Origin of the sequence: Bradyrhizobium sp. CIR48 (genome assembly GCF_014198315.1) — a bacterium.
Taxonomy (GTDB): domain Bacteria; phylum Pseudomonadota; class Alphaproteobacteria; order Rhizobiales; family Xanthobacteraceae; genus Bradyrhizobium.
On record NZ_JACIHG010000001.1, the window covers coordinates 1,008,567 to 1,065,674 of the forward strand.

Annotated in this window: 53 protein-coding genes and 1 riboswitch (2 of these 54 running past the window's edge); of the genes, 8 read left to right on the top strand and 45 right to left on the bottom strand. The window is 64.9% G+C overall.

The window, feature by feature from the left end; translation table 11 throughout:
- The 12 genes from surE to GGD66_RS05015 form a co-directional block, all read right to left on the bottom strand.
- On the bottom strand, positions 1 to 502 hold the 5' portion of the coding sequence (surE, locus tag GGD66_RS04960) for a 5'/3'-nucleotidase SurE (RefSeq protein WP_018317879.1). It extends 266 nt beyond the left edge of the window; the window shows 502 of its 768 coding nt (coding positions 1-502); the start codon lies at positions 500 to 502; its stop codon lies off the left edge, out of view.
- A gap of 95 nt (positions 503 to 597) precedes the next feature.
- Positions 598 to 960, bottom strand: a complete 363-nt coding sequence (locus tag GGD66_RS04965; RefSeq protein ID WP_092257836.1) for a hypothetical protein — start codon at positions 958 to 960, stop codon at positions 598 to 600.
- 150 nt (positions 961 to 1,110) lie between these two features.
- Positions 1,111 to 2,442 carry a serine--tRNA ligase gene (serS, locus tag GGD66_RS04970; RefSeq protein WP_179736574.1) on the bottom strand — a complete coding sequence of 444 codons (1,332 nt, stop codon included), beginning with the start codon at positions 2,440 to 2,442 and terminating at the stop codon, positions 1,111 to 1,113.
- Positions 2,443 to 2,655: 213 nt separating this feature from the next.
- Complete coding sequence (gene tatC, locus GGD66_RS04975; protein ID WP_018317876.1) at positions 2,656 to 3,474, bottom strand: twin-arginine translocase subunit TatC; 819 nt, start codon at positions 3,472 to 3,474, stop codon at positions 2,656 to 2,658.
- Positions 3,471 to 3,965: a Sec-independent protein translocase protein TatB gene (tatB, locus tag GGD66_RS04980; protein ID WP_018317875.1), complete on the bottom strand. Its 495-nt coding sequence runs from the start codon at positions 3,963 to 3,965 to the stop codon at positions 3,471 to 3,473. The genes tatC and tatB overlap by 4 nt, the downstream gene beginning before the upstream one ends.
- 90 nt (positions 3,966 to 4,055) lie before the next feature.
- Positions 4,056 to 4,289, bottom strand: a complete 234-nt coding sequence (locus GGD66_RS04985; protein ID WP_018317874.1) for a twin-arginine translocase TatA/TatE family subunit — start codon at positions 4,287 to 4,289, stop codon at positions 4,056 to 4,058.
- Between the two features lie 167 nt (positions 4,290 to 4,456).
- The gene (gene scpB / locus GGD66_RS04990; protein ID WP_177237162.1) at positions 4,457 to 5,221 is read right to left on the bottom strand and encodes an SMC-Scp complex subunit ScpB; all 765 of its coding nucleotides are present in this window, start codon (positions 5,219 to 5,221) and stop codon (positions 4,457 to 4,459) included.
- A gap of 21 nt (positions 5,222 to 5,242) precedes the next feature.
- Entirely contained in the window at positions 5,243 to 6,082 is an 840-nt protein-coding gene (locus GGD66_RS04995) for a ScpA family protein (RefSeq protein WP_018317872.1), read from the bottom strand.
- Entirely contained in the window at positions 6,079 to 7,107 is a 1,029-nt protein-coding gene (gene nagZ / locus GGD66_RS05000; protein ID WP_183257005.1) for a beta-N-acetylhexosaminidase, read from the bottom strand. Before nagZ ends, GGD66_RS04995 begins: the two co-directional genes overlap by 4 nt.
- A gap of 46 nt (positions 7,108 to 7,153) precedes the next feature.
- Complete coding sequence (locus tag GGD66_RS05005; RefSeq protein WP_183257006.1) at positions 7,154 to 8,737, bottom strand: SPOR domain-containing protein; 1,584 nt, start codon at positions 8,735 to 8,737, stop codon at positions 7,154 to 7,156.
- 141 nt (positions 8,738 to 8,878) lie between these two features.
- Positions 8,879 to 10,669 (bottom strand): arginine--tRNA ligase, encoded by a 1,791-nt coding sequence (gene argS / locus GGD66_RS05010; RefSeq protein WP_183257007.1) that lies wholly within the window; start codon positions 10,667 to 10,669, stop codon positions 8,879 to 8,881.
- Positions 10,670 to 10,678: 9 nt separating this feature from the next.
- Positions 10,679 to 11,875, bottom strand: coding sequence for a deoxyguanosinetriphosphate triphosphohydrolase (locus tag GGD66_RS05015; RefSeq protein WP_210321464.1), 1,197 nt, complete (start codon positions 11,873 to 11,875; stop codon positions 10,679 to 10,681).
- A 135-nt stretch (positions 11,876 to 12,010) separates the two neighbouring features.
- Between GGD66_RS05015 and erpA the strand changes: the two genes are divergently transcribed.
- The gene (gene erpA, locus GGD66_RS05020; RefSeq protein ID WP_183230741.1) at positions 12,011 to 12,340 is read left to right on the top strand and encodes an iron-sulfur cluster insertion protein ErpA; all 330 of its coding nucleotides are present in this window, start codon (positions 12,011 to 12,013) and stop codon (positions 12,338 to 12,340) included.
- 4 nt (positions 12,341 to 12,344) lie between these two features.
- Here erpA and GGD66_RS05025 read toward each other — a convergent pair whose 3' ends face one another.
- Complete coding sequence (locus GGD66_RS05025; protein ID WP_183257009.1) at positions 12,345 to 14,675, bottom strand: ATP-binding protein; 2,331 nt, start codon at positions 14,673 to 14,675, stop codon at positions 12,345 to 12,347.
- A 134-nt stretch (positions 14,676 to 14,809) separates the two neighbouring features.
- On the opposite strand from GGD66_RS05025, the gene xth reads away from it, so the two are divergent.
- Positions 14,810 to 15,607 carry an exodeoxyribonuclease III gene (gene xth / locus GGD66_RS05030; RefSeq protein WP_092257813.1) on the top strand — a complete coding sequence of 266 codons (798 nt, stop codon included), beginning with the start codon at positions 14,810 to 14,812 and terminating at the stop codon, positions 15,605 to 15,607.
- Positions 15,608 to 15,668: 61 nt separating this feature from the next.
- On the opposite strand, the gene GGD66_RS05035 is transcribed toward xth, so the two are convergent.
- The 8 genes from GGD66_RS05035 to GGD66_RS05070 all read right to left on the bottom strand — a co-directional run bounded on the left by GGD66_RS05035 (position 15,669) and on the right by GGD66_RS05070 (position 25,725).
- Positions 15,669 to 16,499 carry a tetratricopeptide repeat protein gene (locus GGD66_RS05035; RefSeq protein ID WP_026201921.1) on the bottom strand — a complete coding sequence of 277 codons (831 nt, stop codon included), beginning with the start codon at positions 16,497 to 16,499 and terminating at the stop codon, positions 15,669 to 15,671.
- Positions 16,486 to 18,207, bottom strand: a complete 1,722-nt coding sequence (gene ilvD / locus GGD66_RS05040) for a dihydroxy-acid dehydratase (protein ID WP_092257810.1) — start codon at positions 18,205 to 18,207, stop codon at positions 16,486 to 16,488. Before ilvD ends, GGD66_RS05035 begins: the two co-directional genes overlap by 14 nt.
- A 1,525-nt stretch (positions 18,208 to 19,732) precedes the next feature.
- The gene (locus GGD66_RS05045) at positions 19,733 to 20,314 is read right to left on the bottom strand and encodes a hypothetical protein (protein ID WP_183257010.1); all 582 of its coding nucleotides are present in this window, start codon (positions 20,312 to 20,314) and stop codon (positions 19,733 to 19,735) included.
- 53 nt (positions 20,315 to 20,367) lie between these two features.
- Positions 20,368 to 22,605, bottom strand: coding sequence for a TonB-dependent receptor domain-containing protein (locus GGD66_RS05050; protein WP_183257011.1), 2,238 nt, complete (start codon positions 22,603 to 22,605; stop codon positions 20,368 to 20,370).
- A gap of 113 nt (positions 22,606 to 22,718) precedes the next feature.
- Positions 22,719 to 22,933, bottom strand: a riboswitch (cobalamin riboswitch).
- Between the two features lie 43 nt (positions 22,934 to 22,976).
- Positions 22,977 to 23,240 (bottom strand): hypothetical protein, encoded by a 264-nt coding sequence (locus GGD66_RS05055; protein ID WP_244550660.1) that lies wholly within the window; start codon positions 23,238 to 23,240, stop codon positions 22,977 to 22,979.
- A gap of 99 nt (positions 23,241 to 23,339) precedes the next feature.
- Positions 23,340 to 23,549 (bottom strand): hypothetical protein, encoded by a 210-nt coding sequence (locus GGD66_RS05060; protein ID WP_018320306.1) that lies wholly within the window; start codon positions 23,547 to 23,549, stop codon positions 23,340 to 23,342.
- A gap of 138 nt (positions 23,550 to 23,687) precedes the next feature.
- A complete protein-coding gene (locus GGD66_RS05065; protein ID WP_018320305.1) occupies positions 23,688 to 23,864 on the bottom strand; it encodes a hypothetical protein in 177 nt (58 codons plus the stop codon).
- 124 nt (positions 23,865 to 23,988) lie between these two features.
- Positions 23,989 to 25,725, bottom strand: coding sequence for an adenylate/guanylate cyclase domain-containing protein (locus GGD66_RS05070; RefSeq protein WP_177237121.1), 1,737 nt, complete (start codon positions 25,723 to 25,725; stop codon positions 23,989 to 23,991).
- Between the two features lie 323 nt (positions 25,726 to 26,048).
- Between GGD66_RS05070 and GGD66_RS05075 the strand changes: the two genes are divergently transcribed.
- Positions 26,049 to 28,220 carry a lytic transglycosylase domain-containing protein gene (locus GGD66_RS05075; RefSeq protein ID WP_183257012.1) on the top strand — a complete coding sequence of 724 codons (2,172 nt, stop codon included), beginning with the start codon at positions 26,049 to 26,051 and terminating at the stop codon, positions 28,218 to 28,220.
- A gap of 79 nt (positions 28,221 to 28,299) precedes the next feature.
- Here GGD66_RS05075 and GGD66_RS05080 read toward each other — a convergent pair whose 3' ends face one another.
- Genes GGD66_RS05080 through GGD66_RS05090 form a run of 3 tightly spaced genes read right to left on the bottom strand, consistent with a single transcriptional unit; the run spans position 28,300 to position 29,209 of the window.
- A complete protein-coding gene (locus tag GGD66_RS05080) occupies positions 28,300 to 28,608 on the bottom strand; it encodes a hypothetical protein (RefSeq protein WP_246788766.1) in 309 nt (102 codons plus the stop codon).
- A 44-nt stretch (positions 28,609 to 28,652) separates the two neighbouring features.
- Complete coding sequence (locus tag GGD66_RS05085; RefSeq protein ID WP_165637762.1) at positions 28,653 to 28,841, bottom strand: hypothetical protein; 189 nt, start codon at positions 28,839 to 28,841, stop codon at positions 28,653 to 28,655.
- Complete coding sequence (locus tag GGD66_RS05090) at positions 28,838 to 29,209, bottom strand: hypothetical protein (protein WP_246785923.1); 372 nt, start codon at positions 29,207 to 29,209, stop codon at positions 28,838 to 28,840. The genes GGD66_RS05085 and GGD66_RS05090 overlap by 4 nt, the downstream gene beginning before the upstream one ends.
- 736 nt (positions 29,210 to 29,945) lie before the next feature.
- On the opposite strand from GGD66_RS05090, the gene GGD66_RS05095 reads away from it, so the two are divergent.
- From GGD66_RS05095 to GGD66_RS05105, 3 genes are all read left to right on the top strand, one after another.
- Positions 29,946 to 32,369, top strand: coding sequence for a PAS domain S-box protein (locus GGD66_RS05095; protein WP_183257013.1), 2,424 nt, complete (start codon positions 29,946 to 29,948; stop codon positions 32,367 to 32,369).
- The gene (locus GGD66_RS05100; protein WP_092256941.1) at positions 32,366 to 33,031 is read left to right on the top strand and encodes a response regulator transcription factor; all 666 of its coding nucleotides are present in this window, start codon (positions 32,366 to 32,368) and stop codon (positions 33,029 to 33,031) included. The genes GGD66_RS05095 and GGD66_RS05100 overlap by 4 nt, the downstream gene beginning before the upstream one ends.
- Positions 33,032 to 33,118: 87 nt before the next feature.
- A complete protein-coding gene (locus tag GGD66_RS05105) occupies positions 33,119 to 33,505 on the top strand; it encodes a response regulator transcription factor (protein WP_183257014.1) in 387 nt (128 codons plus the stop codon).
- A gap of 53 nt (positions 33,506 to 33,558) precedes the next feature.
- Here GGD66_RS05105 and GGD66_RS05110 read toward each other — a convergent pair whose 3' ends face one another.
- The 16 genes from GGD66_RS05110 to eno all read right to left on the bottom strand — a co-directional run bounded on the left by GGD66_RS05110 (position 33,559) and on the right by eno (position 50,705).
- Complete coding sequence (locus GGD66_RS05110) at positions 33,559 to 34,530, bottom strand: tripartite tricarboxylate transporter substrate binding protein BugD (protein ID WP_183234365.1); 972 nt, start codon at positions 34,528 to 34,530, stop codon at positions 33,559 to 33,561.
- 181 nt (positions 34,531 to 34,711) lie between these two features.
- The gene (locus GGD66_RS05115; protein WP_092256948.1) at positions 34,712 to 35,953 is read right to left on the bottom strand and encodes a threonine synthase; all 1,242 of its coding nucleotides are present in this window, start codon (positions 35,951 to 35,953) and stop codon (positions 34,712 to 34,714) included.
- Between the two features lie 201 nt (positions 35,954 to 36,154).
- Complete coding sequence (gene lpdA / locus GGD66_RS05120; RefSeq protein WP_183257015.1) at positions 36,155 to 37,576, bottom strand: dihydrolipoyl dehydrogenase; 1,422 nt, start codon at positions 37,574 to 37,576, stop codon at positions 36,155 to 36,157.
- 17 nt (positions 37,577 to 37,593) lie between these two features.
- Positions 37,594 to 37,827 carry a hypothetical protein gene (locus GGD66_RS05125; RefSeq protein ID WP_018320294.1) on the bottom strand — a complete coding sequence of 78 codons (234 nt, stop codon included), beginning with the start codon at positions 37,825 to 37,827 and terminating at the stop codon, positions 37,594 to 37,596.
- Positions 37,828 to 37,849: 22 nt separating this feature from the next.
- Positions 37,850 to 39,202 carry a pyruvate dehydrogenase complex dihydrolipoamide acetyltransferase gene (locus tag GGD66_RS05130; RefSeq protein ID WP_183257016.1) on the bottom strand — a complete coding sequence of 451 codons (1,353 nt, stop codon included), beginning with the start codon at positions 39,200 to 39,202 and terminating at the stop codon, positions 37,850 to 37,852.
- Between the two features lie 62 nt (positions 39,203 to 39,264).
- On the bottom strand, positions 39,265 to 39,717 hold the full coding sequence (locus tag GGD66_RS05135; RefSeq protein ID WP_092256957.1) for a nucleoside deaminase: 453 nt from the start codon (positions 39,715 to 39,717) through the stop codon (positions 39,265 to 39,267).
- 2 nt (positions 39,718 to 39,719) lie between these two features.
- On the bottom strand, positions 39,720 to 40,022 hold the full coding sequence (locus GGD66_RS05140; RefSeq protein ID WP_018320291.1) for a DUF5076 domain-containing protein: 303 nt from the start codon (positions 40,020 to 40,022) through the stop codon (positions 39,720 to 39,722).
- Positions 40,023 to 40,025: 3 nt separating this feature from the next.
- Complete coding sequence (locus GGD66_RS05145) at positions 40,026 to 41,411, bottom strand: pyruvate dehydrogenase complex E1 component subunit beta (RefSeq protein WP_018320290.1); 1,386 nt, start codon at positions 41,409 to 41,411, stop codon at positions 40,026 to 40,028.
- A gap of 29 nt (positions 41,412 to 41,440) precedes the next feature.
- Positions 41,441 to 42,463 carry a pyruvate dehydrogenase (acetyl-transferring) E1 component subunit alpha gene (pdhA, locus tag GGD66_RS05150; RefSeq protein WP_092256959.1) on the bottom strand — a complete coding sequence of 341 codons (1,023 nt, stop codon included), beginning with the start codon at positions 42,461 to 42,463 and terminating at the stop codon, positions 41,441 to 41,443.
- 268 nt (positions 42,464 to 42,731) lie between these two features.
- Entirely contained in the window at positions 42,732 to 44,249 is a 1,518-nt protein-coding gene (gene adh, locus GGD66_RS05155; RefSeq protein ID WP_018320288.1) for an aldehyde dehydrogenase, read from the bottom strand.
- Between the two features lie 346 nt (positions 44,250 to 44,595).
- The gene (locus GGD66_RS05160; RefSeq protein ID WP_183257017.1) at positions 44,596 to 45,555 is read right to left on the bottom strand and encodes a GAF domain-containing protein; all 960 of its coding nucleotides are present in this window, start codon (positions 45,553 to 45,555) and stop codon (positions 44,596 to 44,598) included.
- A gap of 217 nt (positions 45,556 to 45,772) precedes the next feature.
- The gene (locus GGD66_RS05165) at positions 45,773 to 46,090 is read right to left on the bottom strand and encodes a septum formation initiator family protein (protein WP_018320286.1); all 318 of its coding nucleotides are present in this window, start codon (positions 46,088 to 46,090) and stop codon (positions 45,773 to 45,775) included.
- 192 nt (positions 46,091 to 46,282) lie between these two features.
- Complete coding sequence (locus GGD66_RS05170; protein WP_183257018.1) at positions 46,283 to 46,834, bottom strand: NADPH-dependent FMN reductase; 552 nt, start codon at positions 46,832 to 46,834, stop codon at positions 46,283 to 46,285.
- 290 nt (positions 46,835 to 47,124) lie between these two features.
- On the bottom strand, positions 47,125 to 48,123 hold the full coding sequence (locus tag GGD66_RS05175) for an MBL fold metallo-hydrolase (RefSeq protein ID WP_183257019.1): 999 nt from the start codon (positions 48,121 to 48,123) through the stop codon (positions 47,125 to 47,127).
- 120 nt (positions 48,124 to 48,243) lie between these two features.
- Positions 48,244 to 49,377, bottom strand: a complete 1,134-nt coding sequence (locus GGD66_RS05180) for a zinc-binding dehydrogenase (RefSeq protein WP_183257020.1) — start codon at positions 49,375 to 49,377, stop codon at positions 48,244 to 48,246.
- 44 nt (positions 49,378 to 49,421) lie between these two features.
- Positions 49,422 to 50,705 (bottom strand): phosphopyruvate hydratase, encoded by a 1,284-nt coding sequence (gene eno, locus GGD66_RS05185; protein ID WP_183257021.1) that lies wholly within the window; start codon positions 50,703 to 50,705, stop codon positions 49,422 to 49,424.
- A gap of 175 nt (positions 50,706 to 50,880) precedes the next feature.
- Between eno and GGD66_RS05190 the strand changes: the two genes are divergently transcribed.
- Positions 50,881 to 51,858 carry a lyase gene (locus GGD66_RS05190; RefSeq protein ID WP_183257022.1) on the top strand — a complete coding sequence of 326 codons (978 nt, stop codon included), beginning with the start codon at positions 50,881 to 50,883 and terminating at the stop codon, positions 51,856 to 51,858.
- A 51-nt stretch (positions 51,859 to 51,909) separates the two neighbouring features.
- On the top strand, positions 51,910 to 52,362 hold the full coding sequence (gene queF / locus GGD66_RS05195) for a preQ(1) synthase (protein WP_183257023.1): 453 nt from the start codon (positions 51,910 to 51,912) through the stop codon (positions 52,360 to 52,362).
- A gap of 2 nt (positions 52,363 to 52,364) precedes the next feature.
- On the opposite strand, the gene GGD66_RS05200 is transcribed toward queF, so the two are convergent.
- The 5 genes from GGD66_RS05200 to secG all read right to left on the bottom strand — a co-directional run.
- Positions 52,365 to 53,570 carry an MFS transporter gene (locus GGD66_RS05200; protein ID WP_092256975.1) on the bottom strand — a complete coding sequence of 402 codons (1,206 nt, stop codon included), beginning with the start codon at positions 53,568 to 53,570 and terminating at the stop codon, positions 52,365 to 52,367.
- A complete protein-coding gene (kdsA, locus tag GGD66_RS05205; RefSeq protein WP_183257024.1) occupies positions 53,570 to 54,418 on the bottom strand; it encodes a 3-deoxy-8-phosphooctulonate synthase in 849 nt (282 codons plus the stop codon). The genes GGD66_RS05200 and kdsA overlap by 1 nt, the downstream gene beginning before the upstream one ends.
- 123 nt (positions 54,419 to 54,541) lie before the next feature.
- Positions 54,542 to 54,868, bottom strand: coding sequence for an NIPSNAP family protein (locus tag GGD66_RS05210; RefSeq protein ID WP_018320276.1), 327 nt, complete (start codon positions 54,866 to 54,868; stop codon positions 54,542 to 54,544).
- A 79-nt stretch (positions 54,869 to 54,947) separates the two neighbouring features.
- The gene (locus tag GGD66_RS05215; protein ID WP_018320275.1) at positions 54,948 to 56,579 is read right to left on the bottom strand and encodes a CTP synthase; all 1,632 of its coding nucleotides are present in this window, start codon (positions 56,577 to 56,579) and stop codon (positions 54,948 to 54,950) included.
- Positions 56,580 to 56,745: 166 nt separating this feature from the next.
- Positions 56,746 to 57,108 carry the 3' portion of a preprotein translocase subunit SecG gene (gene secG, locus GGD66_RS05220; protein ID WP_183257025.1) on the bottom strand. The gene runs 24 nt beyond the window's last position, so only the last 363 of its 387 coding nucleotides appear in the window; its start codon lies off the right edge, out of view — the gene reads right to left on this strand; its stop codon occupies positions 56,746 to 56,748.

A 57,108-nucleotide genomic window follows, 5' to 3' on the forward strand; every position in this document is an offset into this window, starting at 1 on the left:
GGAAGTTGACGTTGATGACGGTGTCCTTCGGAATGCCCGCGGCAATCACCTTGCGCAGGATGTCGGGCCCGAACTTGCGGGCGGTGTCCCACGGCGGGCGCTCGCGGGTCTCGACGCTGAACTCCTGCGACAGCGCGAATGAGGGCAAGCCCAGGATGGTGCCTTCCAGCGCGCCGGCGATGGTGCCGGAATAGACCACATCCTCGGCGACGTTGCGGCCCTTGTTGACCCCGGACAGCACGACGTCGGGCAGCTTGGCCCCGAGGATATGGCGCGCGCCCATGATGACGCAGTCGGTCGGCGTGCCGCGCACGGCAAAGTGCCGCGGACCGACTTCGCGCAGGCGCAAGGGATCGTTCAGCGACAGCGAATGCGACACGCCGGACTGGTCGAGCTCGGGCGCCACCACCCAGACGTCGTCGGACAATGCGCGCGCGATCTCCTCCACGACCTTGAGGCCGGGGGCGTGGATGCCGTCGTCATTGGTACAGAGAATGCGCATGCGAAGGGTCGATTCCAAAAAAACGGGGTCTGAGCGGTCTTATCCGGCTCCGGCCGATCAGGCAAACCGGCTGATCGGAGGTTCCCGGCCACGTCCTACCGGCGGATGCGCCATTGCGGAAGGAAGCGCGCCAGCCGCCCCTCCGCACGCAGACTCATCGCGGGTACCGCCGGACTGACGATCGGCGCCTCGATCACGCCGAGCGCCTCCAATTGCGCAACGAACGCATCCGGCTCCGGCGTCTGCGGAAAGCGTTCGCGCGCCACCGTCAGCGCGTTGTCGAAGTCGGCAGCATTCACACCGGGCTTGGCCCGCCGGCTCTGCACGAGATCCTCGTCCCAGAGCCGCGCGATCTCGATGTCGAGCACGCCCCGCAGGCGCTGATCGACGGCCTGGATGCCCGCCCCCGTCACCGCCCATTGTCGGCCGACCCAGAAGATGTCGCGGTGCAAGGCCATGAACGGTGGGTTCGCGTTGCGGGGCCGGCAGGATAGCCGGCCGCCAGATCTTCGCAACCGATCGTTTCCAGCATTTCAGACGGGCAACGCGATTCTCGTCTTGACGCGTTTTCTTGACGCGAACCGGTCCCCACTTCGCCCGAAAACGCTTTAGTCGCGCCCGATCACCTTCACGCCGCCCATATAGGGCTGCAGCACGTCGGGGACTGCGATCGAGCCGTCCTCCTGCTGATAGGTCTCCATCACGGCGATCAGCGCGCGGCCGAGCGCGGTGCCCGAGCCGTTCAGCGTGTGGACGAAACGCGGCTTGCCGTCGGGACCGCGCGAGCGCGCATCCATGCGCCGGGCTTGGAAGTCGCCGCAGACCGAGCAGCTCGAGATCTCGCGGAATGCCCCGCCCTCGCCCTGCCCCGGCATCCAGACCTCGATGTCATAGGTTTTTTGCGACGAGAAACCCATATCTCCTGCGCAAAGCGTCATCACGCGATAATGCAGGCCGAGCCGCTGCAGCACCTGCTCGGCGCAGGACAGCATCCGCTCCAGCTCGTCCTTGCTCACCTCCGGCGTCGTGATCGAGACCAGCTCGACCTTGGTGAACTGGTGCTGGCGGATCATGCCGCGCGTGTCACGCCCGGCAGCGCCCGCCTCGGCGCGGAAGCACGGCGTCAGCGCAGTGAGCCGCATCGGCAGTTGCTTCTCGTCAAGAATGGATTCGCGCGCGAGGTTGGTGAGCGAGACTTCCGCGGTCGGAATCAGGCCGAGGCGCTCAGTCCGCAGACGCTCCTGGTCGGGCGAGGCAAGCAGCTCGCCCTTGATCGCCCAGAACTGATCGTCCTCGAACTTCGGCAATTGGCCGGTGCCGAACATGATCTCGTTGCGCACCAGCAGCGGCGGATTGATCTCGGTATAGCCGTGCTCGTCGACGTGCAGATTCAGCATGAATTGTCCGAGCGCGCGCTCGAGCCGCGCCAGCGCCTTCTTCAGCACGACGAACCGCGCGCCGGAGAGTTTTGCCGCCGCCTCGAAATCCATGTAGCCCAGCGCCGTGCCAAGGTCGTCATGCAGCTTCGGCGCAAAGCTGTAGTTGCGCTTGTTGCCGAACACGTGGTGCTGGACGTTGCCGTGCTCGTCGACACCATCGGGCACTTCGTCGAACGGAATGTTCGGAATCGCGGACAGCTCTTTGGTCAGCTCCTCATCGGCGGCTTTGGCGGCGGCCTCGAGCTGCGGCATCGTGGTCTTGAGCTCGGCGACTTCGGCCATCAGCTTGGCCGCGCGCGCCTCGTCCTTGGCCTTCTTGGCATCGCCGATCTCCTTGGACGCCGCGTTGCGCCGCGCCTGCGCCTGCTCGGACGCCAGGATCGCCGCGCGCCGCGTCTCGTCGATCGCGAGCAGCGAGGCCGACAACGGCTTCAGGCCGCGCCGGGCGAGGCCGGCGTCGAAGGCTTGCGGATTGTCGCGGATCGATTTGATGTCGTGCATGGCTGTGGTCCTGGATCGGCGCGTAAACAGACAACGGCAAACGTTGTACGTCAGCGCGTCCCCTAGCACAGCTGCCATCATCCGCGAAGGCGGATGATCCAGTATTCCAGAGACGGTGGTGATTCTCCGAGGGGCCGCGGCGTACTGGATTCCCCGCACCAGTGCGCAATTGCGCACAAGGCGGGGAATGACACCGGAGCGTGGGGCGGCGCCCTACTCCGCCGGATTGGCCGGCGTCGACACGTCGGTGCCGGTGGCGGCCTGCGCCGCGGCGGCGGCCTTCTTCTCCACCATCGCCACCGCGATGATCGAGCCCTCATAGAGCGCCATCAGCGGAATCGCCAGCGAGCACTGGCTGATCACGTCGGGCGGCGTCAGCACCGCCGCGATGACGAAGGCGATGACGATGAAATAGCGCCGCTTCTCGCGCAGCATCTTCGAGGTGATGATGCCGATGCGGCCAAGCAGCGTCAGGATCACCGGAAGCTGGAAGGCAATGCCGAAGGCAAAGATCAGCGACATCATCAGCGACAGATATTCGCCGACCTTCGGCAACAGCTCGATCTTTGCGGTCTCGTCGCTGCCGAGTTGCTGCATGCCAAGCGAGAAGCGCGCCAGCATCGGGAACACAACGAAATAGACCAGCGCCGCACCCAGCACGAAAAAGAACGGCGTCGCGACCAGATACGGCAGGAAGGCCTGCTTCTCGTGCTTGTAGAGCCCGGGCGCCACGAACATGTAGACCTGCCCCGCCACGATCGGGAACGAGATGAAGGCCGCGCCAAACATCGCCAGCTTCAGCTGGGTCAGGAAATATTCAAGGAACGCAGTGTAAATGAGCTTGGCGTTTGCGGGATCGCCGACGGCCAGGACGTAAGGCCATACCAACACGTTGAATATCTGCTTGGCGAAGAAGAAGCAGAAGATGAACGCAATGCCAAAGCCGAGCAGCGCCTTGATCAGCCGCGAGCGCAGCTCGATCAGATGGTCCATCAGCGGGGCTTTGCTGGCCTCGATATCGGCGTCGGTCATGACGCTTTGGCGTCCTTGATCGCTTCGGATGGCGCGGTGTCCTGCGCAACCGGTGCCTGCTCGACCTCACGGGTGATCGCGAGCGGCTCGTTGGCGGCCGCATGCGCCTCGGCTTCAATGAAGGTCGCAGGCGTCGGCGCTTCCGGGGTGGTTGGTGTTACCGGCGGTTCGACCGCCGTTGTGGTCGACGTCTCTGCCGGCTTGTCCAGCGCATCGACACGGAGCGCGTCGCTGACGTCCTTCTGCAGCGAGGTCAGCGGATTGAAGCTGGTCGCGGCTTCCTTGACCTCGTCGAAGCTCTTCTTGAGGTCGGCCATTTCGGCCTCGCGCATCGCTTCCTGGAACTGGCCCTGGAATTCGGCGGCCATCTTGCGGGCCTTGCCCATCCACTGGCCGACCATGCGCAGCACGCCCGGCAGCTCCTTCGGGCCGATGGCGATCAGGGCCACGACCCCGATCAGGACCAGTTCACTCCACCCGATGTCGAACATGAGGTCTTCCGTTCACGCGAAGCCGCAGCCGGCCCAATCCCTTGCGCGCAGGATCGGGCCGCACCCCGCGTCTCGCGTGCTTCTTCCGGCTCAGACGGCCTTGCTGCCGACGTCGGACCGCGCCGCGGTCGGCGCACCATTGTGCTCGATGGACTTGGCCGGCTCGGGCTTCTCGGCGGGCTTGTCGTCGTCCTGCATGCCCTTCTTGAACGCCTTGATGCCCTGCGCCACGTCGCCCATCAGATCCGAAATCTTGCCGCGGCCGAACAGCAGCAGGACCACTGCGATCACCAGGATCCAGTGCCAAATGCTGAGTGAACCCATCCTGCAACCCTCCAAACGCGCATGGCCGGGGACCCGGCCGATCTTCACCGAAACCTAGGCTTGGCAGGTCTCAAAAACAAGGACCTAGGCAGCGCCAATTCGCTGTTGGCACTACGTAATCTTGCTAGTGTTAACCGGTCGCAGGGCACCGGTAAAACGCAAAGGCCTCACTCTTCGGTGCCGCCTTCACCGCCCCCCTCATTGCCGCCCTGCGGCGCCTCTTCCGGGGTCTCGGGCTCGACCGCAGGCGCCAGCGCCAGATCGAGGTCCTCGCCCGGTTCCAAGGGATCCTCGTCTTCGCGGAGCTGCGGGTCGTCCGACGGCGTCGGCACGCTGAATCCGGTCGGCAGGCGCGAATCCAGCAGGCCCGTGCCCTTCAGCTCCTCGAGGCCCGGCAGATCTCCGAGCTGTTCCAGGGTGAACTGCGACAGGAAGTCCTCGGTGGTTCCGAAGGTCAGCGGACGGCCGGGCGTCTTGCGGCGGCCGCGCGGCTTGATCCAGCCGGTCTCCAGCAGCACGTCGAGCGTGCCCTTCGAGGTGACCACGCCGCGAATCTCCTCGATCTCGGCGCGCGTCACCGGCTGGTGATAGGCGATGATCGCCAGCACCTCGATCGCCGCACGCGACAGGCGGCGGGTCTCGGTGCTCTCCCGCGTCATCAGCCAGGCGAGATCGCCCGCCGTGCGGAAGGACCATTTGTTGGCGATGCGAACGAGATTCACCCCGCGCAAGGAATAGTCGGCCTGCAATTGCTCGAGCGCGGCCTTGACGTCGACGCCCTCGGGCATGCGCTTGGCCAGCGTCGCGGTATCCAGCGGTTCACTCGAAGCGAACAGCAGCGCTTCCAGCAGCCGCAATTCCTCGGGACGTGCCTGAGATTCGTTCTCCATCGGCTCGGCCTCTTCTATCCGCACTTCAGCCAGGCTTGCCATGGCAGATTCTCCTTCTTGCACTTAACCGACCGGCGCATCAGGCGCAGGAGCTGCGTCCGGCACCGGTTTGGGGCGCCCCTTCCGGAAATAGATGGGCGCAAACGCCTCTTTCTGGTTCAGCTCGAGCTGACCTTCGCGAACCAGTTCCAGCGCGGCGGCGAAGCTCGAGGCGAACACCGTCGCGCGCTGCGTCGGATCGGCGACGTGCCGGACCAGGAAGTCGTCGAGCACGCCCCAATCGTCCTGCTCGCTGATGCTGCCGACCAGCCGCTCCAGCGTGGCGCGCGCCTCGGCGAGCGACCAGACCGTGCGCTTGGCCAGATGCACGCTCGCCAGCACACGCGACTGGCGCTGCGAGGCGTAGGCGGTGAGCAAATCGTACAGCGTCGCCGTGTATTTCGGGTGCTTGATCTCGGCGATCTGCTCGGGCTCGCCGCGAGGGAAGATGTCGCGCAGCAATTGCTGCCTGTTCATCAGCCGGTTGGCGGCTTCGCGGATGGCCTCCAGCCGGCGCAGTCGATTGGCGAGCGCGGTCGCCATCTGCTCGGCGCTCGGGCCCTCCGCGCTCGGCGGCTCGGGCAGCAAGAGGCGCGACTTCAGGAAGGCGAGCCATGCCGCCATGACGAGGTAGTCGGCGGCAAGCTCGAGCCGGATCTTTCGCGCGGCTTCGATGAAGTGGAGATACTGGTCGGCCAGCGCCAGGATCGAGATCTTGGCGAGGTCGACCTTCTGCTGCCGCGCCAGCGCGAGCAGCAGATCGAGCGGGCCCTCATAGCCCTCGACGTCGACTACCAACGCCGGCTCACCCTCGGCGAGCTCTGCGGGCCGCCCGGTTTCGAAAGATAGAATTTCTGCGGTCATGCGGAAGCCGTGTTTGCCCGTGCGATCAATGCGTCCAGCTCAGTGCGTGCGGCGACGCGGTCGAGCGGTTGCGGCGCCTTGCGCGCGGCAAGCGCGGCGTTCGCCCGCTCCAGCGCCCGGCCCGACAGCTCAGGTGTCTGGCCGGCGACCTCGCGCATCTCCTCGATATTGCCGTTGCAATGCAGGGCCATGTCGCAGCCGGCCGCGAAGATGGCGCGGGTCCGCTCGGCGATATTCCCCGACAGCGCGTTCATCGACACGTCATCACTCATTAACAAACCCTGGAACCCGATTGCGCCGCGAATCACGTCAGCAATCATTGTCGCAGATGTCGTCGCCGGATGGGCGGGGTCGACCGCGCTAAACACAACATGTGCAGTCATGGCCATCGGCAGGTCCGAAAGCGGCTTGAACGCGGCGAAGTCGGTCCGTTCCAGCTCTCCCCTCGGCGTATCGACCGTCGGCAGCTTGAAATGGGTGTCGGCAGTGGCCCGGCCATGGCCGGGAATGTGCTTGAGGACCGGCAACACGCCGCCCTGCTCCAGGCCCTCGGTGACCGCGCGGGCAATCGCTGCGACCTTGCCGGGCTCGGTGCCATAAGCCCTGTTCCCGATGACCGCATCGGCGCCCTCGACCGGCACGTCAGCGAGCGGCAGGCAATCCACGGTGATGCCGAGATCGGCAAGATCGGCTGCGATCAGACGGGCGGACAAGCGCGCCGCGGTGAGCCCGAGTGCCGAATCAGTGTCGTACAAGGTCGAGAAAACGGCGCCCGGCGGATAGACCGGCCAGTGCGGCGGACCCAGGCGCTGCACCCGTCCGCCCTCCTGATCAATCAGGACAGGTGCGTCGGCGGCACTCGCCGCCGTCCGCAATTCCGCAACCAATGCAGCGACTTGAGCTGGGGTTGCGACATTGCGCTTGAAGAGAATGAAGCCCCATGGGCGCTGGTCGCGGATAAACTCCCGCTCGACGGCGGTCAGTTCCGTTCCGGATACACCGGTAATGAAGGCCCGCGTGCTCATAACGGCCGATTAACCCTGACCCGCGAGGGGGTCAAGGAAACGGCCGTTAATTCCTCTGGACGAAGCAGGCGGACAAGCCTGCAGACTTCAGGCTGTTGCAGGCGTGCGTCGCCTCCTCGGCCGAACCATAGGGACCAGCGAAGGCGCGGTAGACGACGCCCTTGCCCTTGTCGGTGAGGTCGACGCGCTTGATCACCGGCGAACGGGAGCCGAGCACGCTGCCATATTTGCTCTGAAGCACGCGGTACGACGCGGCCGCGCTATCCTCGCTCTGCTGCGAGGAGACCTGCACGATGTAGCCACCACCGCCGCTGCTGGCGGGCGCGATTTGCGTCGGGGTGGTCGCAGCCATCCGCTGCGGCGGTTCGGCCGCCGGGACCGATTGCGGCGCCAGCGACATCGGCTGGTTGGCGCTGGCATTGGCCGAAGTCGGCGGATTGCGCGGTGCCGGCGGCACCACGGGCGCGGCAACAGGCTTCGGCGCAGCCGTCGGCTTGGCGGCGGCGGCCGATTGCGGCGTGGCGCTATCGGTCTGATCGCCCTTCACGGCGACAGTCCTGATCGGGCGCGGCGAACTGTTCGACATCGTGCCGTTGCTCGCGCCCGTGCTCGGCGGCGGTACCGCAGACGGCGACACGCTCGCCACCGAGGGCGGGTTCGCGTTCTGGTTCAGCGGCGGGAACACCACGCGAGGACCACCCGCCTTGGCGTTGACGTCGACCGGCGCTTCTTCGCGCGGCACGATCTTCTCGGTGCCATCGCCGCTCACCATGCGATCCGGCACCTTGGCCGAGGAATCCGACGGCGCGGGTACGATCTTGGTCGGAGTGTTGTCGGCCTTGATGATCGGCGGCTCACCGCTGCGGGGCGATCCGACATAGGTCTTGTAGGCGAAGGCGGCGCCGGTGCCGACCACGGCAAGCGCCAGGATCGCAGCGACCGTCATCATGCCGCCGCGCTGCTTCTTGGGCTCTTCGGGCTCCGCCTCCGGATAGTCGCTCTGATACGCGTAGGGATCGTCGGGATAGGCCGGATCGCGCTGATAGTCCTGCTCGCCTGCCTCCAGCCGGCCATAGAGCGCATCGTCGTAACGCGCCGGATCGGGCTGCTGATGCGGCTCCTGATAGGCGTGTTGCTGGTAAGCCTGATCCTGCTGGTAGGCCTGATCCTGGTAGGACTGCGCCGGATAGGCGTGATCCTGATAAGCCTGCGGCTGATGAAGTTCAGGCTCGGGCGCGGCGGGCTGGGCTGAATAGCGGTGCAACGGATGGACCGGGTTCACGGACACGGGATAGTCGGGCTCGGGAGCTGGCGCCGGCTGCGGCTGCACGTTGGCGCGCCGCATCCATGAGGGCGGCCCGGGCTGCGCCGGCGGGGCCTGCTCGGCATAGTCCTGCTGATAATCGTCCTGCCGATCCGCTTGCCGATAGTCGTCGTCCTGATAGCTCTGTGCGGGCGCAGGGACTGCCGGCGGATGTGCGCCGGGCCGCCCCTGAGCTGCGAACGGATCGGTCTGTCCGATCAGGCGGGCGAGCTCGGCCAAGGGATCGCTTTCCGCCTTGCCATGCTGGGCGCCACCGCGACCATAGTCGTCGGAGGGAAACGGTCTGTCCTGATATCGTTCGGCCATCGTGATGATGCGTCCCTTCGGGAAAGCCGCGCGCCCCTCGACCAAGGCACGGCTTTCGACCCACAAGGCTTTCAACCAAGTCTAAGCGATCCGGCTTCTGCCGGTTACCCCCGATATTCCCCTTAAGTAGTTCGCCCCAAACTACCGCATCTCGTTCGGAGCATGGACGCCGAGGATGGCGAGGCCCGATGCCAGAACCGAGACGACGCCCTGGACCATGGCCAGTCGCGCCTTTGTAAGATCTGCATCATTATTGATAATGAAGCGTAAATAGGGCAAATCGCGCCCCTTCGTCCAAAGTGCATGAAATTCGCTGGCTAAATCATAGAGATAAAAGGCAATTCGGTGCGGCTCGTGGGCCGCGGCGGCAGCTTCCAGCATGCGCGGAAATATTGCGAGCCGCTTGAGCAGGTCGAGCTCGACGGGGTCTGACAGCCGTTCCACCGCCGACTCAGCGAGCCAGGCGATCCGCTCGCCGGCATCCTCCGGCAGTTCCGGGAACACCTCCGCTCTCGCGTTGCGGAAGATCGAGTGGCCGCGGGCGTGGCCGTACTGGACGTAGAACACCGGGTTATCGCGCGACTGTTCCATGACCTTGGCGAGGTCGAAGTCGAGCACCGCGTCGTTCTTGCGGTAGAGCATCATGAAGCGGACGGCATCCTGGCCGACCTCATCCACCACCTCACGCAAGGTGACGAAGTCCCCGCTCCGCTTGGACATTTTCACCGGCTCGCCGTTGCGCAGCAGCTTGACGAGCTGGACAATCTTGACGTCGAGCGAGCCCTTGCCTGACGTCGTCGCCTTCACCGCCGCCTGCATGCGCTTGATATAGCCGCCATGGTCGGCGCCCCAGACGTCGATCATCTCCGCAAAACCGCGGTCGAACTTGTTCTTGTGGTAGGCGATGTCGGCGGCAAAGTAGGTGTAGGAATTGTCCGACTTGATCAGCGGACGATCGACGTCGTCGCCGTAAGCCGTCGCTTTGAACAGCAGCTGCTCGCGGTCTTCCCAATCCTCGACCGGCGCGCCCTTCGGCGGCGGCAGGCGGCCTTCGTAGACATCGCCCTTGGCCCTCAGGAAATCGATGGTCTCGGCAACCTTGTTGTTGCCGCTCTCGATCAGCGAGCGCTCGGAGAAAAACACGTCGTGGCGGATGTTGAGGGCGGCGAGATCGTCCCTGATCTCGTCCATCATCATCGCGATCGCCTTGGCGCGCACCGTGGGCAGCCAACCGGCCTCGTTCATCGCGAGGAGCTTGTCGCCGTGCTCTTTCGCCAGCGCCGCGCCGACCGGCTTCAGGTAGTCGCCCGGATAGAGCCCCTCCGGGATCGCACCGATGTCCTCGCCGAGCGCCTCGCGGTACCGCAGGAACGCGGAGCGCGCGAGCACGTCGACCTGGGCGCCCGCGTCGTTGATGTAATATTCGCGCGCGACGTCGTGGCCCGCGAACCGGAGCAGGCTCGACAGCGCGTCGCCAAACACGGCGCCGCGGCAATGGCCGACATGCATCGGCCCGGTCGGATTGGCCGAGACGTATTCGACATTGACCTTGGACCCGCCGCGGACGCGGCCGTAATCGGCACCCTCGCGCAGCACTGTCCGTAACGCCTCGGCCCAGGCGGCCGGCCTCAAGGTCAGATTGATGAAGCCGGGACCGGCGACGTCGACCTTGGCGATCAGCGCGTCCGCGCGCAGCCGCTCTGCGATCCGCTCGGCGAGGTCGCGGGGCTTTGCCTTGGCCTCTTTCGCCAGCACCATGGCGGCGTTGGTCGCCATGTCGCCATGGGAGGGATCGCGCGGCGGCTCGACCACTACGCGCGCGAAATCGATGCCCTCGGGCCAGTTGGCTTCCGCCGCCAGCGTACGGCAGGCGGCGTGCACGCGTGCAAGCACGTCGGCGAACAAATGCAGTGCTGAGGATGTGTCGGGCATGGCCGCCGCCTAACGCAAATCCGGGGTCGAGTCAAAAAGCCGCTGGTGCTCGGTCAGGGCGAAACGGTCGGTCATTCCGGCAATGAAATTGCCGATCCGGCGGGCCCGGTCGCCCTCATTGTCCGCCTCCGCCCCCAGCAGCCATTCCGGCGGCAGCTCGCTAGGGGATTTCAGGTATTTCGCGAACAGGTCGAACAGGATCTGCTCCGCCTCCCCCATCACCCGCATCACCCGCTTGTGACGGTACATGTGCTGATAGAGGAAGGTCTTGATGGCGGCCTCCTCCTCGGCGACCTCGGCCGGAAATGCGACCAGCGTCCGGCTCTGCTGGCGGACATCCTGGGCCGATTGGGGCTTCACCGCGGCGAGGTTCTTCTGCGCCTGCGCGAACACCGCACCAATCAGGTGCGAGATCAGCTCGCGCACCAGCTCGGCACCGCGCCTGAGGTCTTCGAGATCGGGATAGTGCGCTGAGGTCTCGGCGATGATCTCAGCCGTGAGCGGCATCACCTTGAGATCGTCGAGATGGAACAGGCCGGCGCGCAGGCCATCGTCGATATCGTGGGCATCATAGGCGATGTCGTCGGCGATGGCGGCGACCTGCGCCTCCAGCGAGGCGAAGCTCCACAATTCGAGGTCGTAGGTCTTGATGTAGTCGGCGATTCCGACGGGAATGCCCTGCTCGCGATAGCGCCCCACCGGCGCGCCGCCGCGGTCGGTTAGCGGACCGTTGTGCTTGACGATGCCCTCCAGCGACTCCCAGGTCAGGTTGAGCCCGTCGAAATCAGGGTAGCGATGCTCTAGCGAAGCGACGACGCGGAGCGTCTGGGCGTTGTGGTCGAAGCCACCAAATTCCTTCAGGCAGGCGTCGAGCGCCCGCTCGCCGGCATGGCCGAACGGGGGATGGCCGAGATCGTGGGCCAGCGCCAGGGTTTCGGTGAGATCCTCGTCCAGCCCGAGCTGCCGGGCCAGCGCCCGGGCGATCTGCGCCACCTCCAGCGAATGGGTCAGCCGGGTGCGGTAATGGTCGCCCTCGTGGAACACGAACACCTGGGTCTTGTACTTCAGGCGGCGGAACGCGGTGGAATGGATCACCCGGTCGCAATCCCGCCGGAACGGGCTGCGGGTCCGGCTCGGCGGCTCCGCGACCAGCCGGCCGCGGCTGCGGTCGGGATCGCAGGCATAGGGCGCATGGGGGGCAGCCATTCCGACGGACACGACGAATTTAGTCCCTATCCATTTGATTCTGCGTATCCTTGCACTTAACTATGCCGGACGCGGGATACCAAATGAATTGGGCAAGTGAACCTGGTATGACCGCCGGACTATCGGAGACGAGCCATGACGACCGACGTGACCATCAGTGACCGCGCCGCACGCCGGATTGGAGAGATCCTCAAGGGCGAAGGCTCTGGCGCGATGCTGCGCATCTCGGTCGAGGGCGGCGGCTGCTCGGGTTTCCAGTACAAGTTCGACATCGACCGTGCGCGCACGGACGACGATCTCGTGATCGAGCAGGAAAATGCAGTGGTGCTGGTCGATTCCGCCTCGCAGCCGTTCCTGGCGGGATCGCAGGTCGATTTCGTCGACGATCTGATCGGTGCCTCGTTCCGCGTCAACAATCCCAACGCCACGGCGTCCTGCGGCTGCGGGACCAGCTTCTCGGTCTGACCGCTCACGCGCCTGTTATCTGCTTCTCCTCGTCCGTCCACTCCATTTCGACCGGCATCAGCTCCGGCTGCAGCGGCGCGTCCTCTGACATCGTGTAGCCGCCGAGCGCGCGCAGCAAGGCCGCGACCAGCGCCGGCTTGCGCAGCGGCTTGGCGAGGAAGTCCGACATGCCGGCCTCGCGGCAGATCCTGACGTCCTCGGGGAAGGCATTGGCAGTCAGCGCGACGATCGGCAAAGCTTCGCAGCGCCCGCCTTGCGCGCGGATCGCGCGGGTGGCCGCGAGCCCGTCCATGTCGGGCATGCGCACGTCCATCAGCACCACGTCGTAATTGCCTTCGGATGCTGCCGCCCAGGCCTCAGCGCCGTCGGTGACGACGCGCAGCTCGACGTCGAAGGCCCCCAACATCTTGCTCACGACCATGCGGTTGACCGCATCGTCCTCCGCGACCAGCACGTTCAGCGGCCGATCGAGACCGGCGATACGGGCCTTGAGCTCGTCGGCCTCGTCGTGGCCGGCCGTCTGCTCGGAGGCCTGGGCCTGGCTCCAGGGCAGCACCAGCGTGAAGCGGAAGGTCGAGCCCTCGCCCGGCGCCGAGGTGACGCCGATGGTGCCGCCCATCTGCTCGATGATGCGCCGGGAGATCGCAAGGCCGAGGCCAGTGCCGCCGAAGCGGCGGCTGATCGAGGCATCGGCCTGCGCGAAGTCGCTGAAGAGCTGGCCGAGCTTTTCGGGAGCGATACCGATGCCGCTGTCGGTCACCGTCCATTCGACGGTCGCCAGCAAGTCGCGGCGCGCCTGGCAGGTTGCCGAGATCGTCACCTCGCCGTCATCGGTGAACTGCACCGCATTGGACGCGAGGTTGAGCAGCACCTGGCGGATACGAGCGACGTCGCCGCGCAGCGTCGGCGGCAGGTTCGGGTCGAGTGCCAGCTTGACCGTCAGCCCCTTGGCCTTGGCGCTCGCGCGCACCACGGTCGCAACCGCCTCCACCAGCGCCTGCGGGGCGAAGTCGATCACCTCGAAGGTGAAGCGCCCGGCCTCGAGCTTGGACAGGTCGAGGATGTCGTTGAGGATGCGCTGGAGATTGTCGCCGGACTCGCGGATCGTGGTGACCGCCTCGCGCTGCTCCGGATCGAGCCTGGTCTCGAGCAGCATGCTGGCAAGCCCGAGCACGCCGTTCATGGGCGTGCGGATCTCGTGGCTCATCACCGCGAGGAAGTCCGACTTGGCGCGACTCTCGGCCTCCGCCTTTTCCGCGCGCCAGCGTTCGGTCACGTCGCGCCCGAAGCCGCGATAGCCGAGGAACTGGCCCTCGCGGTCATAGGCCGGCTTGGCCGTCAGCGACCACAGTCGCGCCTCGCCGCCGGCGACGACCTTGAGGTTCATCTCGTGCAGCGGCTCGTTCTGCTCCATCAGGCCGACGACGTTGTAGGCCGCGCTCTTGTCCTCCGGGCACAGCATGTCGAGCACGTCGGCGAAATGCGATCCCTTCAACAGCGGCAGCGGCAACTGAGCGACGTCCGCGAAACGCTCGGGCACGTCGACCAGATGCCCTTCGGCATCGGTCTGCCATAGCCAGTCGCTGGCGTTCTCCTGAAAGTCTTTCAGCAGCAGCGAGATGATCTCGGTCTGGCGTTCGAGCTCGAGCTGGGCCTTGAGATTGCCGAGGAACAGATTGCCCTGCGAGACGATACTGCGCGCCATGAAAAATGCGAACAGCAGCAGGAACACCGCCGTCACCAGATACGGCCCGGCGCCGCAGAGCAGCATCGCACCGGCGCAGGCGGTCGTCATGGTGGCGAGATAGACGAGGCCGGCACGCGGGAAGGTCGACAGCGTGAAGGCACCGCCCGACATCATGCCGACCATCAGGCAGGCCAGGATCAGCTGGCTGGTCGGCTCGATGCGGCTGAACAGAGCGAGCGGCAGCGCGCCCCAGATCGCGGCGAGCAAGACCGCCTGCCGCAGCATCTGCCGCGCGGCGCGAGGCGAGGCCTCCTGCGGCGGGTTCTGATGCGACCGCCGCCAGGCGCGCACCGCGAGCGAGGCGGTGGCGGCGAGCGTCAGGCCCCAGATCGCGAGGAAGTCGTTCCAGCCCCTGCCCCAGAACAGGATCAGCACGATGGCGACGTTCAGCATCGTCACCGCCATCGTCACGGGGATCAGCCGCGTCACGGCGTCGATCTGCTTGGCGCGGATGCGGCGGATCTCGCGCTCGCTGAGATCGGCGGTCAGGCCGTCCTCGATCTCAAAGCCGCCGAGCCAATACAGGAACGCGCCGATCAGGCCGTCACGCGGCTCAGTTTGCTTCATCGACTTGTCCGGCCATCCCATTCGCGGAACCTTTTGACGATCAATGGCCTGCCGCCTGCTTAAGCCGGGTTAATTTTGTGGGAGATTTTGCGGCGTCCTTGACGGGCGCGTTTGCAGTTTGTTCTAACCATGGCCCCTGCCCGGAGCCCGCCGACATGACCATCAGAGTTGCCACCTGGAACGTGAACTCGGTCCGGCAGCGGATCGACCTCCTGCTGACCTGGCTCAGGGAATGCCAGCCGGACATCGTCTGCTTGCAGGAGATCAAATGCGTCGACGAGGCCTTTCCGCGGCTGGAGATTGAGGCGCTCGGCTACAACGTGGTCACCCACGGCCAGAAGACGTTCAACGGCGTCGCGCTGCTCTCCAAGCTCCGGTTCGACGAGACCAAGTCGGGGCTCGCCGGCGACGACGAGGACGCCCATGCCCGCTTCATCGAGGGCGTGGTGACGCTGAAGACGGGCGTGATGCGCATCGCCTGCCTTTATCTGCCCAATGGCAATCCGGTCGGGACCGAGAAATATCCCTACAAGCTCAAATGGATGTCCCGGCTTCTTGACTATTCGAAGGAGCGCCTCAAGACCGAGGAGCCGCTGATCCTCGCCGGCGACTTCAACGTCATCCCGCACGCCCGTGACGTCCATAACCCCGCCGCCTGGACCGAGGACGCGCTGTTCAAGCCGGAGACGCGGGAGAGCTTTCAGTCCCTGCTCGGCCTCGGGCTGACCGATGCCTTGCGGGCAGTCACGGATGAGCCCGGGCTTTATACCTTCTGGGACTACCAGGCCGGGGCCTGGCAGAAGAACCAGGGCCTGCGGATCGATCACCTGCTGCTGTCGCCCCAGGCCAGCGACCGGCTCGCCAATGTCGGGATCGACAGCTATGTGCGCGGCTGGGAGAAGCCCTCGGACCACGTGCCGGTGTGGGCGGATCTGGATCTGGAGGCGGCGTAGGCTACGCAGAATTGGGGGGCACGCTGCGCTTTGCCCACCCTACGAGACCGAGATTGCCGAGCTACTGCCGGCGGCCGCCCTGCACCCACTGTTCCAGCATTTGCAGGCACATGGCGCGGTCGTCGTCGGAGGCCTTGGCGAAGGCGCGGCTGTAGCTTTCCTTGATCCAGGTCTCTTCGGCGCCGGCGCTGTCACGCGCCAGCGTCAGCCACATCAGGCCGCGCGCGGCCTGCCGCGGCAGGCGGTCGCCGTTGAACAGCATCTGGCCGAGCAGCGCCTGCGCCTCGTGCTGGCCCTTCTGCGCGGCGAGGCCGAGCCAGCGCGCGCCATAGCGGAAATCCTCGCGCGAGGCGTCCGGCGTCTTCAGGTAGAGCCGGGCGAGATCGTATTGAGCGTCGGCATTGCCGAAATAGGACGCCGCATAGGAGAACATCTCCCGCGCCCGCTCCGGATCCGACTTGACCTTCGAGTTCGGGATGCCGCTCAGATAGTAGCGGCCGAGCGCGACAAAGGCGTTGGCCACGATCTGCGCCTGCGGTGCCGACGGGCTGTCCTCGGCATGCGCATTGGCGATCCGGCTGAAATATTCGAAGGCGCGCAGATCGTCCTGGGCGACGCCGTCGCCGTTGGCGTACATGCGGCCGAGCTTCCACTGCGCGATGGGGTGGCCACCCTCGGCGGCATACTGCAGCGCACTGAGCGAGGTCTCCTGAGGCACAGCCGCCGGCGCGACCTTACCGCGCGCGGTCACCGCGGTCCCCGGCAAGGTGGTCACGACCGGGATGGTCGCGTCCTTCGGGTTGACCGGAGCCCCGTCGAAGGCAAGCGCCGGGGCGGCCAGCGCACCGGCCCCCAACACAAACGCAACTATGGCACGCCTAGATGTCCGCATAGCACTGTTTCTCGTGCGCGCCGCCCGGATGGGTCACTGCCCCCCCGACCGCTGGTCCAACCTGTTGAGCATACTTCCAGAGCGCACCTGACGTGTGGTTAGTCGCGCGAGCGGTCCATTTGGTCTTGCGCTGGGCCAGCTCGGCGTCGCTCAATTTTACGTTAAGGGTACCGGCGACCGCGTCGATCTCGATGATGTCGCCGTCCTCGAGCAGCCCGATCGGGCCGCCAATGGCCGCTTCCGGCCCGACATGGCCGATGCAGAAGCCGCGGGTGGCGCCGGAGAAGCGGCCGTCGGTGATGAGCGCGATCTTGCCGCCCATGCCCTGGCCGGTCAGCGCCGCGGTGGTCTGGAGCATTTCCCGCATGCCGGGGCCGCCCTTCGGCCCCTCGTAGCGGATCACGATGACTTCGCCTTCGCGGTAGGTGCGCTTCTGGACCGCCTCGAAAGCATCCTCCTCACGGTCGAAGCACCTGGCCGGACCGGTAAACCTGAGGTTGGACATTCCCGCGACTTTCACGATCGCACCTTCTGGCGCCAAATTGCCCTTCAGACCGACCACACCGCCTGTCACGGTGATGGGCTTGTCTGCCGGGTGCACCACGTCCTGGTGCGGATTCCACTTCACGCTCTTGAGGTTTTCGGCGATCGTGCGGCCCGTGACGGTAAGGCAATCACCGTGCAGGAAGCCGTTGTCGAGCAGCGTCTTCATCAGAAGCGGTATGCCACCTACTTCAAACATGTCTTTGGCGACATAACGGCCGCCCGGCTTCAAATCCGCGACATATGGTGTCTTTTTGAAGATTTCGGCAACGTCGAACAAGTCGAACTTGATGCCGCACTCATGCGCGATCGCCGGCAGGTGCAGCGCAGCATTGGTCGAGCCGCCCGAGGCTGCGACCACGGCGGCCGCATTCTCCAGCGCCTTGCGGGTGACGATGTCGCGCGGCCGGATGTTTTCGGCGATCAGGTCCATCACCTTCTCGCCCGCGGTCATGCAGAAGGCGTCGCGGATTTCATAGGGTGCCGGAGCACCGGCCGAGTAAGGCAGTGCAAGGCCGATCGCCTCGGACACGGTCGCCATGGTGTTGGCGGTGAACTGCGCGCCGCAGGCACCCGCCGAGGGGCACGCCACGCGCTCGATCTCGTCGAGGTCCTCGTCCGACATGGCGCCGACCGAGTGCTTGCCGACGGCCTCGAACATGTCCTGCACGGTGACCTGCTGCCCGCGGAACGTGCCGGGCAGGATCGAGCCGCCATAGATGAAGATCGAGGGCACGTTGAGACGGACCATCGCCATCATCATGCCCGGCAGCGACTTGTCGCAGCCGGCGAGCCCGACCAGGGCGTCATAGGCATGGCCGCGGACGGTCAGCTCGACGGAGTCGGCGATGCATTCGCGCGACGGCAGCGAGGAGCGCATGCCGTCATGGCCCATGGCGATGCCGTCGGTCACGGTGATGGTGCAGAACTCGCGCGGGGTGCCGCCGGCCGACGCCACGCCCTTCTTCACCGCCTGCGCCTGGCGCATCAGGGCGATGTTGCAGGGAGCGGCCTCATTCCAGCACGAGGCGACGCCGACGAAAGGCTGGTGGATCTGCTGGGTGGTCAGACCCATGGCGTAGAAATAGGACCGATGCGGCGCGCGCGCAGGGCCTTCCGTCACGTGACGGCTCGGCAGCCTCTGCTTGTCAATCTTCGCGCTCATCGCAAACCAGTTTCCTCGGTCAACCCTTTCAGACCCGAAAAATCAGAGCCAAGATTTGAATCGACCTTGGGATTTCTCGTCGCCTTCGAAGACCGCCGCTGCCCTAGAACATTAGAGCGATTTTATTCATGTTTGGGTGTGGCCAAAAAGCGGCGGTGATGCGAACCACCAGTGATGACGGTTAAATCGGAACCGAGTGTTGCGTAGACAGCACAATCGTTACCGGGAAGACACGGGGTGGACTACTTCAATACCCTCGCGGTGAGGATGATTCACAACTTCAGATTTTGTATCGGCAACAACACTTCCCCATTTGCTCCACGAGGCGGTGACCGCGCGGGTGAGTCGGGGCGCGCCGCTCATCAAGGATTCCTCCCTCGTGTCCCGGACAAGCCGCAACGCCTCTTAGCGTTGCGGCGCAGAGCCGGGACCCAGAAAGCGACAGGGCGCTGCGCTGCGTCCGGGGCACCAGCGGAGTTATGACGCACGCTTTTCCACGCCGTCATTGCGAGCGAAGCGAAGCAATCCAGAGTCTTTTCGCGGAGGGATTCTGGATTGCTTCGTCGCAAGCGCTCCTCACAATGACGGAGCAGGAGGCACCATCGCGATGCTCCAATGCATATCCCAGCTGCAGTGCCGTAGGGTGGGCAAAGGCGCATCGCGCCGTGCCCACGATCTCTGTCCATAAGCAACAAGGCGTGGGCACGCTGCGCTTTACCCACCCTACGAGATCGAGATTGTGGCACGCAGCTCAGCTTGCAGACACGCCTTGGCGGCCTCGCGGCTTGAATCGCCCGAGCTTTGCTTTGTCGCTTCACCCTCTAAAGCCAAGAGGGCGCAGGGAAGGCCGGGTGCCGGCTCGCACCCGCGGTCTGCTGCGCAATAGGCACGCGCAGAAAGAACCGCACAGCAGCATACAGGTGTGGCCGATCACTCGGCCTTCCCTGCGCGATGGTTGGACGGCTTATGCCGTGATCTCCCGGGAGCCGACCATTCCTTCTGGCCTCCCTCGCCGTTCGAATTGACGATGCCGTCCACCCGGTTGGGCTCGCGCGCATCTTCGAACAGCTTGACCGTAGCAACGACGGCCAGGACCACACGGTTTTGCCGTACGCGCGTTCGCTGGTCACCACATTATCTCCCGGCCTTGTCGACGTTGCCGAAAGAATGTGGCGAGACGAACTGAACAGCGCCGCTCATCCGCACGAAGCCTCGGGCTCACAGGGACAACCCACCCTGCCCGCACCTCTCGTGCCGACGCTGCCGCGTCCACCGCAAGCCCGGCTCGCGACAGTGACGACCACATAGTCGCCCCTCTTGGGTGAGCCGGGATGGACGACACATACGCCGAAACAGAATTTCGGTAAAGCGGAATATTTTTAGCGACGTAGATTGACAGAGGGCGAAACAGGCACGATCGCGTAGCCCGGATGGAGCGCCACGTAATCCGGGACGGTGCTAGATGCCGGGCGAGCGGCCCCGGATTGCGCTTTGCTCCATCCGGGCTACGGCCACGATCGGCCGCTCAGGCCGACATCGCTCGGTTGCGCCCAGCCGGATCGCCCAGACGGACGATCTCACAGATGGCGACGAGGCCGGCGAGCCAGACGGCGCTAGTCAGTCCAATGCGCGTCACGATCGCGGCGGTGAAGGCGCCCTCGCCGCCGAGGAACGGCGTCGCGGCGAGCAGCGCGAGCTCGTAAATCCCATAGGCGGCGACGAGCGTGATCGCCAGCGTCAGCGGCGTGCGGCCCTGCGGCAGCAGGCCGAGCACCGTCGACGAGGCCGCGGTCGCCAGAAGCGCAGCCGCGCCGATCAGGAAGCCCCAGGCAATCGTGTTGGCGTCAACGGGATAATGCAGCACGCCGAAACCGATGGTCTGGTTGACGAGCCAGGCGCCGGTGACGACGAGCAGCGCCGGACGCTGCGGCAACATCGCCGCGGCAATGACGGCGAGGGCCGCGAACGGCGTGGCGCAGGCGAACGCAAAACTTGCGAGCGCGCATGACGCCGTCAGCAGCGCAAAGCAGAATATCGGCGCAAGGCGCGGCGCGACCGGGTGAAGCCGGAAGCGATCGCCACCAGACGGCAGGATGCTGAGAGCCATGGTTTAATCTCCTTCTTTCGAATTCTAGTCCATTTAGGGGCGCGTGACGAAAATCAGAACGTTGCGCCGGCCTTGAGCAGATAGGTGCGGCCGGGCAGCGGATAGGCGCTGAAGCGGCCGTCCGTGAAGGTGCTCGCGATGGCGTAGTCGTAGTAGAGCGCATTCAGCACATTGTTGACGCTGACGGACCAGAAGTAGCGCTCAACCTGGCCGCTGAGCTTGAGATCGATCGTGCCGTTGGCGGGAATCGGCTTCTGGGTGCCCGCCTGGTCGTTGTCCATGCGTCGCTCGCTCCAGAAGCGCGCGGTGGCATCGAGCACCACGTAATTCTGCCAGATGTTCCAGGTGACGCCCGCACTCGCCGTGTAGCGCGACACCAGCGGCACGTCGTTGCCAGCCCAGATGCCTTCGCGGAAGACCGCGCTGGTATAGGCCACGCCGGAGCGCAGCAGCAGGGCGTCGTTGACGCGATAGGACAGGCTGGTCTCCGAGCCGTAGCGGCGGGTCGGATCGAGATTGGTGTTGTAGAACAGGACCGGATTGAAATGGACCTCGTTAGTGAGATCCATCAGGTAGAGACTGCTCTGCAGCTGCAATCCGCCTCCCTTGATGCGAACACCGCCCTCGATATCCCGAGAGGTCTGGGTCTTGAGCTGGAACGTTTGCGGGATCGCAGCGAAGGTCAAGGGATCGAAGGAAGGCCCTGAGGACAGGCGCTCGTCGACATCAGGCGTGCGGAACGCGCGCCCAACGCGACCGAACAGCGAGACCTGGTCGTTGAGGCGATGCTCGGCGCCGAGATGCAGCGCATATTGGGTCTCGTTGCTCGTCAGCGGCAGCGCGCCGATGTCGGCGTTGAAGGGAGCTGCCGGGTCGAAATTGTCGCGTGCCGCAAGTCTGACGTTCTGCACCCGCGCGCCGTAGGAGATGTCGGTCGTGGGCGCGATTCCCAATGTGTGCTGGAAATAGCCCGCAACCGACTGCTGCCTGAGGTCGTAATTGTGCCATGGGGAGAGCCCCTGCCCCGCGCCGCGGTTCTGCTCAAAGCTCGCATCGTAATAGTCGATGCCGGTCAGGAGCTGCGACGGCATGCCGAGCAGCAGGCTCTTCACGCTGAGCCGCGGTGTGATCGACCAATTCGTCAGATGGGAACCGACATAGGTCGACGTGAAGAACGCCGGACCCGGCGTCGGGGTGGAAAAGAAAGCACTCTGCTGCTTCTTGTCGCGCACGCCGCCGTCGACAATGAGATCGACGCCGTTGACCAGGGTCTTGGTGAAGCCCGCGGTCGCACCAAAACCCTGCTGGTTGGCGTAGTTGAACGGCGTGCTGGTCCCTCGCCGGTTGGCCCTGAGCTCGTCGAGGCCGATGGAGGGATCGACGGTGCGGCCGCCCGGCAGTCGCAGCTCCTGATTGTCGCCGGTGACGGTAAGAAAAGCACTCAGGCCCGGCGTCGTGTAGTTGAGATTGCCGACGCCGTTCTGCTGCGAATAGCGATTGTTGTCGCGGTAGCCATCGGTCCTGACCGTATTGCCGTAGAACGAGGTCGACCACGGACCGGAATTGAGCGAGGTCGAGACATTGCCGAGCCTGGTGTTGAACGAGCCGAAGCCGGCCTCGATGCGCGCGGTCACGGGCGGTCCGCCGACGCCATTTTTGGTAACGATGTTGATCACACCGCCGACCGCGTTGTCGCCGTAGAGCACCGCGCCGGAATTTCCCCGCGTGACCTCGATGCGTTCGATCGAATTGAGCGGGATGGTGGAGAGGTCCACCTGCGCCATGTCGACGTCGTTCAACCGTCGTCCGTTGACCAGCACCAGCGTGTTGGCGGTGGCAAAGGCGCCGAAGCCACGCAGGTCCACGCTGGTCTTGGCGCCGATCTGGCCGCCATAGAGCGTCGTGATCTGGGCCCCCGGCGTCTGCATCGCGATGATCTCGGCAAGCGTCTGCGATGGCGAATGCGCGATATCCGCGGCCATGATGACGGTCGTGGCAGCCCCGACGATGCCGCCGCCGCCGGCGGCAGCCTCACCGCCGGAGCCCGATGAGCCGGCGCCATTGCCTGCCGGCGCGACATTCGTCCTCGCCCGCTGCCGAGTCGCCTCGCCGTCACCGGTCGCCCTGGCGCGCGTGCGGTTGTAATCGTCGGGCTGCGTCACTTCGATCGGCGGCAATTGCTCGGCAAGCGCGTGCTGGGCGAAGGCGGAGGACAGATCGATCGACTGGAGGGAAACGGATGCGAGCAGGCCGGCGGCAAGGCGCCTGGCGGCAGAGACGAGACGGGACACAATTGTAACCTCGGTATGACGTCAGTGGCACGTCACAGCGAACGAGGTTTCACGGCAGAGCGATGGATTGCTCCGGTGAAGCTAATGTCTGTACTCCCCGACCGACATCTTCGCGTGTGACCACGGCTGACGGCAGGTCTCCTGGCTCGCGGGTCGTGACCTTGCGTCGCCTTCCCAGGACCGAGTTTCCCAGTGGCATGAGACGAAGATTCACCGCTTACAGTTGCGGGGGCAGCCGTGGCGTTGAGACAGATCCCTGCGTTGGGACAATCCCGCACCACATTCCCTTTTGATCTCCCTGAGGAGAACCGTCGCCGATCATTTACGAGCCGTTGGCCCCGGGAGTCAATCGACCGGTGGACGCCGGGCGCTCAGGTCCGCCCTCGCACACGTTGCGCCTGGGCCCAGGCGACAGCGACGTCGCGCGGCGGAACATCGACGCGCTTGATCGGGGTCAATTCGCCGGAGGCCGAGACGATCGCGGTCTCCTCGCGACGACAGCGCGTGCAGACAAAGCGGACCTCGTGCGGGGACGCCGACCAGCTCGACCGCTTCACATTGGCCGCCATCGGCCAGGCATCACAATGCGAGCACGACACCAGAAATCGACCGGGATCGAGCATACCCATTTCCATCGGACTCCGCGTCCTGCCCACCTGCTTCAATGATTAACCCAAGTGAATCGTTCCGGTGCCCCAGCACCGCCGCTGGGTGCGCCGGAGAAAGCGGTAGCCTCAGCGCGCGCCCTTGAGGGTGCAGGAGGTGGTGCAGGTGACCGTGGTGCCGCGATCGCACGATTTGCACGCACTGACGCACTGGTTCATGTCGCGGGGATTGTAGCTGTAGTTCCGCATCGGGCAGGTCGGCGTCGAGCCGGTGATATCCTGCTCCTGGTCGCAGGCCGCCGTCATGAGCGCGACTATGATCACGGCAACGAGGCGCATGTGATTGCCCTGTCAAGCATGGCAAATGACACTCGCGAGGTGCGCTGCAATGCAGCGAACCCCGGCCTTTCCACCACGAGCGATCGCTCGCGACGTCAAGGATGCGCGCCAAACCTTAAGAACGGATTGCAGCCGGCGTCAGGCCGCAGCCTTGGTCGCGATCGCCTGCCGCATGTCCACCGCCAGCTGACGGTACTGTTCCGAGAGTTTCAGATAGAACTCGCGCTTGGTGCTGTCGGTGGCGAGCTTGGCGATCAGCTCGCATTCGGCGGTGAGCGTCTCGAACCGTTCCAGCCTGTCCTGAAGTTCCGTCATCGGCGTGTCCCCGTCAAACGCCTCAAGGACATCCAACCTAAGCCCGGGAAATAGGTCACGGCGAACATCGTTATCAAGTAGAAACGTTTTTTCCGGACAGGGCGGGCCGGCCCAACAAAAACGGCTATTTCTGCTCCAGCCGCCAGGCGCCGTCCCACCCCTCTTCCGGCGGCTTGGCCTCGAATTGCGCGATGCGGCCGAGCATCGTGCGCGAGGGGCCGTCGCCGGGGACGGCTTCGAGCGCGGCGTTGAAGGCGGCGCGCGCCTCGTCGAAGCGGCGGGCCCGATAGGCGGCGAGCGCTTCGGCATAATGCGTGCGCAGGCTGTCCTGCGCGGCGGTGAGCGCGCCCGCCTGCGCCATCACCTCGAAGATCGGCTGCGGCGCGCTCTGGCCGGCGACCGCCAGACGATCGATCTCGCGCAATTCGAGCCGCGCTCCGATCGCATCAGCCGTGGCCAGCGAGATCAGGATGCGGGTGCCGTAGACCTTGTTGACGGCCTCCAGCCGCGAGGCCAGGTTCACGGCGTCGCCCATCACGGTGAAGCTCATCATCAGCTCGGAGCCGATGCTGCCGGTCAGGACCTCGCCGGTGGCGATGCCGATCCGCAGGTCACACGGCGCCGGCATGGCGCGGATGCCGAGCAGGTCGGGCAGCTGCTTCTGCAGCGCGGGCACCTGGTCGACCATCTCGGTTGCGGCGATGCCGGCCAGGAGCGCCTGCTCGTCCTCCTCGATGAAGGGCGGGCCCCAATAGGACATGATGGCGTCGCCGATATATTTGTCGATGATGCCGCGATTGCTCCTGATCGGTCCGGACATCACCGTGAAATAGTGGTTCATCACCCTGACGAGGCCACGCGGGGTCATGCCCTCGCTCATCGAGGTGAAGCCGCTCATGTCGCAGAACATGATGGTCATGACCCGGCGCTCGCCGTCGATCGCGACCTCGGGCCGGTCGATAAGCCCCTGCACCACCTTGGGATCGATGTAGCGGCCAAAGGTCTCGCGGATGCGCTCGTTGTGCCTGAGCTGCTCGGTCATGCGGTTGAAGGCCGCGGCGAGCTCGCCGATCTCGTCCTGCGTGGAGACGGTGATGGTCTTGTCGAAGCGGCCGGCCTCGACCTCGCGGGTGCCGGCGAGCAGCAGCCGCACCGGGCGCGTGATGCCGCTGGACACCAGGAGCGCAAAGGCAAAGCCGACGATCGCCGCGAGCAGGGTCACGACACCCGAAACGACGATCGCCTGATGCTGGCGGCTGATCACCTGCGACGTCGAGAAGAACACCTGCGTCAGCATGTCGGCGCGGATCGCATCGACCTTGCGGTTGAACTGATCGCGTAGCACGTCGATGTGTTCCAGCGTGCCGCGGGCCTCGGCCATCTGCCTGGCGTCGACCTGCTTGAGCAGCTTTGCATGGTCCTCGTTCAGATCGCGCCGCAGCTCGGTGACGGCGGTCTCGATGCGAATATCGATCCGTCCCAGCGCGGCATTGTCGGAATACGTCCTGGGGTCGTCGATGATCGCGTTGACAAGCGAACGCGCGGCCTCGGCCTCCTCCTCGATCTTGCGATCGGATGTCTCGAACTCGCGAAGGCGCGCCGCATAGGCCTCTTCGTCCGACGGTGACTCCATTTTGGTCATGACCATCCGCCGTAGCGCCAGCCCCCGCTCCAGCGAGCGGATGTTGGCGCGGGCCAGATGGCTGTAGGCGGGAATGTAGCGGTTGGTCAGCTCGTCGAGCAGGACGCCGACCTGGCTCGACATCACCATCGACAGGATCGAGGTGACCAGCATCAGGACGATCAATCCGAGGGCGATACCGACGATCTTGCGCCTGATCGACTGGTTGAAAATCGGCATAGCTGCAAGGACAAAGGCCAAAAGGGAAGGAGCAAGGGAACTCCATACACCGGATCGGGCTGCGGGAACACGCGCAATCTGGTTCCTCCTGACGCCCTGAACCAGGCGCGGCCATCGCGCAGGCCTATCGTTAACAAAGGTTAAAGAAGCTGACCTTTGCTCCCCAGCCGAAGTTCCCTGGTCACATCCGTATTTCGCCGCATTGTTGCGACAGCGTGAGGAATGCGAAACGATGCCGTGGCATCGTTCTCGATGTCGTTGATTCTCAAGCCGCATGTCGTCGCGGACCTTGGTTTGTAGTGGTTTCGCAGGGGGACCATGGGATGAACCAGTGCCTACGCTCGCTCGCGTGTCTCGTTGCCGTGGCCGCAATGGCCCTCGTTCCGACCGAGCTGGCGGCCAAGAGCAGCCACAAATCGTCCGCGCCGAAGAAGTCGCATGAGGCGAAAGCCGGCGCGGTGAAATCGCGCCATGGCAAGCATGCCGAGGCCAAGCGCAAGTCGAAGAAGACCGGCGACGAGCCGTCCGAGAAGCCGGCCGCCCCGCCCCTCACCGGGGACCTCGCCGCGCTGAAGGATGCGATCGACCTCGCGCGCAAGGGCAAGACGGATGATGCGAGCGCGGCGCGCGACCGCATCGCTGATCCCGCCGGACAGAAGCTCGCCGACTGGTTCATGCTGCGCCATTCCGAGAGCACCGCCAATTTCAAGCGTTATGCCGCCTTCCTCGCCGCCAATCCGGGTTGGCCGAGCAGCGCCCTGCTTCGCCGCCGCGCCGAGGCGCGGCTGTGGCAGGAGAAGGCGGACGCGGCCACCGTGCACAAATTCACCATGGACCGCCCGACCAGCGCCAAGGGCAAGTTCGCCCTCGCCCGCGTGCTGCTCGCTGAAGGCGACGCCGACAGGGCCGCGCGGCTCGTGCGCGAGGCCTGGCGCACCGACGAATTGTCCGAGCGGAGCGAGGAGGATTCCTACGAGGCGTTCCGCGATCTGCTCAACTCCGAAGATCATCGCGCCCGCATGGACAAGCGGCTCGGCGCCAAGGACTATGCGGCTGCGCGGCGCGCCGCGAAACGGCTCGGCGAGGATGAGCTCGCGATCGTCAAGGCCTGCGCCGCCGTCACCGGCAAGGCCAGCAAGGCCAAGGATTATCTCGAGGACGTACCGACTGAAGCGCGCCGCGATCTCGGCTATGTGCTGTGCCGCGCCCAATGGCACCTCCAGAAGGACCGCATCGACGACGCCGCCGAGGTGATCCTGGCCGCCGCGCCCGACACCATGGCCGCGCAGGACACCGACGCCTGGTGGCGCGAGCGTCGCATGCTCGCGCGCAAGCTGCTCGACCAGGGCAAGTTCAAAACGGCGTATGACGTGGTGCGCACCGCCGCGGTGCCCGAGAAGGAAGTCTACCGCGTCGACTATCATTTCATGTGCGGCTGGATCGCTCTGCGTTTCCTGAATGATCCCCAGGCGGCCATGGTGCACTTCGCCGCCATCGATGCAGGCTCGGCCAATCCGATCGCGCTGTCGCGTGCCCATTACTGGCGCGGCCGTGCCGCCGAGGCGATGGGTGCTGTGGCCGATGCTCGCATGAGCTACCGGGCGGCCGCGCGCTATCCGACCGCCTATTACGGCCAGCTTGCGCGCGCCAAGCTCGGCCTCGATCGCATCGAGCTGCGACCGCCCTCGCCCGTGCTGGCCGCGCTCGACACCCCGCCTGCAGACGAGCGCGTGCGCGCTGCCGACATGCTCTACGGCATCGGCGAGCGCGACACGGTGTTCTATTACGCCGAGGATTTCGCGAAGGAGAGCACCGACGTCGCGGCCCTCGAGGGCCTCGGCGAACTCGCCGGACAGCGCCGCGATGCGCGCGTGATGCTGGAGGTCGGCAAGTCGGCGCTGGCGCGCGGGCTCGCGCTCGACCATTACGCTTTTCCGACCATCGGCATCCCCGAGCACCAGCAGGTCGCGCCCGCGATCGAGACCAGCGTGATCTATTCGGTGGCGCGCACCGAAAGCTCGTTCGACCAGCGCGACAAGTCGCCGGCCAATGCGGTCGGGCTGATGCAGGTGACACCTGAAGCCGGCCGCGACACCGCCAAGCGCTTTGGCCTGACCTACGACTGGGACAAGATGGTCTCAGATCCCGTCTACAACACGCAAATGGGCGCGGCCGAGCTCAGCGCGCTCCTGTCGGAATATCGCGGCAACCAGATCATGACGTTTGCCGGCTACAATGCCGGCCGCGGCCGCGTGCGCGAATGGGTGCAGGCCCGCGGCGACCCCAGGGATCCCAACGTCGATCCGGTCGACTGGGTCGAGCGCATCCCGCTGTCGGAGACGCGCAACTACGTCCAGCGCGTGATGGAGAACGTGCTGGTGTACCGCGCACGGTTCGAGGGCAGCAGCATGGTCGCCGGCAAGTCCGACCAGCGCGTCACGACGCAGGAAGTGAGCGCGGCACCAACGGGATCGGCCGCAGCCCCCTCACCCTAGCCTCGCCGCCGCCGGGGCTGGACGCGGCGCGGGCTGGACGCGGGACTGCGGCCGACTTTTCTGCGCGGCCGTCATCGAGCTAGCCGTCACCTCCTTCCGTCGTCAGAAGGTCGTACTCGCGCAGATATGCCTCGGCCAATGCGCGCGACAGCGCGCCGATCTGAATCATCCAGCTCCAGCTCGAGATCGCCGCCAGCGCCGCGATCGTCTCGAGCGAGCTGCCGGGCCACAGCATGTCCATGGCCGTCTGCTGACGGTAGCAACCGTAGTCGCAATACCGCTCCTGCTTGGACACATGACGGACGTAACTCGCACCCAGCGGCCGGGCGCATGCGCGGCAGACGCCGCCGTGGCCGGGATGTTCCTGATTGACGAGCATGAATCTCAATGCCGTGTCCTCTCCTGCCGAATGCGTTCTGCCAGCCCGACTACTCAAGATGCCGCCCGCGTACGTCCCTCGATCAACGGCGCGGCCTCGTGATGAAGTGCGTAGCAGTCGTAGCCGCAGTAGCGCAGCAGCGTCCTGGCGTCGCGCAAATAGCCACCATCGATCTCCTCGCAGCACCAAAGGCACGACGTCTTGCGGAACGGGGTTCTGCCGTTCACCAATATGAATCTCACGTGGCACCTCCCAACGCGAAACAGTAGACCAGGTCGACCAGAGAGGCGGACGGCGGTGGCGCGCAGATATGGTTGCGGCCGTCGGGATTGTCTCTGTTGCGCTCGACCTTCTGCGACGGGATCAGGATGTATTTGCCGTCTTCCCGGCGCCGCGCGTAGATCCTGCCGTCGACGTAGCGAATCTCGGTCGGGTAGCAATCGGCGTTGTTGCAGCAGCTCAGAACCGGATTGTCCGGCATGTGCCAGCTCGAATAGAACTTCTCGTGCAGCAGTTGATCCTGAGGCGGATGGTGACGATGTGAACCATCCGGTCCGGCTTCGTCGGCCTCCACGCCCGTCACCAGCGAAAGTGGCAGCGCGATCGCCAACAGGAGCTTGCAGGTACGGTTCAACGCAGCCTCCCGACGAAGAAATTGCCTGAGGTGGCAGACGCGGCGGCTGGTCCTCAGGCCGCCTGATATCGGAACAACCAGCGACGGTCGCGCTCGCGGCGCGCCCTGAACCGGTCGAGGCATTTCCTCGAGCAGACCGGCGTCCGCCAGGAATAGTATCGGATCAGGCCAAACTTCGCCGCGCAGACAGCACAGCCTTTGGACTCGGGACGGCGCTCGGAGTAGTCGGGGCTATCGCACATCATCCTCTCCTCTTGACCTCTTAGGGGTCCCGGCTTCCTTGTGCGCAAGCACGGGTCGCCACGGTCGTCACGGAAAATGCGGCTTCTCAATCGTGACTGCCAATTCATCGGCAAGTCAGGGGGCGGATGCAGAGCCTGGCTCTTTGGGGGCAACACCCCCCGGAGCCTTTCAGCAATTTGTGCTCCGCAATCGTCTCCTCTCGATTGGCTGCAAAACTAGGCGGCTGCAACGCATCACTCAATTGTACGGAGGTAAATGCGCGCTAGAACTAGGGTTGTGCGAGCTATACGTAGGTTTGGGCCGTAGTTTTGCGGACCTCTGCCCGCCCGCGCAACGAGACGGAGCAACGCCCGCAAGCTGCACGGCAACCGGGAGTTTTGCCGGCAATCCGACTTTGGTCGGAGCCAATTGCTCCTGTTCGGGCAAAGTGCTCTACTCGCCTTGACGCTGGCGCGCCGGGACGCTTGCGATGATGCCTGGCCAGATCACGAAAATCGGGACTTCGGCCGCACAATTCCTGCTCGGCGGCCTTGCGGCGCTTCGATCATTCGGCAACGGCGAGAAGGACCGGTCAGCGGTCGCTGAGGCCTCGCGGCAGAACGCCGATCTGCGTGACGCCATGAAGCAATGGCGCGAGGTGTTCGAGCACAACCCGGTCATGTACTTCATGGTCGATCCGGCCGGAACGGTGCTCAACGTGAATACGTTTGGCGCCGCACAACTGGGCTACACGACGGCCGAGCTGATCGGCCAATCCGTGCTGAACGTCTTCTTCGAGGAAGACCACGACTTCGTTCGTCAATGCGTCGCTTTGTGCCTCACGACCGTGGACCAGTCGCATACCTGGGAGATTCGCAAGTTCCGGAAGGACGGGTCGGTGCTCTGGGTCCGCGAGAACGCCAAGGCGATGCTGCGCGGCGACGGCACGCCGATCCTGCTGGTCGCGTGCGAGAACATCACCCAGCGCAAGGAGACCGAGGATGCGCTGCGACAGAGCGAGGCCTACCTCGCCCAGGCCCAGGAATTGAGCCACACCGGCAGCTTCGGCTTGAACCTCGCCACCGGCGAGGCGGTCTGGTCGAGGGAGACTTTCCGCATCTTCCAATGCGACCTTGCGACGAAGCCGACCCTGAACTTCGCCTTTCAGCGCATCCATCCGGAAGATCGCGACACAGTCCGCAGCACCCTTGATCGGGCCTACCGGCTGGCGGAGGATTTCGACCACGAATACCGCCTGCTGATGCCCGACGGATCGATCAAATATCTCCATTCCGTGGCGCGCGCCGTGCGGCACCCATCCGGGCGCATCGAGTTCGTCGGGGCGGTGACCGATGTCACGATTGCGAAGGAAGCGGAACAGAGGCTGCGTCGCAGCGAAGCCTATTTGGCCGAAGCCCAACGCCTCAGCCATACGAGCAGCTGGGCCTGGGACGTTCATCGTCAGGAGTTCGCCTACCGGTCGACTGAACTGTACCGACTGTTCGGGTTTGAGCCGGACCAGACCGATCTCCCGGCCCGGGCTTTTCAGCAACGTATCCTGCCGGAGGACTTTCGGCGGATTGTCGAGGTGGAACGTGAAGCTGTCAGGCAAAAGCAGCCCTTCCAGATCGACTTCAGGATTGTGCGCCCCGACGGCTCGATCAGACGCGTCCACAGCGAGGGACATCCCGTGATCGGCCGCGACGGCGAGGTGATGGAAATCATCGGCACGCACGTGGACGTCACCGAGCAGTTCGCGGCGAAAGATGCGCTGCATAAGGCGTTCGACGAGCTCAAGACATCCGAACAGCGATTCCGCGACTATGCCGAAACCGCATCCGACTGGTTCTGGGAGACCGGGCCGGACCACCGCATCACCAGGATATCGGAGCATGCCGAAACCTCCAGCGCGGCGCCGAAGGGCCTGATCGGCCTGACCCGCTGGGACATTCCGCCCGACGCCGAGTTCGAGCCGGAGAAATGGGAGCAGCATCGCGCGGCGCTCGATGCCCACGTTGCGTTCCGCGATCTGATCTACCGCAGCAGGGATGGCAACGGATCTCCAATCTACGTTCGGACCAGCGGCAAGCCTTTCCATGATGCGGCAGGCAATTTTCTCGGCTATCGCGGCGTCAGCAGCGACGTCACGGCGGCAATCCGCGTCGAGCAGGCGGAAGAGGCGCTGCGCAAGGCGCAAGGCGAGCTCGCCCACGTCACCCGCGTCACGACGCTCGGCGAACTGACCACCTCGATTGCCCACGAAATCACCCAGCCCATTGCCGCGGTGATCTCCAATGCGGACGCTTGCATCGCTTGGCTTGACCGCGACCCCGCCGACCTGAAGGCCGCGCGCCGTTCCGCAGAATGGATTGTCGAGGACGCCAACCGGGCAAGCGAGGTGATCCGCCGGATCAGAGCGCTTGCGAAGAAGACCGAGATCGAAATGGCTCCACTCGACATCAACCAGGTCGTCAGGGAGGCAGTGGCGCTGGTTCGGCGCGAGCTGGCGATCCATGCCGTGTCGGTGCGAATGGAGTTGGCGTCCGACCTGCCCAGGATTTGCGGCGACCGGATCCAGCTGCAGCAGGTGCTGATCAACCTGGTGGTGAACGGCATCGAAGCCATGCATGCCAATGTCGACCGCCCGCGCGAGCTGGCGATCCGCTCGAGCCGGACGGACGACGATCGCCTGCTCCTCACCGTGACGGACCGCGGTGTCGGCCTTGGCAAAGACGTCAAGGAACGCATCTTCAACCCCTTCTTCACGACGAAATCGGGCGGTCTCGGAATGGGACTCTCGATCTGCCGATCGATCATCGAGGCTCATGCGGGCCGGCTTTCGGCCATTCAAAATGAAGGGAGTGGTGCAACATTCCAGATCGCCCTGCCCTTGCCACACAAGGACACGTCGTGACTGATCATGCCAAGCAGGCCCAGGCGAGCGCCGCTGATCCGATCGTCCTGATCGTCGATGATGATCCGTCGATGCGCCGTGCGCTCACCAATCTCTTTCAATCGGTCGGTCTCAAGGTCGAAGCCTTCAGTTCGGCGGCGGAGATCATGGAAGCCAAACCGCCTGCTGTCCCCAGTTGCCTCGTGCTCGACATCCGCCTGCCAGGCTTGAGTGGCCTCGACCTCCAGGCGGACCTCGCCAAAGCCAATATTCACACGCCCATTATCTTCATCACCGGTCACGGCGATATTCCCATGACCGTAAGAGCCATGAAGAGCGGTGCCGTAGATTTTCTGACCAAGCCGGTGCGCGACCAGGACATGCTGGATGCGGTGCAGGCTGCGATCGAACGCGATCGCAAGCGGCGCGATGCCGAGCAGTCGATCTCGGGCGTGCGATCCCGTTACGAGGGGCTGACGGCGCGCGAACGCGATGTGCTCGCCCTGGTTGCATCCGGCCTGATGAACAAGCAAGTCGCCGCCGAGCTGGGATTGGCTGAAATCACAGTGAAGATCTATCGCGGCCAGATCATGCGGAAAATGGCAGCGAAGTCGTTGGCGGACCTCGTCAGAATGACCGACGCGCTCGGAATCCCGCGCAACAGGGGTCATCTGCAAACCTAAGTATGCTTTCCAATCTCGCTCCGGTGGCCCACCTTCCCCCAAGCGGCTGAATCGCGGCCGGCGGCTCCCCGTGCAGGAGCGACCATATTGTCAGCGTCTTCGATCATTTCCGTCATTGATGATGATCCCTCCGTTCGTCTTGCGACGAACAACCTCCTGACGTCGCGCGGGTATACGGTCCACACCTTTGGCTCGGCTCACGAATTTCTCCAATCCGCCGAACTTGAGACGACCTGCTGCGTGATCACGGACGTGCAGATGTCGGTCATGGGCGGCGTCGAGCTGTTGACGCACATGCGCGGTCTCGGGCACGTCACGCCTTTCATCTTCATGACGGCTTTTCCGGACGAGTCCGTACGCGACCGCGCACTCAGGGCCGGCGCGATCTGCTTTCTCGCCAAGCCATTTTCGACGCCAGCCCTGATGCAGTGCCTGGAGACCGCACTGTCGGACCCCGGTGACGCCACGATGTGATGCGGCGGCGCCGGAATCCCACGGCCAGGACAACCCGCGGCCTTGCGAAGTGCTCAATCCACCTTGATGTTCGCCGCCTTGATCATCGGCCACCATTTGGCGATCTCGGCCTTCTGGCGGGTGCCGAGCGCTTCCGGCGTGAGCTGATCCTTGGGCGTCATCTCCAGCCCCTGGCTTTCGAGCTGCTTCTTCACGGCGGGATCGTTCAGCGCCTCCACCGCCGCAGCATTGAGTTTGGCAACGATTTCCTTCGGCGTGCCCTTCGGCACCCACATGCCCGACCACAGCGTCATGTTGAAGCCCTTCAGACCCGCCTCCTCCGCGGTTGGGATCTCGGGCGCCGAGGACAGGCGCTTGCTGTCGGTGATGGCGTAGGCGCGGATGGTGCCGGCGCGGACCTGCGCGATCGAGTTGGACGTCTGGTCGACGATGACGTCGATCTGACCGGCGATGAGATCGTTCAACGCGGGCGCGGTGCCGCGATACGGCACGTATTGCAGCTTGATGCCGGATACGCTCTCGAAATAGACGCCGGCGATATGGCTGCCGGAGCCCGCGCCGGCAGTGCCCGCTGTCGGCGGCGACGGGCGTGACTTCAGCCATTCGATCAGCTCTTTCAGCGAGGTCGCCGGCACCGCGTTCTTGCTGACGACGATCATCGGATTGCTCGGCAGCAGCACCACCGGCTCGAGGTCGGCCACGAGGTCGTATTTGAGCTTGTAGACGGCGCCATTGGCGACGTGGGTGCCGAGATGGCCGAAGGAGATGGTGTAGCCGTCCGGCGGCGATTGCACGGCACGGCCGACGCCGATCGACCCGCCCGCCCCGGTGACGTTCTCGACCACGAGGGGCTGGCCGAGCGCAGTTCGCATCCGCTCGGCGAGCACACGCGCCATCGCATCCGACGGGCCGCCGGCCGAGAAGGGCACGATGATGGTGATGGGACGGGAGGGATAGTCATCGGCGCGCGCGGCGCCGGTCACAGCGAGAATAGCAAACAGCGCAGCCCAGACGGCCTTCGTCATTGTCTTCTCCCCAGCGATGTCGTTCTTGTTTTTCTTCACCTCGCCCCGCTTGCGGGGAGAGGTCGAATTGCGAAGCAATTCGGGTGAGGGGGAGTCTTCGCAAGTTCAGCTGTCACCGCCCCCGCGGAGACTCCCCCTCACCCCAACCCTCTCCCCGCAAGCGGGGCGAGGGAGAAGCAAGCTAGAACTGCGTGTAGTCGATCGGCTTGTGACGGTCGAGCGTGCGGGTGACGGGCGGCAGCGGGTATTTCAGGCCGGTCGCGCAATTGAACAGCATGACGCGGTCATCCTTCGAGACGCGGCCGTCGGCGAGGCTGTCCTTGTAGGCGGCGTAGGTGGCGGCGCCCTCGGGGCAGAGCAGCAGCCCCTCCTCGCGCGCGACCTCGTTCAGCGCCGACGAAATCTTGTCATCGTCGACCGCGATGGCAAAGCCCTTGCTCTCGCGCACCGCGCGCAGGATCAGGAAATCGCCGATCGCCTGCGGCACGCGGATGCCGGACGCGATGGTGTGAGCGTCCTCCCAGCGCGTCGCATGCTCGGTGCCGGCGTCATAGGCCCGCACCATCGGCGCGCAACCGGAGGCCTGCACCGCGACCATGCGCGGGCGTTTTGAGCCGATGAAGCCGATCTTCTCGAGCTCGTCGAACGCCTTCCACATGCCGATCAGGCCGGTGCCGCCGCCGGTCGGATAGAAGATCACGTCGGGCACGTCCCAACCGAGCTGCTCGGCGAGCTCGAGGCCCATCGTCTTCTTGCCCTCGATGCGGTACGGCTCCTTCAAGGTCGAGGTGTCGAACCAGCCGACTTTTGCCTTGCCCTCGCCGACGATCTTGCCGCAATCATCGATATAGCCGTTGACGCGGTAGACGGTCGCGCCCTGCAGCTCGATCTCGCTGACGTTCACCTCCGGCGTATCGGCCGGGCAGAAGATCGTGGTCTTGATGCCGCAGGACGTCGCATAGGCCGCGAGCGCCGCGCCGGCATTGCCGTTGGTCGGCATCGCCATGTGCTTGATGCCGAGCGCCTTGCCCATCGACACGGCCATCACGAGACCGCGCGCCTTGAACGAACCGGTCGGCAGCCGTCCCTCGTCCTTGACGATGATCTCGCCGCCGCCGAGCTTCTTGCCGAGCTTCGGCAGCCGGATCAGGGGCGTGGTGACTTCGCCGAGCGAGACGATGTCCTTGCATTTGCGCACCGGCAACAGCTCGCGGTAGCGCCACATGTCGCCGGGCCGCTGCGCCAGCGCGTCCTTGGTCAGCGCCTTCTTCACGCCCGCGAGGTCGTAGCGGACGAGCAGCGGCTTGCCCGCCTTGGAGAGGTTGTGGATCTGGTCGGCCGCGTAGTGATCGCCTTCCATCGCGCATTCGAGATGGGTGACGAAGGTCGGGCGTTCGATGGTGAGGTTGTCGTTGTCGTGCATGGGTTCATTCCCTCTTCTTGTTTTCGTATTTCTCTATCAAACCCGTCACCCTGAGGCGCCGGAACGAAGCGGAGGCCTCGAAGGGCGACGAGCCCGGCTGCTGCAGCTCGGCCCTTCATCCTTCGAGCTCGGCCAGCCGTGCTATGCACCGCTGGCCTCGCACCTCAGGATGACGGGTCCCACAGCCCGCTGGCTCATCCATCAGATATTCAACACCCGCCCATACGCATCCAGCACGGCTTCCTTCATCATCTCCGACAGGGTCGGATGCGGGAACACTGTGTGCATCAGCTCTTCTTCCGTGGTCTCCAGGTTCATGGCGACGACGTAGCCCTGGATCAGCTCGGTCACTTCAGCACCGACCATGTGGGCGCCGAGCAACTGGCCGGTCTTCTTGTCGAAGATGACCTTGACCAGGCCCTGGTCCTCGCCGAGCGCGATCGCCTTGCCGTTGCCGACGAAGGGGAAGCGGCCGACACGGATCTCGCGGCCGCTCTCTTTGGCCTTGGCTTCGGTCAGGCCGACGGAGGCGACCTGCGGCTGGCAATAGGTGCAGCCCGGGATCAGGTTCTTGTCCATGGGATGCGGATGCAGGCCCTTGATCGCCTCGACGCAGATCACGCCCTCATGCTCGGCCTTGTGGGCGAGCATCGGGGGCCCCGCGACGTCGCCGATCGCATAGATGCCGGGGACGTTGGTCTTGCCGTAGCCGTCGATCACGATGACGCCGCGGTCGGTCTTCACGCCGATTTTTTCCAGGCCGAGATTCTCGATATTGCCGACGACGCCGACCGCCGAGATCACGCGCTCGAACTCGGTCGTGACAGGCTTGCCCTTGCCATCGTCGATGGTGGCGACGACGCTGTCGGCCTTCTTCTCCAGCTTGGTCACCTTGGTCGAGGACATGATCTTGATGCCCTGCTTCTCCAGCCGCTTGCGCGCAAGACCTGCGATCTCGGCGTCTTCGACGGGCAGGATCTGCGGCAGCACCTCGACCACCGTCACGTCCGAGCCCATGGTGTGGAAGAACGAGGCGAACTCGATGCCGATCGCACCGGAGCCGACCACGAGCAGCGACTTCGGCATCCGCTCCGGCACCATCGCCTCGAAATAGGTCCAGACCAGCTTCTTGTCGGGCTCGAGCCCCGGCAGCACGCGCGGACGCGCGCCGGTCGCGACGATGATATGCTTGGCCTGATAGCTCCCCTCGCCCAGCGTGCCCTTCGGCGCCTCGACGTCGGATTTCTTCACGGTGACCTTGCCGGGCGCGTCGATCGATGCCGCGCCCCAGATCACGCTGACCTTGTTCTTCTTCATCAGGAAGCCGACGCCGTCGTTCAGCCGCTTGGAGACGCCGCGCGAGCGCTGCACCACGGCCTTCGGGTCGAACGAGACCTTCTCCGCAGAGAGGCCGTAGTCCTTGGCGTGCTGCATGTAGTGATAGATCTCGGCGGAGCGCAGCAGCGCCTTGGTGGGGATGCAGCCCCAGTTCAGGCAGATGCCGCCGAGATACGACTTCTCGACGATCGCGACCTTGAAGCCGAGCTGAGCGGCGCGGATCGCGGTGACATAGCCGCCGGGACCGGAGCCGATGATGATGATGTCGAAGGATGTGTCGGCCATGGCGGCTCCCGTTCAACTCAAGAGGCGCCGCGGGCGCGGCGCTTGACCAGAAAAGACCTCACCAGCCATTCGAGCATCAGCGCCAGGACCATGACGGCCAGAGCAATGAGCACGATGGGCTGGGCGATGTTCCGTGCCAGCTGCTCACCGGCAAAGAACGCAGAGTGCAGAAAATCGAGCCCGATCGGGTTGAGCGCGACGACGGCTCCGAGCAGCAGCGATATCCATGGCCAGCGGGTACGGACATGCAAAATTGCGCCCTCTGCCGCCGCGTCAGACCATCATCATGACGGGGTTTTCGATCAGCTGCTTGAACGCGCCGATCAGCTCGGCGCCGAGCGCGCCGTCGATGGCGCGGTGATCGCAGGACAGGGTCACGCTCATCATGTGCGCGATCTCGATCTTGCCGCCGCGCACCACAGGTCGTTCCTCGCTGGTGCCGACCGCCAGGATGGTCGCATGCGGCGGGTTGATCACGGCGGTGAAGTGGCTGATGCCGTACATGCCGAGGTTGGAGACCGCGGTGGTGCCGCCCTGGTATTCCTCAGGCTTCAGCTTGCGCGAACGGGCGCGCGCCGCGAAATCCTTCATCTCGTTCGAGATGGTGGACAGCGTCTTGGTCTCGGCCTTGCGGATGATCGGCGTGATCAGGCCGCCCGGCATCGCCACGGCGACGCCGACGTCGGAATGGTGGTGCTTGACCATGCCGCTTTCGGTCCAGCTCACGTTGCAGTTCGGGATCTTCTGCAGCGCCACCGCCATCGCCTTGATGACGAAGTCGTTGACCGAGATCTTGTAGAGCGGCTTCTTCTCCTTGTCCTTCGGCGCGGCAGCGTTGATCTCCTCGCGCGCAGCGAGCAGCTTGCCGATGTCGCAGTCGATGGTCAGGTAGAAGTGCGGGACGTTCTGGATCGATGCGGTCAGGCGCTGGGCAATGGTGCGACGCATGCCGTCATGCGGGACGATGTCGTAGGAGCCGGGCTCGAACAGCGACAGGATCTGCTTGTCCGACATGGTGGGCGCGATCGAGGGCGCACCGGACGGTGCCGCGGCAGGCGCCTTGAGGCCCTTGCCCGACTTGGCCTGCTCGACGTCGCGCGCGACGACGCGGCCGTGCGGGCCGGTGCCTGATACCATCGCCACGTCGATGCCGGCGTCCTTGGCGAGACGCCGCGCCAGCGGCGAGGAGAACACGCGACCACCTTGGCCGTTGCTCTGCGCGGCCGGTGCGGCGGCCTGCGGCGCAGGTGCAGCAGCCGGCGGCGCGGCTTTGGGAGCGGCAGGCGCAGCTGCGGGAGCAGGCGCCGCAGCGGGAGCCTCCGCAGCTTTCGGAGGTGCGGCCGAAGCGCTGGGCTTGGCGGCACCCGCAGCCTTCACGTCCTCACCTTCGCCAGCGAGCACCGCGATCACGTCGTTGACCGGGACGTCCTGCGTGCCCTCGGGCACCAGGATCTTGGCGATCGTGCCCTCGTCGATGGCCTCGACCTCCATCGTCGCCTTGTCGGTCTCGATCTCGGCGATGACGTCGCCGGATTTGACCTTGTCGCCTTCCTTCTTCAGCCACTTGGCGAGGTTGCCCTTCTCCATCGTTGGCGAGAGAGCGGGCATCAGGATGTTGATGGGCATGCTGACCTCAAGAAGAACTTTGCAAAATGTCGCCTCCGACAGCGGAGACGAACAGACCAGGTTTAGTTGCCGATGTCGCCCTGCCACAGGCGCTCATTGGCAGGGATGGAACGCCAATTCTTCATCATGGTGATGGAGCGATCGTCGGCAAGGTCAATCCAGGGGACGCCGAACTTGTCGAGGATGTCCTTGGATCCCTCGAAGGTGACGGATTCCCCGATCACCACGAGCTTGACTTTGAACAGCCCCAGCGCGCCGGCGCACATCGAACATGGCGACAGCGTGGTGTACATCACCGTGTCGTGGAACGAGATCGCGCCGGCTTCGCGCAGGCAGCTCATCTCGCCGTGCAGGATCGGATTGTTCTCCTGCACGCGGTTGTTGTGGCCGCGGGCGATGATCTTGTTGTCGCGCGTCAGCACCGCGCCGATCGGCAGGCCGCCCTGCGCGATCGAGGCCTCCGCCTCGCGGATCGCCTCCAGCATGAAATCGAAATGATGGGATTCGATCGCCACGGTCAGTGTCCCTTGCCGCGCGGCGTCGTGGTGCCGGTGTCGGTGGGACGCTCGATCTCGGCCTGGAACATCTCCAGGATCCGGTTCAGCGCGTCCTCTTCGGTATATTCGCTCTCGCGCGCATAGGCGCGCGCGGCGTGGCGGGCGAGATCGACGAGCAGCAAGCCCCACATGTCGGGCTCCTCGAAGGCGCGCTGGAACGCCATCGACAGCCCGCCGTCCAGCACGAACACGCGCAGGATCTCGACCGCGTCGTCGCGGGTCATGACGTCGGGCGGAAGTGGCTGCTCCTTCGGGCCCGCCATGGTCTACCTGTAGCAGACGGCTTTGGCGGCCTCGACGACTTCTGCCGCTGAGGGCAGCGCGAGCTTCTCCAGGTTCGCGGCATAGGGCATCGGCACGTCCTTGCCGGAGACGCGCGCAACCGGCGCATCCAGATAATCGAAGGCGTTCTCCATGATGCGCGCGGCAATCTCGGCGCCGACGCCGCTCTGGGCCCAACCCTCTTCCACCGTGACGGCGCGCCCCGTTTTCTTGACGGAGTTGATGATGGTCTCGGTGTCCATCGGACGCAGCGTGCGCAGGTCGATCACCTCGGCCTCGATGCCCTCCTTGGCAAGCTCGTCGGCCGCCTTCAGCGCATAGGTCATGCCGTTCGACCAGGAGATGATCGAGACATGGCTGCCAGAACGCACGATGCGGGCCTTGCCGATCGGGATCACGAAATCGTCGAGCTTCGGCACCTCGCCGGTGTGGCCGTAGAGCACCTCGTTCTCGAGGAAGATCACCGGATTGGGATCGCGGATCGCGGCCTTCAGAAGACCCTTGTAGTCGGCAGCCGAGAACGGTGCGACGACCTTGAGGCCCGGGACGTTCGAGTACCAGGCCGAATAATCCTGGCTGTGCTGGGCGGCAACGCGCGCAGCCGCACCGTTCGGCCCGCGGAACACGATCGAGCACCCCATCTGGCCGCCGGACATATAGAGCGTCTTGGCCGCGGAGTTGATGATCTGGTCGATCGCCTGCATGGCGAAGTTGAAGGTCATGAACTCGACGATCGGCTTGAGGCCCGTCATCGCGGCACCGACGCCGACGCCGGCAAAGCCGTGCTCGGTGATCGGAGTGTCGATGACGCGCTTGGCGCCGAACTCCTGGAGCAGGCCCTGCGTGACCTTGTAGGCGCCCTGATATTCGGCGACCTCTTCGCCCATCACGAAGACGTCGGCGTCGCGGCGCATCTCTTCGGCCATGGCATCGCGCAAGGCTTCGCGGATGGTCTGCGTCACCATCTCGGTGCCCGCGGGCACTTCCGGATCGGGCTCGGCGACGGCCTGCGGCGCAGGAGCGGCCTTGGGTGCGGGCGCCTCGGCCTTCGCCGCGGCGGGCGGTGCGGACTCGGCAGCCTTCTGCGCGGCCGGTGCAGGCGCTTTGGCAAGATCGGCGGCGCTTTCGCCGTCGGCGAGAATGGTCGCGATCGGCGTATTCACCGCGACGTCGGCGGTGCCCTCGGGGATCAGGATCTTGCCGAGCGTCCCCTCGTCGGTCGCTTCGACCTCCATGGTCGCCTTATCGGTCTCGATCTCGGCGATGACATCGCCGGACTTGATCGTCTCGCCCTCTTTCTTCAGCCATTTGGCGAGGTTGCCCTTCTCCATCGTGGGCGACAACGCGGGCATCAGCACTTGAATTGGCATATCGACTCCAAAAGAAAGCTTGCGCGCGTTCAGCGGTAAACGTCGGTCCAGAGCTCGGCGGCATCCGGCTCGGGATCATGTTGGGCGAAATCGGCGGACGCGTTGACGATGTCGCGCACCTCGGCGTCGATCGCCTTGAGATCGGCCTCGCTGACCTTGGCAGCCAGGAGGCGGTTGCGCACCTGCTCGATCGGGTCCTGGTCGTGGCGGACCTTCTCGACCTCCTCACGCGTGCGATATTTTGCAGGGTCGGACATCGAGTGGCCGCGATAGCGATAGGTCTGCATCTCCAGGATGAAGGGACCCTTGCCGGCCCGGCACCAGGCGGCGGCTTCGTCGCCGGCGGCCTTGACGGCGCGGACGTCCATGCCGTCGACCTGCTTGCCGGGAATGTTGAAGGACGCGCCGCGCTTGGAGAAATCCTGCTGCGCCGAGGCGCGCGAGACCGAGGTGCCCATGGCGTAGCGGTTGTTCTCGATGACGAAGATCACCGGCAGCTTCCAGAGCTCCGCCATATTGAAGCTCTCATAGACCTGGCCCTGGTTGGCCGCGCCGTCGCCGAAATAGGTGACGCTGACATTGTCGTTGCCGCGATAGTGATTGGCGAAGGCGAGACCGGTGCCGAGCGAGACCTGGGCGCCGACGATGCCGTGGCCGCCGTAGAAGTGCTTCTCCTTGCTGAACATGTGCATGGAGCCGCCCTTGCCCTTGGAATAGCCGCCGCGGCGGCCGGTGAGCTCGGCCATGACGCCGTTGGCATCCATGCCAGTGGCAAGCATGTGGCCGTGGTCGCGATAGCCGGTAATGACCTGATCGCCCTGCTTCAGGGCCATCTGCATGCCGACCACCACGGCCTCCTGGCCGATATAGAGGTGGCAGAAGCCGCCGATCGCGCCCATGCCATAGAGCTGGCCGGCCTTTTCCTCGAACCGCCGGATCAGGAGCATGTCGCGGAGCGCCTTGAGCTCCTGCTCCTTCGTGAATTCCGGGGGCGAACCGCCGTCGGTCTTGTCCTGTGGAGTGCTTGCGGCGGCTTTCTTGGGTGCGGCCATGGGAATTCCGGGTCAGAGAAAACTTTCGTCCTCTCTAACCCAACTCAAACGCCCTTGGAAAGCACCGCAGCGGCATGGCACGACTTTCATTATGCCGCAGTGCAACGTGGCCGAAATATTGGAAAATCTTTGGCGCTGATCGGGCAACAAATCTATGCGCGCCACGTGCGCGTGCAGATTCGTGGCCGGATCAAGAACTATGGACCATGCCGATCCGGGCCTTCGGAGCGGACGGCGCCAAGATGGCGCCGCCCTCTCCGCACCTCGATCAGAAGAAGCCGAGCTTCTTCGGGCTGTAGCTGACCAGGAGATTCTTGGTCTGCTGATAATGATCGAGCATCATCTTGTGGGTCTCGCGACCGACGCCCGACTGCTTGTAGCCGCCGAACGCCGCATGGGCGGGATAGGCGTGGTAGCAATTGGTCCAGACCCGGCCGGCCTGGATGGCCCGGCCGAAGCGGTAGCAGCGGTTGGCATCGCGACTCCAGACGCCGGCCCCGAGGCCGTAGAGCGTGTCGTTGGCGATCTCGAGCGCCTCCTCGTCGTTCTTGAAGGTCGTGACCGAGACCACGGGGCCAAAGATCTCCTCCTGGAAGATTCGCATCTTGTTGTGGCCCTCGAACACGGTCGGCTTGACGTAGAAGCCGCCGGCGAGATCGCCGCCGAGCTCGGCACGTCCGCCGCCGGCGAGCACCTTGGCGCCCTCCTGCTTGCCGATGTCGATGTAGGACAGGATTTTTGCGAGCTGCTCGCCGGATGCCTGCGCGCCGATCATGGTGGCGGCATCGCGCGGGTCGCCCTGCTTGATCGCGGCGACGCGCTTCAGCGCCCGCTCCATGAAGCGGTCATAGATGTCGGCGTGGACCAGCGCGCGGCTCGGACAGGTGCAGACCTCGCCCTGGTTCAGCGCGAACATGACGAAGCCCTCGATCGCCTTGTCGAAGTAATCGTCGTCCTCGGCGGTGACGTCGTTGAAGAAGATGTTCGGCGATTTGCCGCCGAGCTCCAGCGTGACCGGAATGAGGTTCTGGCTGGCATATTGCATGATCAGCCGGCCCGTCGTGGTCTCGCCGGTGAAGGCGATCTTGGCGATGCGCGGGCTCGATGCCAGCGGCTTGCCGGCTTCGAGGCCAAAGCCGTTGACGATGTTGAGGACGCCTGGCGGCAGGATGTCAGCGATGATCTCGGCCCAGACCATGATCGAGGCCGGGGTCTGCTCGGCGGGCTTGAGCACGACGCAATTGCCGGCGGCGAGCGCGGGGGCGAGCTTCCAGCAGGCCATCAGCAGCGGGAAGTTCCAGGGGATGATCTGGCCAACCACGCCCAGCGGCTCGTGGAAATGATAGGCGATGGTGTCGTGGTCGATCTCGCCGATCGAGCCTTCCTGGGCGCGAACGACGCCGGCGAAGTAGCGGAAGTGATCGATGGCGAGCGGGATGTCGGCGGCGCGGGTCTCACGGATCGGCTTGCCGTTGTCCCAGGTCTCGGCAATGGCGAGACGCTCGAGATTTTCTTCCATGCGATCGGCGATCCGGTTCAGGACCGCGGCGCGCTCGGCGACGCTGGTACGGCCCCAGGCGCCCTTGGCGGCATGCGCCGCGTCGAGGGCCAGCTCGACGTCCTGCGCGTCCGAGCGCGCGATCTTGCAGACGACCTGGCCGTTCACCGGCGAGGCATTGTCGAAATATTTGCCGGAGATCGGCGCGACGAATTTGCCGCCGATGAAGTTGTCATAGCGTTCGGCAAAGGGAACTTTGGTGACGCTGAGGAATTCCACCTTGTTCATTGATCACTCCCGATGTTTGCTGTTTGCGCAATTCGTCGCGTGACTCGCGACTTGCGCGGACGATGTCGCGGGAGGTGTTTTCTGTCAGCCCCGATGGGAGCGATGGCGGGGCCGACCTGTCGCAGTTCTGCGACACACACTCGTGTCCCGGCGCATTCTCGTGTCCCGGACGCGCTGCAACGCTCTTCGCGTTGCTGCGCAGAGCCGGGACCCAGGCGGCACGGGAGAATGCGGAGACATGGGCCCCCGCTCTGCAGCGCACCACGTCGCAAGTGCGACGCGCTGCGCTGCGTCCGGGGCACGAGACCGGAATTTCGAGCGCAGAGTTTCAGGGAAATGGCTCGGCCTAATGGTTCAATTCGAACCGCTTGAGCTTTCTGTGCAGCGTGGCGCGGCTGACGCCGAGGGCCTTGGCGGCCGCCGAGACATTGCCGCCGGCGCGAAGTAGCGCCCGCTGCACCACCGCGCGCTGCCCGCCGGCGAGATGATCGCGCGCGGTATCGCCGCCGAGCAGATCGGCTGCGGGCACCGGCTGCAAGGCCCGGCCGGGCGCGATTCCGAGCGCAGCCCGGGCGGAGCGGGTTGCGCCGATCACGAGATCGTCCGCATCGACCGCAATGAGGCCTCCGCATTGACCGTCCGCAGCTTGGGTCAAGACGATGCGGGCATGGCTGAACGCCCTGCGGAACAGATCGGCCTCGATACGCTTGGCCGCCTCGCCCGTCGCAAGCGCGATCAGACTGGAAAACGCGTCGGTGCGATCGGCGCGGCAGGAGGAGACGTCGAGCACGCCCGCAAGCGCCGCTTCATGGTCGTAGATCGGAACGGCGGTGCAGCTCAAAAGCGTGTTGCGGGTGAAGAAATGCTGGTCGCGGTCGATCGTCAGCGGACGCTGCTCGACGAGGCAGGTGCCGATGCCGTTGGTGCCTTCGTGCTCCTCGCTCCAGAGCGCACCGGTCCACAGCCCCCAGGATTGAAACGTGGCATCATCCGCCGCTGTGCCGCGACGATCGACCGGCACGCCCTCGCCGTCGGCGAGCAGCACGCAGCAGCCGCTCGCGCCGACGGCCTGATAGAGCCGGTCCATCGCGCCTTGCGCCGCCGCCAGCAGCGGCGCGATGCGCTCGCGCGCCTGATGCAATTCGGCTTCGGTCAGCCGCATCGGCGAGGTGCGGCCGCCGGGATCGAGATGATGCAATCTGGACGAACGGCGCCAAGAGGCCACAAGCGCGGATCGTGCCGCCTGGCCTGACGCGATGGCGGCCTCGACACGGGCCGCGTGATGCCGGGGCATTGACCCATTCATCACTGTTTCCTCCGGATGACAGACTAGAACGTGCCGGCCCTGCCCGCTTGATCTGCGTCAACTTCGGAAGAGTGCCACCAGAAGCCATGGGCCCGCCGCGGCACTGCCGTCAAGGCGGCCGCCCGGTTCCGGACTTACGACCTTCGCAGGAGGAAAGGCACTGTGGTCGGATTTCGGCAGCGGCTTTCGTTGTCGGTTTCGAAAGCTGCGGAAAGCGCTAATGCGCCGGGATCATCCGGACGAGATCGCGCGGATTGACGTAGTCGAGCTGGAAGCGCGCCCGCTCGTCCAGCATGTCGGGGTCGATCCTCTCGGACCGCAGCAGCGACACCCGCTGCTCGCTCCTGGCGCGCTCACGCTTGAGCTGGGCCAGTTCGCTGGTCAGCGCGATGATCTCCTGGTCGAGCTCCTGGCGGGCGTTGAGGCCGTATTTGCCAGTATAGGCGTTGACGCCGAAATAGCCGACGATGGCGGCCGCCATCGCGTAGAGGGCAAGACCGGTCAGGATCGATTTCAGGCGCGCGCGGGAGACCATCTTGGGAAGATGGGACAGGTTGGTTAAGGCGGTATTAATTGCCCCTGCCGACGATCGTCATGCCCGGGCTTTGCCCCGCCTGCGCGGCCGAAGCCGCTTCGGCGCGGCGAAGGCCCGAGCATCGACGTTCTTGGTGTCCGCAAAGACGTGGATGGCCGGGACGAGCCCGGCCATGACGGAGCGTGTTTCGCCTCAGCCGTGGTGCTTGGTCACATGCGCGGCGAAGGCGTCGATATAGGCCTGGAGCACGGGCTTCAGCGAGTCCTTGGTGAGGTTACCTCCGGCGTCGAAGGCATCGCCGACCGCGTTTAGATAGATCTCCGGCTGCTGCATGATCGGGCCCGCAATGCCCGGCAGGATGTTCTGTAGAGTCTTTGCGGCGCTGACGCCGCCGAGCGGGCCCGGCGAGTTCGAGACGATGCCGACCGGCTTGCCGTTGAACGAGCTCTTGCCATAGGGCCGCGAGGCAATGTCGATGGCATTCTTCAGCACGCCCGGGATGGCGCGATTGTATTCGGGGGTGACGAAGATGACGCCGTCCGACTTCTGGAGCTTGTCGCGGAAGGCCAGCCAGTCCGCGGGCGGCGCGCCCTCGAGGTCCTGGTTGAAGAACGAGATGCCGGCCGGCGTGACGACTTCGAGCTTGAGCGAGGCTGGCGCAAGCTTGGCCAGCGCATTGGCGATCTTCAGCGAGAAGCTGTCCTTGCGCAGGCTGCCGGCGATCGTGACGATGTTGTAGGCCATGGATTGTCCTTGAGGGCTTGAGCTGGAGTGCCGGGCGGCACTTAAGCGATCCGGATCATTTAATGCAAGTGCATGAACCGGCCCGATTTGGAAACGCTGTGTTTCGCGAAAGCAGATGTTTGGGACGTCGCCTGGATGGAGCGCGGCGCAATCCGGGACCCTGCCCAAGCTACGCTGGTAGCGGATTACGCTGCGCTCCATCCGGGCTACGATTGATCCGAGACATTCGTTCCAAACAAATCAGGCCGCCAAGCGGCGGCCCGATCTTTCGCACGAACGGCTAACCCCGATCAGATCGTCGGATTCCACGCCGACGGGACCAGGCGGTATTTGGCGCCGTCCTTCACGACATGACCGACCGACGGGAACGTGAAGTGGAAGCCGACCACGGTCGCTTTCTCCGCCGCCGCCATGTCGTAGAACTTGTGGCGCGTCGCCTGCGCCATCGCTGCATCCATGTCGAAAATCACGTGCCAGTCGGGATTGCGCAGGAAGAATTCCGGGATGTTGGTGACGTCGGATTGGATCAGCACCTTGGCATCGCCCGATGCGACCGCGAACGAGGTGTGGCCCGGCGTGTGACCCGGAGTTGCGATCGAGGTGATGCCCGGCGCGACCTCCTTGCCCCACTCGTACTTCGTCACCTTGGACTCGAGGCCAGCGAAGATCTTCTTCACGTTGGCGAAATTGTTCTTCAGCGCCTGATTGGACTCGGCCTTGGCAGCGTTCTCCTCACTGGCCCAGAACTCCCACTCCTTGCCGGGCACCATGATCTCCGCATTCGGAAAGGCCAACGCGCCGTCGGCCAGGCGAATGCCGTTGATGTGGTCGCCATGCATATGCGACAGCAGCACAACGTCGACGTTCTTGGGGTCGACGCCAGCAGCCTGGAGGTTCTGCAATGTGCGGCCGACAGCGCCTTTGCTCGCCTCGAGATTGGCAATGCCGTTTCCCGTGTCGATCAGGACGAGCTTCGAGCCGGTATTGATGAGCTGCGGGTTGAACGGAATCGTGACCATGCCCTTCGGCATGTAAGCCGCCTCACCCGCCGCCAGCGCCTCGTCCTTCGGTATGTTGGCGACGAACTTATCCGGCATCGGGAAGGTGCGCGCACCGTCATTGATCGAGGTGCACTCGTAGCTGCCGACCTTGTAGCGATAGAAGCCCGGCGCTTGCGTGCCGGTCGGCGGCACTGAGGCATTGGCCGCGGTCGGCCCGAAGCCGGATACGGCAGCCGCACCGAGTGCAGCGGCGCCTGTGAGCAAATGACGGCGATTGAGATCAGTCATGGAGAGGTCCCCTTCTGAGCGCCCCGCGGTTTTTTCCGCGTTCAAATGGCGGCGGAATAATCTCCGGCTTCGCTCAGAAGGCAAGTCCTTCCTTCGGTGACCTGCGGTCGCAGATCACGATTATTTATTTGGGTTGATGAGGAATTTTTCGCCGGTGGCGCGTTTGGCGTACACCGCGATGTTGGCGGGATCGAGCACCTCGGTCAGCGACACCACCTTGGTGTAGTGACTGGCGAAGGTGGTCTTGAGCTCGGACGCGACGCGCTGGCGGAGGCGACCGATCTCGGCCGGACCGATGTTCTGGAGGAACGGCGTCAGCAGCCAGCCGCCGACGCCCCAGGTCAGTCCGAACGACCGGCTCAATTCGGTCGGACGGTTGTCGAGGCTGCCGTAAATGTAGATCTGCTTGTACACGTTGGAGCCGTAGCGGCTGTATTCCTTCGCCGTCTTGTTGGCGGCAACTTCCATGGCGGTCAGAATCTGGCTGGCCAGCTTGCCGCCGCCGATGGCATCGAAGGCGATCGTGGCGCCGGTCTCGACCAGCGCATTGGTGAGATCGTCAGTAAAGCTCGGTGCGCTGGAATCCACGACGTGCTTGGCGCCGATCTTGTACAGGATATCGGCCTGCTCCTTGCTCCGGACGATGTTGACGAGGCCGATGCCGTCCTTGATGCAGATCTTGTTGAGCATCTGGCCGAGATTGGAGGCGGCGGCGGTGTGCACGAGCGCCTTGTGGTTCTCCCGCCGCATCGTCTCGGTCATGCCGAGCGCGGTCAGCGGATTGACGAACCAGGACGCGCCGTCCGCGGCCGTGGTGCCCGCCGGCAGCTCCATGACGTCGCGGACCTTCAGCACGCGGTACTGCGTGTACATCGCGCCGCCGATCATCGATACGGTCTTGCCCATCAGCGCCTTCGCAGCATCCGACGATCCGGCCCCGATCACCGTGCCGGCGCCCTCGTTGCCGACCGGCAGCGACTGATCGAGCCGGGCTCCCATCATCCGCATCGCAGCCTCCGGCATCGTCGCGGTGATGACCGGCATCTCCTTCGTGCCGGAGGCCTTGGCGGCCGACATGTCGGCGGGCCCGATCAGGAGTCCAAGGTCCGACGGGTTGATCGGTGTCGCCTCGACGCGAACCACGACCTCATCGTCGGCCGGCTCCGGGGTCGGGACATTCACGAGGGACAATTCCAGCTCGCAGCTCTTCTTCAGCAGCGAACGCAGTTGCAGTCCGGTCTTGCCGTCGCTCATGTCGATCCTCCCCTGTCCGTCTTTTCTCGAGTCGAAGCGCTGGCTTATGCCAGCGCTTTCAGTGCGGCCTTGCCACCATACAGCGCCTGCTTGCCGAGCTGCTGCTCGATGCGCAGGAGCTGATTATATTTGGCGGTGCGGTCGGAACGTGCAAGGGAGCCGGTCTTGATCTGACCGCAATTGGTGGCGACCGCGAGGTCGGCGATGGTGGAATCCTCGGTCTCGCCGGAGCGGTGCGACATCACCGAGGTGTAGCCGGCCTTGTGCGCCATCTCGACGGCGGCGAGCGTCTCGGTCAGCGTGCCGATCTGGTTGACCTTGATCAGGATCGAGTTGGCGCGGCCGGTCTTGATGCCGTCGGCGAGGCGCTTGACGTTGGTGACGAAGAGGTCGTCGCCGACCAGCTGGCACTTCTTGCCGATCAGGTCGGTCAGCTCCTTCCAGCCGTCCATGTCGTCTTCCGACATGCCATCCTCGATCGTGACGATCGGATAGCGCGAGACGAGGTCGCCGAGGTACTTGGCCTGCTCGGAGATCGAGCGGGTCTTGCCCTCGCCTTCATAGACGTATTTGCCGTCCTTGAAAAACTCGGTCGAGGCGCAGTCGAGGCCGAGTACGATGTCGCTTCCCGCCTTGAATCCGGCCTTGCCGATCGCGTTCATGACGAACTCGAGAGCAGCGTCCGCCGACGGCAGGTTCGGGGCAAAGCCGCCCTCGTCGCCGACGTTGGTGTTGTGGCCGGCCTTCTTCAGCTCGGACTTCAGCGTGTGGAAGACCTCCGCGCCGTAGCGCAGGCCTTCAGCGAAGGACGAGGCGCCGACAGGCAGGATCATGAACTCCTGGAAGTCGATCGGGTTGTCGGCGTGCACGCCGCCATTGATGATGTTCATCATCGGCACCGGCAAGAGGCGCGCGGAGGTGCCGCCGACATACCGATAGAGCGGCATGTCGAGCGAATTCGCGGCCGCCTTAGCGCAGGCGAGCGAGACGCCGAGGATGGCGTTGGCGCCGAGCCGGCTCTTGTTCGCCGTGCCGTCGAGGTCGATCATGATCTGGTCGATCTGGGCCTGCTGCTCGGCATCGAGACCGCTCAAGGCCTCGAAGATCTCGCCGTTGACGGCACCGACCGCCTTGCTGACACCCTTGCCGAGATAGCGCGCCTTGTCGCCGTCGCGCAGCTCCACCGCCTCATGGGCACCGGTGGAGGCGCCCGACGGCACCGCGGCGCGGCCGAGCGCGCCATCCTCCAGCACGACATCGACCTCGACGGTGGGATTGCCCCGGCTATCGAGGATTTCGCGGCCGATGATGTCAATGATGGCGGTCATGATGTGCACTTCCGTTCGTTGGAGCTGATCGGTTCGCCGCGGGTCTTACACGGGCCGCAAGCAAATGTGAACGCTTGAGGGTGGCACTTCGACTGACGCGTGAAGGCGCCAGGATTAAGGTCGAGGGCATCGGTCTGCGCGTGCATCCTCAATCCCAAGCAGTCGGGGTAACGCCATGAATCGCCGCCAGTTTCTTGCTTCCAGCACCGCCCTGTTCGTGGCTCGCCCAAGTTTTGCCCAGGAGGGCTCGTTCCGGACAAAATACTTCCCGATCAGTGCCGGTATCGGCCTGCACGATCTGACGCCTGCCCCCGACGGTTCGGTCTGGTTCACGGCGCAGGGCAAGGGCTTGCTCGGCAGACTCGATCCCCGGGATGGCAGTTTCAAGACGGTCGGCCTCGGTCAGGGCGCCGCGCCGCATGGCGTGACCGTCGGCCCCGATGGCGCGCCCTGGATCACCGAGGGCGGCCAGAACGCGATCGCACGGGTCGATCCCGGCGATCTCAAGGTCACGCTGTTCCGCCTGCCGGAAAAGTTCGCCTCGGCCAATCTCAACACCGGCGTGTTCGACAAGGAAGGCACCTACTGGTTCACCGGCCAGTCCGGCTATTACGGCCGCCTCGCGCCGAAGTCCGGCGAAATGAATGTGTTCAAGGCGCCCAAGGGCGTCGGCCCCTATGGCATCACGGTGACGCCCAAGGGCGAGGTCTGGTACGCCTCGCTTGCCGGCAGCTATATTGCCAAGATCGATCTGGCGAGCGGCAATGCCGGCGTCGTGCAGCCGCCGATACCGAATGCGGGTTCACGGCGCGTCTGGTCGGATTCGAAGAGCCGGATCTGGGTCAGCGAGTGGAACAGCGGCCATGTCTCGGTGCACGATCCCGCCGATGGCTCGTGGAAGAGCTGGAAGCTGCCGGGCGAGCGTCCCCGGGCCTACGCTGTCTTCGTCGACGACAAGGACAAGGTCTGGCTGACGGATTTTTCGGCCAACGCGATCGTGCGTTTCGATCCCGCCACTGAGACGTTCAACGTCTTCGCCAGCGACAGGGCCAACGCCAATGTGCGCCAGCTCGACGGCCGACCGGGCGAGCTCTGGGGCTGCGAGTCCGGCAACGATCGCATCGTCATGATCCAGACGATCGCGGCCGGTTGACGGCAGCGGCATTTGCGTCCATCCCGGCATCCGAAACAGGATGTGACGACGATGGCGAAGAAATCCCTCCAGCTCGGCCGCGCGGTCGAATGGCCGCACACACCGGTAGACGCCCAGCTCGACCGCGTGCCCAATCCGCAAAAGGGCACCGACTATCTGGTGCGCTTCACCGTGCCGGAATTCACCTCGCTCTGCCCGGTCACGGGCCAGCCGGATTTCGCGCATCTGATGATCGATTACGCGCCCGACGCGTGGCTGCTGGAATCGAAATCGCTCAAACTCTACATCGCAAGCTTCCGCAATCACGGCGCCTTCCACGAGGACTGCACCGTGATGATCGGCAAGCGCATTGCCAGCGAGATCAAGCCGAAATGGCTGCGCATCGGCGGCTACTGGTATCCGCGCGGCGGCATCCCGATCGACGTGTTCTGGCAGACCGGCCGCGTACCCAAGGGCCTGTGGGTACCGGAGCAAGGCGTCGCGCCCTATCGCGGGCGCGGCTAGCCTCAGCGCGCGTCGGACGGTGCCCGCGCCTTGAGCAATTGAGCGCAGACGAAGCCAAGCACGACCATGATCGCGGCGCTCGCGAACAGGGTCGGCATCTTGCCGGCATGCTGGAGCCCAAAGCCATAGGCGAGCGGTCCCACCGTCTGCCCCATGAAGAAAAAGAACGAATGCAGCGACAGCGCGGTGGCGCGCGCCTCGACCGAGAGCTCGCTGGCGAACACCTGCAGACAGCCATGGGCGATGTAGAAGCCCCATCCCATCACGATGAGATTCAGCGCCTGCACTTCCCAGCGCGGACCGAACGCGACGGCGACGAGTTGCGAAGCGACCAGCGTCATACCTGCGATCATCATGCCCTTGACGCCGAGCCACGGCAGCAGACGCGACACCGTCAGCGTGTAGAACAGGCCGCCGACCGCAAAGCCGGCGATGACCATGCCGGCGATCGACAGCGAGGTCTGCCCCAGCTCGAACAGGAACGAGGCGATGTAGGGAAACAGGCCGAGCACGCAGCAGCCTTCGATGAACACCGCCGAATAGCAGACATAGGCATTCGGATTGGTGAAGATGGTGCGATAGCCGGCCTTCAGCGCCGACAGGCTCGTCTTCGGCGGGTGCTTGACCTTGGCGCCGCGAAAGCCGGCGGCAACCGCGATCGACGCCACGATCACGAGCGCGCCGAGCACCGCGAGCACGCCGCGCCAGCCGAGAAAGTCGCCGATCAGACCGGAGGCCGAGGCACCGAGCAGGTTGCCGGTCATGGCGCCGGCAAGCGTGCGGCTGATCGCGACCTGACGTTTCTCGGGCCCGACGAGATCGCTGGTCAGGCTCAGCGCCACCGGAAACACGCCGCCGGAGCCGATGCCGGCGAGGATCCGGGTCGCAAACAGAACCGAGAACGAGGACGAGAGCGCGCCCAGGATGTTGGCAAGACCGAGCAGCGCGAGGCAGCCGATCATCAGCCGCGTCTTGCCGAACAGATCGGCGGCGGCGCCGACAATGGGCTGGATGATCGAGAAGGTGAAGGCGAACACCGCGGCAAAGCCCGCGGCGGTGGCAATGCTGACGCCGAAATCCTCGGCGACGTGTGGCAGCACCGGATCGAGTGCGCGCGCCGAAAGCGCCGCGGCGAAGCTCGCTCCTGATATGACGTAGAGCGCCGTGGGCAGGCCGTGATCGTGCGGCCGCGCCTCGCCTTGCTGCATCAGCGCGGGTTCTTTGCCAGCGCGTCGAACGCCATCAGCCTGGCGATCAGCGCCTCGAACTCGCGCAGCGGCACCATGTTGGGGCCGTCGGAGGGCGCACGATCAGGATCCGGGTGGGTCTCGATGAAGACGCCGGCGACGCCGACCGCCACGGCCGCGCGCGCCAGCACCGGCACGAATTCGCGCTCGCCGCCCGACGAGGTCCCCTTCCCGCCCGGCTGCTGCACCGAATGGGTGGCGTCGAAGATGACGGGCGCGCCGGTGGTGCGCGCCAGGATCGGCAGCGCGCGCATGTCGGAGACCAGCGTGTTGTAGCCGAAGGAAGCGCCGCGCTCGGTGACGAGCACGTTGGGATTATCCGCGCTGGTGATCTTCGTGACGACATTCGCCATGTCCCACGGCGCGAGGAATTGCCCCTTCTTGACGTTGACGACCTTGCCGGTCGCGGCGGCAGCCAGCAACAGATCGGTCTGCCGGCAGAGGAAAGCGGGAATCTGGAGGATGTCCACGGCCTGCGCCACCTCGGCGCATTGCGTGGCCTCGTGCACGTCGGTCAGGACAGGCAGGCCGAGCGAGGAGCGGATTTCGGCGAAGATCGGCAGCGACTGCGCCAGCCCAAGGCCGCGCGCCGCCGACGCGCTGGTGCGGTTGGCCTTGTCGAAAGAGGTCTTGTAGACGAGGCCGATGTTCAGCCGCGCAGCGATCTCCTTCAGCGCGGAGGCGACCTCCAGCGCATGCTGGCGGCTTTCGAGCTGACAGGGTCCTGCAATGATCGAGATCGGCAGATCATTGCCGAACTTGACCGTGCCGATTGCGACGACCGGCGCCGCTGAATTCGAAGAGCTCAAGGCCAATCCCTCGTTTCGGCGCGACCATAGCCGCGATGAGGGTCGGATCAACCCTATTCGGGCCGGGCTGCTTGAATAACAGGGTTGCGCCGGGGCTCCCCGGCGCCTCCCTTGCAGGAGCTGCTACTTGACCGAGGAGAAGGCGGTCGGCGCCAGGATCTGGCTGTCGATGTTGGCGACGATCTGGCCGTCGGCTTCGCTCTCGGTGCGCGCTTTCATCCAGTCCGGATCGGCGATGAACTTGCCCCACTTCGTCTCGCGCTCGGCGAGCGACTCCCAGGCGAGGAAATAGGTCAGATCCTGGTTGGATTCACCGATCACGGTCGTGAAGAACCCGGCCTGCTTGATGCCGTGCTTCTCCCAGATCTTCAGCGTTGCGGTCTCGAACCGCTTCAACAGCGCGGGCAGCCGGCCGGGGACACAGCGATAGACGCGCATTTCGTAGATCATTGGAGTTCACTCCTGCATTGTTGTTCTTGCAGGGAGCTTGTCGCAACAAAACGCGCAATCGTCAAAGGGAGAGCGTGCGCTACACCAGCCGGCTCTGCACCATCGCCGCCCGAATGAACGACGCGAACAGCGGATGCGGCTCGAACGGCCGCGACTTCAGCTCGGGATGGAACTGGACGCCGATGAACCAGGGGTGATCCTCGTACTCGACGATTTCAGGCAGCACGCCGTCCGGAGACAAGCCTGAGAATTTCAGGCCGTGCTGCTCGAGGCGGTCCTTGTAGGCGGTGTTGACCTCGTAGCGATGGCGGTGGCGCTCGGAAATCTCGGTCGCGCCGCCATAGACCTGCGAGACGCGGCTGCCGCGGTTGAGCGCGGCGGGATAAGCGCCAAGCCGCATCGTGCCGCCGAGATCGCCGGCCTGCGAGCGCTTCTCGAGCTCGTTGCCGCGCAGCCACTCCGTCATCAGGCCGACCAGCGGCTCCTTGGTCGGGCCGAACTCGGTGGAGTTGGCGTCCTCGATGCCGACGAGATTTCGCGCTGCCTCGATCACCGCCATCTGCATGCCGAAGCAGATGCCGAAATACGGCACGTCGCGTTCGCGCGCGAACTGCGCCGCGCGGATCTTGCCTTCCGCACCGCGCTGACCGAATCCGCCGGGCACCAGGATGCCGTTGACGTGCTCGAGGAACGGCGCGGGATCTTCCTTCTCGAAGATCTCGCTTTCGATCCAGTCGAGGTTGACCTTGACCTTGTTGGCGATGCCGCCATGCGAGAGCGCCTCGATCAGCGACTTATACGCATCCTTCATGCCGGTATATTTGCCGACGATGGCGATGGTGACGTCGCCCTCGGGATTGCGGATTCGTTCGTTGATCTGGTGCCAGCTCTTGAGCACCGGCGGGATCCGCGATTCGATGCCGAAGGCGGCAAGCACTTCGTCGTCGAGGCCCGCCGCGTGGTAGGCTTCGGGCACGGCGTAGATGCTGTCGGCATCGCGCGCCTCGATCACGGCGCTTTCACGCACGTTGCAGAACAGCCCCAGCTTGCGCCGCTCTTCCTTGGGAATCTCGCGGTCGGTGCGGCAGAGCAGGATGTCCGGCTGGATGCCGATCGAGCGCAGCTCCTTCACCGAGTGCTGCGTCGGCTTGGTCTTCAATTCACCGGCGCTCGGAATGTACGGCAGCAGCGTGAGGTGGATGTAGATGGCGTGATCGCGCGGCAGCTCGTTCTTGAGCTGGCGGATCGCCTCGAAGAACGGCAGGCCCTCGATGTCGCCGACGGTGCCGCCGATCTCGACCAGCACGAAGTCGTAATCGTCATTGCCGGAGAGGACGAATTCCTTGATCGCGTTGGTGACGTGCGGAACCACCTGGATGGTCGCGCCGAGATAATCGCCGCGGCGCTCCTTGGAGATGATGTCCTGATAGATGCGCCCCGTGGTGATGTTGTCCTGCTTGGTCGCAGGACGGCCGGTGAAGCGCTCGTAGTGACCGAGATCGAGATCGGTCTCCGCGCCGTCATCGGTCACGAACACTTCGCCGTGCTGATACGGCGACATCGTTCCGGGATCGAGGTTGAGATAGGGGTCGAGCTTGCGGAGGCGGACCTTGTAGCCCCGGGCTTGCAACAGCGCACCGAGTGCCGCTGAAGCCAGACCCTTGCCGAGCGAAGAAACCACGCCGCCGGTGATGAATATGTACCGCGCCATGGGACTTAACCTCTAATCCCTCGAATTCGATTCGCCAAAGCGATTCGTATTCCGCCCCAAAGATTTTGCGGGCCTGTGGGTGAGCCAAAACTAAGAGTGGTGACAGTGCCTTGATGGGGATTGTTGATGCAGGACGGTAGCCACCGCCCTGCATGGCCCCCCTGCTTTATTGCGAACGAGGCACCTGCGGGCCGCTCGGAGCCGGCGCCTGCTGCTGCTCGTCGGCCTTCTTCAGCGAATCCAGGATGCCGCCCGACGTCGGCGGCGCGATCGGCGATCCGCCGGCCGGCTGGCCCTGCGAGGCCGGGGCGCCGATGATCGACGACGGCGCGCGGCTGTAGCCCGCATGCCAGGACAGGAACATGCTGGTGAGGAAGAAGCCGGCGGCGAGGATCGCGGTGGTCCGCGTCAAGAGGTTCGCCGTGCCGCGGCTCGACATGAAGCCTGCGCCGCCGCCCATGCCGAGGCCGCCGCCTTCCGACTTCTGGAGCAGGACGGCGCCGATCATGACGGCGACGATCATGAGGTG

Coding starts and splice junctions, on each gene's coding strand:
- GGD66_RS04965 (WP_092257836.1), bottom strand. CDS start 960: ATGGCCTTGCACCGCGACATCTTCTGGGTCGGCCGACAATGGGCGGTG.
- serS (WP_179736574.1), bottom strand. CDS start 2,442: ATGCACGACATCAAATCGATCCGCGACAATCCGCAAGCCTTCGACGCC.
- tatC (WP_018317876.1), bottom strand. CDS start 3,474: ATGACCGACGCCGATATCGAGGCCAGCAAAGCCCCGCTGATGGACCAT.
- tatB (WP_018317875.1), bottom strand. CDS start 3,965: ATGTTCGACATCGGGTGGAGTGAACTGGTCCTGATCGGGGTCGTGGCC.
- GGD66_RS04985 (WP_018317874.1), bottom strand. CDS start 4,289: ATGGGTTCACTCAGCATTTGGCACTGGATCCTGGTGATCGCAGTGGTC.
- scpB (WP_177237162.1), bottom strand. CDS start 5,221: ATGGCAAGCCTGGCTGAAGTGCGGATAGAAGAGGCCGAGCCGATGGAG.
- GGD66_RS04995 (WP_018317872.1), bottom strand. CDS start 6,082: ATGACCGCAGAAATTCTATCTTTCGAAACCGGGCGGCCCGCAGAGCTC.
- nagZ (WP_183257005.1), bottom strand. CDS start 7,107: ATGAGCACGCGGGCCTTCATTACCGGTGTATCCGGAACGGAACTGACC.
- GGD66_RS05005 (WP_183257006.1), bottom strand. CDS start 8,737: ATGGCCGAACGATATCAGGACAGACCGTTTCCCTCCGACGACTATGGT.
- argS (WP_183257007.1), bottom strand. CDS start 10,669: ATGCCCGACACATCCTCAGCACTGCATTTGTTCGCCGACGTGCTTGCA.
- GGD66_RS05015 (WP_210321464.1), bottom strand. CDS start 11,875: ATGGCTGCCCCCCATGCGCCCTATGCCTGCGATCCCGACCGCAGCCGC.
- erpA (WP_183230741.1), top strand. CDS start 12,011: ATGACGACCGACGTGACCATCAGTGACCGCGCCGCACGCCGGATTGGA.
- GGD66_RS05025 (WP_183257009.1), bottom strand. CDS start 14,675: ATGGGATGGCCGGACAAGTCGATGAAGCAAACTGAGCCGCGTGACGGC.
- xth (WP_092257813.1), top strand. CDS start 14,810: ATGACCATCAGAGTTGCCACCTGGAACGTGAACTCGGTCCGGCAGCGG.
- GGD66_RS05035 (WP_026201921.1), bottom strand. CDS start 16,499: ATGCGGACATCTAGGCGTGCCATAGTTGCGTTTGTGTTGGGGGCCGGT.
- ilvD (WP_092257810.1), bottom strand. CDS start 18,207: ATGAGCGCGAAGATTGACAAGCAGAGGCTGCCGAGCCGTCACGTGACG.
- GGD66_RS05045 (WP_183257010.1), bottom strand. CDS start 20,314: ATGGCTCTCAGCATCCTGCCGTCTGGTGGCGATCGCTTCCGGCTTCAC.
- GGD66_RS05055 (WP_244550660.1), bottom strand. CDS start 23,240: ATGGAAATGGGTATGCTCGATCCCGGTCGATTTCTGGTGTCGTGCTCG.
- GGD66_RS05060 (WP_018320306.1), bottom strand. CDS start 23,549: ATGCGCCTCGTTGCCGTGATCATAGTCGCGCTCATGACGGCGGCCTGC.
- GGD66_RS05065 (WP_018320305.1), bottom strand. CDS start 23,864: ATGACGGAACTTCAGGACAGGCTGGAACGGTTCGAGACGCTCACCGCC.
- GGD66_RS05070 (WP_177237121.1), bottom strand. CDS start 25,725: ATGCCGATTTTCAACCAGTCGATCAGGCGCAAGATCGTCGGTATCGCC.
- GGD66_RS05075 (WP_183257012.1), top strand. CDS start 26,049: ATGAACCAGTGCCTACGCTCGCTCGCGTGTCTCGTTGCCGTGGCCGCA.
- GGD66_RS05095 (WP_183257013.1), top strand. CDS start 29,946: ATGATGCCTGGCCAGATCACGAAAATCGGGACTTCGGCCGCACAATTC.
- GGD66_RS05110 (WP_183234365.1), bottom strand. CDS start 34,530: ATGACGAAGGCCGTCTGGGCTGCGCTGTTTGCTATTCTCGCTGTGACC.
- GGD66_RS05115 (WP_092256948.1), bottom strand. CDS start 35,953: ATGCACGACAACGACAACCTCACCATCGAACGCCCGACCTTCGTCACC.
- lpdA (WP_183257015.1), bottom strand. CDS start 37,576: ATGGCCGACACATCCTTCGACATCATCATCATCGGCTCCGGTCCCGGC.
- GGD66_RS05130 (WP_183257016.1), bottom strand. CDS start 39,202: ATGCCCATCAACATCCTGATGCCCGCTCTCTCGCCAACGATGGAGAAG.
- GGD66_RS05140 (WP_018320291.1), bottom strand. CDS start 40,022: ATGGCGGGCCCGAAGGAGCAGCCACTTCCGCCCGACGTCATGACCCGC.
- GGD66_RS05145 (WP_018320290.1), bottom strand. CDS start 41,411: ATGCCAATTCAAGTGCTGATGCCCGCGTTGTCGCCCACGATGGAGAAG.
- pdhA (WP_092256959.1), bottom strand. CDS start 42,463: ATGGCCGCACCCAAGAAAGCCGCCGCAAGCACTCCACAGGACAAGACC.
- adh (WP_018320288.1), bottom strand. CDS start 44,249: ATGAACAAGGTGGAATTCCTCAGCGTCACCAAAGTTCCCTTTGCCGAA.
- GGD66_RS05160 (WP_183257017.1), bottom strand. CDS start 45,555: ATGAATGGGTCAATGCCCCGGCATCACGCGGCCCGTGTCGAGGCCGCC.
- GGD66_RS05165 (WP_018320286.1), bottom strand. CDS start 46,090: ATGGTCTCCCGCGCGCGCCTGAAATCGATCCTGACCGGTCTTGCCCTC.
- GGD66_RS05170 (WP_183257018.1), bottom strand. CDS start 46,834: ATGGCCTACAACATCGTCACGATCGCCGGCAGCCTGCGCAAGGACAGC.
- GGD66_RS05175 (WP_183257019.1), bottom strand. CDS start 48,123: ATGACTGATCTCAATCGCCGTCATTTGCTCACAGGCGCCGCTGCACTC.
- GGD66_RS05180 (WP_183257020.1), bottom strand. CDS start 49,377: ATGAGCGACGGCAAGACCGGACTGCAACTGCGTTCGCTGCTGAAGAAG.
- eno (WP_183257021.1), bottom strand. CDS start 50,705: ATGACCGCCATCATTGACATCATCGGCCGCGAAATCCTCGATAGCCGG.
- GGD66_RS05190 (WP_183257022.1), top strand. CDS start 50,881: ATGAATCGCCGCCAGTTTCTTGCTTCCAGCACCGCCCTGTTCGTGGCT.
- queF (WP_183257023.1), top strand. CDS start 51,910: ATGGCGAAGAAATCCCTCCAGCTCGGCCGCGCGGTCGAATGGCCGCAC.
- GGD66_RS05200 (WP_092256975.1), bottom strand. CDS start 53,570: ATGCAGCAAGGCGAGGCGCGGCCGCACGATCACGGCCTGCCCACGGCG.
- GGD66_RS05210 (WP_018320276.1), bottom strand. CDS start 54,868: ATGATCTACGAAATGCGCGTCTATCGCTGTGTCCCCGGCCGGCTGCCC.
- GGD66_RS05215 (WP_018320275.1), bottom strand. CDS start 56,579: ATGGCGCGGTACATATTCATCACCGGCGGCGTGGTTTCTTCGCTCGGC.